Raw genomic sequence first — 57151 nt, 5'->3', positions numbered from 1 at the left:
CATCGGCGCGGTGTCGATCGTCGTGGGCGCCGCGGTACTGCTCCTGTGGATCCCGCTGCGCCAGCGTCCCGGCCTCGGCACCGTCTCCAACGTCTTCGTGGTCGGCCTCGCCATGGACGGCACCCTCGCGCTGCTGCCGGACGCGCACGCGCTGGCCGTACGGATCCCGCTGCTGGTGGCGGGCGTCGTGCTGAACGGCGCGGCGACGGGCCTCTACATCTCCGCGAGCTTCGGTCCGGGGCCGCGCGACGGCCTGATGACGGGACTGCACCGGCGCACCGGCCGCTCGGTCCGCCTGGTGCGCACGGTCCTCGAACTGACCGTCGTCACGACCGGATTCGCGCTCGGCGGCACGGTCGGCGTGGGCACCGTGCTGTACGCCGTCGCCATCGGACCCCTCGCCCAGCTCTTCCTGCGCGTGTTCGCCGCCCGTCCGGAACCGGTCGGCAGCGCCGTCGTCGCCCCCGGTCAACCGGAGGGCGCCATACTGCCCGGGTGAGCACGCGCACCCTTCACCCGTATCTCGACCATCCCGGCCCGATCCCGTTCGCGCACCGCGGCGGGTCGGCGGACGGCCTGGAGAACACTCTGGCCCAGTTCCGGCGGGCGGTGGACGCCGGTTACCGCTACATCGAGACCGATGTGCACGCCACCGCGGACGGCACGCTCGTCGCCTTCCACGACACCACCCTCGACCGGGTCACCGACGGCGCCGGCCGGATCGCGGACCTCCCCTGGGACGACGTGCGCCAAGCGCGCGTCGCGGGCCGGGAGCCGGTCCCCCTCTTCGAAGAACTGCTCGAGGTCTTCCCCGACGTGCGCTGGAACGTCGACGTCAAGGCCGAACCCGCCCTCCTGCCCCTGCTCGACCTGATCGGCCGCACCGACGCCTGGGACCGCGTCTGCCTCGGTTCGTTCTCCGAGGCCCGCGTGGTCCGCGCCCAGCACCTGGCCGGGCCGCGCCTCGCGACGTCGTTCGGCACCCGCGGGGTGCTCAACCTGCGGCTGCGCTCGTGGGGGGTACCGGCCGCGGTGCGCCGTTCCGCGGTCGCGGCCCAGGTGCCCGAGACGCAGTCGGGGGTGCCGGTGGTCGACCGTCGCTTCGTGCAGGCCGCCCACGCGCGCGGGCTCCACGTGCACGTGTGGACCGTGAACGAACCGGAACGCATGCACCGGCTCCTGGACCTGGGGGTCGATGGCATCATGACCGATCACATCGACACGCTGCGCAAGGTTCTGGAGGACCGGGGCACCTGGTTCTGAGCCTCCTCTGCGCAGGTCGTCCACGGAGAAGCGAGGGGCACGGGTGAGCACGCAGACCGTGCGGGCGGGGGCGGCCGAGGAGGCCGCCGAGCGCCGGCGAGAACAACGCGGCTGGTACTTCTACGACTGGGCCTGCTCGGTCTATTCGACGAGCGTGCTGACCGTGTTCCTCGGCCCCTATCTGACGGCGGTGGCCAAGCACGCGGCGGACGCGGACGGGTTCGTCCATCCCCTGGGAGTCCCGGTCCGCGCGGGCTCCTTCTTCGCGTACGCGGTCTCCGCCTCCGTCATCCTGTCGATCTTCGTGATGCCCATGGCGGGGGCGGCCGCGGACCGTACGGGCCGCAAGAAGCCGCTGCTCGCCGCGGCGGCCTACCTGGGCGCCGGAGCCACCGCGGGCATGTTCTTCCTGGACGGCGACCGCTACCTGCTGGGCGGACTGCTGCTGATCGTCGCGAACGCCTCGCTGGCCGTCTCGATGGTCCTGTACAACTCCTACCTTCCGCAGATCGCCCCGCCCGAGGAGCGCGACGCCGTCTCCTCCCGGGGCTGGGCCTTCGGGTACGCGGCGGGCTCGGTGGTTTTGATCGCCAACCTGATCCTGTTCACGGCGCACGACAGCTTCGGCGTCTCCGAGTCGACGGCCGTCCGGATCTGTCTGGCCTCGGCGGGCATCTGGTGGGGGGCCTTCACCCTCGTCCCGCTGAAGCGGCTGCGGGACCGTCACACGCCCTCAGCCGGACGGGCGCCCGCGCACGGCTGGCGGCAGCTGGCCGCCACGGTGCGCGACATGCGCGGCAAACCCCTCACCCTCTCCTTCCTGCTCGCCTACCTCATCTACAACGACGGCATCCAGACGGTCATCTCGCAGGCCTCGGTCTTCGGCTCCGAGGAACTGGGCCTCAGCCAGTCGACCCTGATCGTGGCCGTGCTCCTGGTCCAGGTGCTCGCGGTCGGCGGCGCCCTGGGCATGGGCCGGCTGGCCCGCACGTACGGCGCGAAGCGCACGATCCTCGGCTCGCTCGTCGCCTGGACCCTCACGCTCGGCGCCGGGTACTTCCTGCCCGCCGGCGCGCCCGTGGGGTTCTTCGTCCTCGCCTCGGGCATCGGACTCGTCCTGGGCGGCAGCCAGGCCCTGTCGCGCTCGCTGTTCTCGCACCTGGTACCGCCCGGCAAGGAGGCGGAGTACTTCTCGGCCTACGAGATGAGCGACCGCGGCATGAGCTGGCTCGGCCCGCTGCTCTTCGGGCTGACCTACCAGCTGACGGGAAGTTACCGGGACGCGATCATCTCGCTCGTGGTCTTCTTCGTCATCGGGTTCGTCCTGCTCGCGCGGGTCCCGGTACGGCAGGCGGTGCGCGACGCGGGCAATCCCGTACCCGACAGGATTTAGCGTCCGGCGCCAAAGAGCGGTAGTGTACGCGTTTGGCCTGCCTGGCGTACCGTTACTGCGCGTCAATGATACTGAAGCGTTGGGTGACATCTGATGCCAGATGTGACAAACCGGGCGACGGTGGGTACAACAAGGGGCGGCTACGACGGCGACGCATGGCCCGGAACGGGAATCTTTACCGCCGACCGGACGTTGACCGGATGACGACGACAGCGACACCTGTCCTGTGGGCGACAAGCCCGGGAGGCACGATTCATGAGTGAGCGAGCTCTTCGCGGCACACGCCTCGTAGTGACCAGCTATGAGACGGACCGCGGCATCGACCTGGCCCCGCGCCAGGCCGTGGAGTACGCATGCGAGAAGGGACATCGCTTTGAGATGCCCTTCTCGGTGGAGGCCGAAATTCCGGCGGAGTGGGAGTGCAAGGTCTGCGGGGCCCAGGCACTCCTCGTGAACGGTGACGGCCCTGAGGAGAAGAAGGCTAAGCCCGCGCGTACGCACTGGGACATGCTGATGGAACGGCGCACTCGCGAGGAGCTCGAAGAGGTCCTCGAGGAGCGCCTGGCCGTTCTGCGCTCCGGCGCGATGAACATCGCGGTGCATCCGCGGGACAGCCGCAAGTCCGCGTAACAGTCCGCTCAGCCCCTCCATGGGGTGAGCGGCAGACACCGCACGCCGAGACCGCGAACACCGTACGCCGAGTACGGGGTCCGCGGTCTCGTGCGTTCCGGTGAGTTCCGATGCGCCGCGTCTCGTGCGACACCGGAACGGGCCCGCGACCGGGGATCCGGCGCGGGCCCGCACGCGGCGCGAGCACCTCCGAGCCGAACGACGCGGGAGGACAGCGGGGCAGGACGGGCAGAGGCGGGCGGCGCTCAGCCGTTCAGCCGTCCAGCCGTTCAGCCGTTCAGCCGTTCAGCGGCGGATAGTGACCGTCGGGCCGGCGCGGGCCGTCGTTCCTGATGACCTCGCCCTGGACGACCTTGCCGTCGGGGCGGTGCATACGGGCCTGCTGGAAGGCGTCGCCGACGGTGCCGGGAGCGGCCGCGCGCATCTTGCGCTCGAAGGTCCGCTGCCCGTAACGGCTGAGGCCCTTCTGGACGGGCGGAATCAGCAGGAGCAGGCCGAGCGCGTCGGAGATCAGGCCCGGGATCATCAGGAGAGCGCCGCCGAGCATCATCAGACCGTTGCCCCGGCCGCCCTCGCCGGTGGGCGTGGCACCGCCCTGCGCCTGTTGCAGCGTCTGGGTGAGGTTCCCGAAGGCGCGGCGGCCGGCCCGCTTGACGACCACGGCGCCCAGCACGAACCCGGCGACCAGCAGCAGGAACACCGTGAAGCCGCTCGTGGCGTGCGCGACCATCGTCAGCAGCCAGATCTCCAGCACCAGCCAGACCGCGACACCGAGCGGCAGGAAGGTACGCAGCCGCGATCGCCGCGGGCGGTCGGAGCGGGTGGGGGTCGGAGCGCCTGTCGTCATGCTCCCAGTGTGCCTGGGCGTGCCTCAGTTCGGGATAAGCGGATGCTCAATCCCCGTCGTGCGACCGGCCCGCCCCGGCGTCGGAACGCCTGTGGGGCCGGTCTTCCGGCGTCAGGAGCGTCTACGGCCCGTGATCCGTCCGACCCGCTCCCCCACACCCCAGGTGGTGACGCGCCACAGCGCCTCCACGAGGATGTCGCGGCTCATCTTGGAGTCGCCCAGTTCGCGTTCGACGAAGGTGATCGGGACCTCGACGACGTGGTAGCCGGCGCGCACCGCGCGGCGGGCCAGGTCGACCTGGAAGCAGTAGCCCTGGGAGGCGACCTCGCTGAGGCCGAGGCCTTCGAGGGTCTCCCTGCGGAAGGCGCGGTAGCCGCCGGTGACGTCCCGGATCGGCACGTCGAGCAGGACACGGGAGTAGAGACTGCCGCCGCGCGAGATGAACTCCCGGGACTTGGGCCAGTTCACCACCCGGCCGCCGGGCACCCAGCGCGAACCGAGCACGAGGTCGGCGCCCTTGAGCGCCGTCAGCAGGCGGGGGAGTTCCTCCGGCTGGTGCGAGCCGTCGGCGTCCATCTCGATGAGCACGCCGTAGCCGTGCTCCAGGCCCCAGCGGAACCCCGCGAGGTAGGCGGCCCCGAGGCCTTCCTTGCCCTTGCGGTGCAGCACCTGCACCTGCTCGTCGTCGGCAGCCAGCTCGTCGGCGAGCTTGCCCGTTCCGTCGGGGCTGTTGTCGTCCGCCACCAGCACGTGCGCCTCGGGCACGGCGGACCGCACCCGGCCGACGATCTTCTTGATGTTCTCCGCCTCGTTGTAGGTCGGAATGATCACCAAGGCCGTGCCGAGCGGGCCGAACCGCCTCCCCTGGGCTTCCGCCGCGAGGGTCCCGTCGCCGTCGTTCACTGCTGCCCCTTCGTATCCGTACGCAGGGGTCCACCATAGTGCGCCCAACCTGCGCTGCCGCGTCGCGGCGTCCCCCATGGGGTGTCGATCGCGCGAGAGTCGGGCGCAAGCCGCCCGCGGGGCGGGAAACGCGTCCTGCGGATCGGGGCCCGGCGCCCTTCGGGCCGACCAGGGACCCGCTGGCTGCGGGTCGACCGAAAGCCGTTGTCTACTGAACGTCCGGGCCCCACCCGGGTCACACCTGCCGACTCGTCAAAACGTTCCCTCGCCTCGTGGCGCGGGCGCTGGGCCTGGCTGCCAGTGGCGATGCGCCGGTACGGCACACCACCCCTGACCCAGCGGCGCTGCGAGGCCGCGCGGAAGTTCCCCGGTCGGCCGTCCGGTGGTGGACCCGGCCGAACCTACCGGCCCCCTGCCGTCGGCTGTCAACACTGGCTTGATCTGCGTCTTTTCCCTCAACGCCCTGGTCAGCGCCGAGGATACGCAGGTCGCGCGACGCGGTGACGGGCCATGATCGCGACCGGAGAACCCCGGGACATCACTCGTTAGGCCGTACGAATACCGTCCGTCCGCCGACCACGGTGCGCAGGCAGACGGGCAGGTCGTTCCCCGGGGTCAGGTCGGGCAGTCCGGGCGTGCCGGAACGGGGGTCGGTGGACCAGCGGGCGACCCGGTCGTCCGGGGCCTGCACGACGAGGTCGCCGGTGCGCCACACGGCGTAGTCCGCGGGCGCGCCCGGCACCAGGACTCCCGCGTCGTCCCGTCCGACGGCCCGCCAGCCGCCCCGCGTGTGGGCCGTGAAGGCGGCGCGCACGGACACCCGGTGCTCGGGCGTCCGGTGGAAGGCGGCGGCCCGCACGGTGCCCCAGGGGTCGAGCGGGGTGACCGGGCTGTCGGAGCCGAAGGCCAACGGCACCCCGGCGCGCAGCAGGGCCGCGAAGGGGTTGAGCGTGCGGGCCCGTTCGACGCCCAGGCGCTGGGCGTACATGCCGTCCTCGCCGCCCCACAGCGCGTCGAAGGCCGGCTGCACGGAGGCGGTGAGGGCGAGTTCGGCGAAGCCCGCCACGGTTTCCGGGGTGAGCATCTCGGCGTGCTCGACGCGGTGCCGGGCGGCCCGCACGCGGTCCAGGCCCACCTTCTCGGCGGCGGCGCGGACGCCGTCGACCACGGAGGTCACGGCGGCGTCCCCGATGGCGTGGAAGCCCGCCTGGAGGCCCGCCTCGGTGCAGGCGACCACGTGCGCGGCCACGGCGTCGACGTCGAGGTGGGCGACACCTGTGTGGCCGGCGTCCAGGTAGGGCTGGTGCAGGCAGGCCGTGTGCGAGCCGAAGGAGCCGTCGACGAAGAGGTCGCCGGCCGCGCCCTGGGCGCCGAGCGCCCGCGCCCTGTCCACATCACGCTCGGCCCAGTAGCCGACCACCCGGGGCCCGGGCTCCTCGGCGGCGAGCCTCAGCAGCCCGGTGAAATCCTCCTCGGAGGAGATCTCGGGTCCGGCGCACTCGTGCACGGAGCCGATGCCGAGCGAGACGGCGTGGGCGAGCGCGGCACGCTGGGCCTCGGCGCGCTGCCCCGCGCCGACCGCGCCGAGGGCGGCGGCGCGCACCACGTGGTGGGCGTCGCGGGTCAGCGGGCCGTCGGGCGCGTACCCGGCACGCGCCGTGACGCCGGGCACGAGGTCCAGAAGCGCGGTGGTGGCCACCGCGGAGTGCACGTCGATGCGGGAGAGGTAGAGCGGGCGTCCGCCGGTCGCCTCGTCGAGTTCGGCGCGGGTCGGGGGCCGTCCGCCGGGCCAGCGGGCCGCGTCCCAGCCATGGCCGAGCAGGACCCGGTCGGACGTACGGGCGGCCGCGAAGTCGCGTACGAGGGCGAGCGCCGCGTCCAGTGTCGGCGCGCCGGACAGGTCCAGGCCGGTGAGCGCGAACCCGGTGGCGGTGGTGTGCACGTGGGCGTCGGTGAATGCCGGGGTGACCAGGGCTCCTTCCAGGTCCACGACCTCGTCGGCCCCTTCGGCGAAGGCGTCGGCGGCTCCTTCCGAGCCGACCCAGGCGACTTGGCCCCGTTCCACCACCATGGCGGTGGCGAAGGGGTCGGCGGGGCTGTGGACTTCTCCACCGCGCAGCAGCACGGTGTCCGACGGGGCGGTGCTCTCACTCATGACAGACAGTCTCGCGCGTTTCGGCGGAGGGTCGTCGCCGGGGTGGGGTCGGCGCGGTCGCGCGGCCCTTCCCCGGGCGGGTCCCCACCCCGGCGGGCACGCGGGATCGTGCGGACGGTCCCCGTGGTCGATGGCCGACACGAGCCGGTCGGCTGACACGCCACGCGGGATCCGGCCGAAGGCCGGGCGCCGGTCCGCAGGGGGTCCGGTCCAGGGCCGAACGCCGGTCCGCGAAGGCCGGGCGCCGGTCCGCGTCGGGATCCGGTCGATGGACCGGCGCCGGTCCGCGTGGGCATCCGGGAAGACTCGGCGATCCCCCACCGAGCGGGGGTGTCCGCCGGTCCGCTTCGGAAGTCTCGAGTGACCGGCCCGGGAGCGGAACACGCGTAACCGCCACGGGGACCCGTGCGACAGCACCGGTGCGAGCGCCCGACATGACGGCCCGGTGCCGGTCCCGCGGGCGTCCACGGCCGGTCCGCGGACCCGTCGCTTCTCGGCGGGTCGGACCGGGCGCGTGGATGCCGGTCCGCCCCTGGCCGGAGGGGTCAGATACGGGGCGGGCGCGCCTCGTACGGGGTCGACAGGACGACCGTCGTCCGGGTCGACACACCCGCGAGCGCCCGCAACCGCCCGAGGAGTCCCTCGAGTTCGTGCGGAGTGGAGACGCGCACCTTGAGGATGTAGTTCTCGTCGCCCGCGACGCTGTGGCAGGCCTCGATCTCCGGCACGCCGACGAGGCGTTCGGCGATGTCGTCGGGGGCGCTGGGGTCGAACGGTTTCACCGAGATGAAGGCGGTCAGGGGCAACCCGATGGCCTCCGGGTCGACGACCGCGGCATAGCCCCGGATGACGCCGCGCTGCTCCAGCCGACGCACCCGCTGGTGCACGGCGGACGTGGACAGGCCCGTGGCCTTGCCCAGGTCGGTGTAACTCATCCGCCCGTCTGCGACGAGCAGCTGCACGATCTGTCGGTCCAGCTCCTCCATGACGCAAGAACCTACAGGCCCGTTGATCCCCCGGGATACCTCAGCGGAGCAGGTCATACCCGCTTTGTGATGTGGCCTAGAGTCAGTCGCACGCCACCCGGTGGAGAAATTCCGCCGGGCCAGGCACCTGCGGTCGTCATGTGACGAACGACACATGGATGCAACCGGGTCCGTGATGTTCACGTGGTTACCGCAGAGACGGGACGGGAAGTGCTTGCTGTGGTCGAGGTCGCAGCGCCTTGTCGGCCCACCCGAGGGGGAGAATCCCATGCAGAGTCTTAAGCGCCCTGGTCGTACCGCGCCCGCGCGGCAGCAGTTCGCTGTCGAGCCCGAGCCGGAGGGTGTCGAACCCAACGCCCTGGACGGCGACGAGTTCGACGCGTACGACACCTTCGAGATGTACCGGGTGATCTGCCCGGACTGCGCGCAGCCCATCGCCCTGCTCGCGGACGAGGAGACCCTCCCCGAGCACGCGCTGTGCGCGTCCCCGTGGAACCCGTTCGGGCTCACGGTCTGCTCGGGCACGGGCCGCTCGGCGGCGCAGGCCCGGCCCGCCGACGAGTCTGCGGAACCCCAGGAGCAGCACACGGCGCTCCTGTTGACGCTCCCTCAGGGACTCGACTGGCGGAAGCAGCCGTTCTCCCACGTGGGTGGCCCGGGCTCGCGCCCGATGCGGGTCCCCGAGATGCGGCGCCAGGCCGCCTGACCGGTCGGCGCGCCCAGCGGTCGGCGCTCGTCCCGTCCCAGTAGCTGCCCTGCACCACGGCCCGCAGGCCGCCGTGGTGCAGGATCAGCGTGTCCGGGTCCGGGGGGACTCCCAACTCGCCGAAGTGCGCCTGCCGGCAGGCGATGCGCAGCATGACGATCGCGTGCCGCAGCGCGGCGTACAGCGTGGAGAAGTCCATGCCGCGCGGTGTGTGGCCGGCGAGGCGGGCATAGCGGGCCTCGACGCGGTCGCGGCGCAGGAAGCCCGGCAGCCCGGGCTGTCCGAAGCCCACGGCCAGGTCCTGGAAGAAGCGGTGCAGGTAGCCGGTCCAGCCGAGGCCGACCTCGCGCGGGGCCGGCGCAGCCATCTCCCGGGTCGAGCACCGCGACGGGGTCGAAGCCCTCGCAGATGACGTCACCTGTGCGCGCGTCGCCCCAGTTGAGCACCGCCTCGCCCTCGCCGCGCGGCCACAGCGCCTCCAGTCGGCCGAAGGCGCTCTCGACGAGCGGCGAGGGCCGCCGTCCGTCGACCACCCACGCGCAGCAGGCGCGTTGGGCGGCCACGTGGCGGCGCAGCGGGCTGCCGTCTCCGGGCAGCGCCAGGAAGTCGGCTTCATCCAGGGGGACTTGGTCGTGCGGTCGGGCCATGAATCCGATCGAGGCCGCTTCCGGGTGCTCGCGTTCGAGATCGCTCGCCGCGTGCGGCCAATTCCCTTCGTACGTACAGGGCATGACGTCCGGAGGAACGCGGCCACCCACGCGCTCCATGACGAGGAACGACGCCCCGAGCGGTCCAGGGTCCTCCTCCAGCCGCGGCACCCGCGGCACCGGCAGATCACCGCGCTCGCCGGCCAGCCGCATGGTCCGGTACTGCCGCGCCATGTCGTACACGGGGAACACGCTGTACGCGGCGGGGTCCGCGGCGAGCCTCAACACGCATTCCCTCAGGAGCGGTTCGGGGTGTTCGATGTCGAAGAGCACGGTCTCGCTGGACATGCCGTTGGGCTGCGGGACGGTCAGGTCCACCGCCTCGGCGCCCGGCAGACGGGTGCCCAGCCAGGCGGTGGGCCGGCGCGTGAGCTCCCCGGGATCACGGGTGGTCGTGCGGGGACGGGGTGCCGGTGCCGTCTCGCCGCTCCTCCCAGGGCGCGACCGAGTCGAATCCGGTGAAGCCGCTCGGATCGTGCCGTCCGCGGTCCAGGTGAGGTCGCACGACAGGGAGTCGTCGTCCGAGCGCAGCCGGCGCAGCGGCTCCTCGACGGTGATCCGCAGGGGCCCGACGGCCAGGTTCATCCGGTCGCCGCCGAGACGCAGCGCGGCGTACGCGGCGATCACGCCGACGTTCGGATAGACACCGAGGCCGAGGATCAGCAGCGCCCGGTCCGGTGGTCCAGGACGTGGAAGATGCAACGGTCGTACGCGTTCCGGTCACCGGTCGCGACATGCCTCATGGACAGCGGGACCCGGGGCACTGGGTACTCGTCGAGGGGTACGGGGCGGTCGTCGGTCATGTCAGGCCTCCCAGCGGGCACGGCAGTCGACGTCGCCCAAAGGAGCGGGCCCCCGGCGGCCGGGTTGACGGTACGTCAGGTGAGCAATGGGGGCCAGAGAGTACGCTCCGGGGGCGGAACCCCCAGGAGGGCCCCTGTGAACGCACGCCCGATTCCGTGAGCCGGTGACCTGTCCGCCGGTCCGCGCGTTGCCCCGGCATGAGCCCCACACCTTCCGCGACCGGGCGTCGGCGCCGGATCTACGTCCCGGCCCCGGCAGAATCGGTTCGCCGGGCGTCTCCCCCGCCACCACCGACCCAGGATCCGCCCATCTACCGCGCCCTGATGCGCACCTGGGCCGATCGGGGCCGCACCCTGCCGGGCCGCCACGACCCCGAGTGGGCGCGACTGGCGGCACCGTCGGTGATGTACGGATACGGGCAGTTCGGCCCGAGCCCGGACCCCCGGGGGGAGCCGCGCTTCGTACCGAGCCCGGACCCCCGGGGGGAGCCGCGCTTCGTGCCGAGCCGGGACCCGCGCGGCGAGGTGCGGTACACCGCGTCCCGCGACCCGCGGAACGAGTTCGGCGTGACCCCGGACCCGCGGGGAGAGCTCGACGCGAAGCCGGATCCCCGAGGCGGCGCACGCTGACCACGCGGCGTCTCCGGCGGGCAGCCCGGACGATCCTCGGGGGCGCCGCCCCGTGGGGACTACGCCCCTCGGAGATGCCGGGCGTCCGATCTCCCCGAGCACGGCCGGTGGCTCCCGTCCGGATCCAGGAGCCCGTGGATCGGCGGTTGCCGCGCCGCGGACCGTCCACGGAAGGCGAGGGGGCTCCCTCGCCTTCCGTGGACGGTCCGTTCGGCGGCCGTGCCCGCGCACCCGAACGCGTCGCGGCCGGACCGGGGCCGAGCCGAGCAGGTCGACCACCGACGGCCGACACGTACGGAACCGGCGCCCTCCGCGCACCTCGGCCCTCCGCCCGACGCCCGACGCCTTCGCGATCGTCGGCCACCCGACCCCACGTCAGCCGTCGTGCGGCCGTCGACCACCCGGCCCCACCTCACCGGCCCCGCGGCCGTCGACCACCCGGGCCCGGCGTCAGCCGTCGTGTGGATGCCGGTCGTCGTCCCGTCGGGCGTCGGGCGGGGCCACGTAGGACGGGTCCAGTTCCTCCACGGCACGCATCGTGCCGCCCAGCATCCTCACCAGCAGCTCGCGCATCGTGTCGCGCGGCAGCGTCTGGTGGCCTATCCAGTCGAGGGTGGCTCCCTCCACACCGTGCAGCCAGCCGAGCAGCGCGATCCGCGGCAGCGGGCCGATCCTGCCCCGGCCGTACGCCCCTTCGGCGATCGTCTCGACGATGACCTCGCGCACACCCTCCCGTATCGCCTGCACCTCGGCGTCGAAGCCCACACCACCGGTGATGATCGTGCGATAGGCGGCCTGGTTGTGCTCGGCGTAGCGAAGATAGCCGTCGATGGTGCGGTGGACCCGCTCCACCGGGGGCAGCTCCACTCCGTCGGCGGCCCGCGAGACCAGGTCCGCGACCGAGTCCTCGACGATGGCGAGGTAGTAGCCGCGCTTGGACTTGAAGTAGTAGTAGATCAGCCCCTTGGCGACATGCGCCTGACGTGCGATGTCGTCCATCGACAACGCGTCGTAGGACGTGTCGGCGAACAACTTCCGTCCGATGGCGATGAGTTCGGCGCGTCGCACCTGCGAGCGGTCGGTGCCCCGCACCCGGGGGCGGTCCACTCCACGCTGTTGACTATTATTCAATTCCGGCCCTGGTCTCCAACTGCCGACGAAACATGCGCAGTATGGCAGAACCATGCCGACCGCCCGTTCGGGCGCCGCAGACGACCGGAGGGCCCGAAGCGTGGCGGGACGCGGCAGCGGCCGTCTCCGTCGTCGGCCCGAGGCGGACGGGAACAGGGCGGATTTCCGGCCCGGACCTCGGGAATTCCCGTCGGCCTCGCACGGCCCGTCGCGGCGGCCCCTGGAGGCGGGAGGCCTCAGAGCAGGCCGAGGCGCGTCACGAGCATCGCCACGACGATCACGAGAATCCAGCCCATGACGTGTTCGAGGACCTTCGGGCCGTCGTCTTCGGGACCGCCGGTACGGGAGCGGAGGCGAGCGGCGGTGGCGGAACTCGTGGTCATGGCATCTCGCTGACGTCGTGGTGCGATGGGTCCCCCGCCCCCGCCGGCTCCCCTCCGACCCGACCACCTTGCCACCCGAGCCGGGTCCACGGGTAGAGACCTGGGTCACGCCCGCACCTCGACCACCCATGAATCCCGCTGGATTCCCTGCGGGACACGAGGCGCGTGCCGCTCGTCACACACTTCCGCCCCGTCGCCCGAGGAGTCCCCGACGAGCCTGCCGCGGGTTCCGACGCCCTCCCGCGGGGCCCGTCCCGTCCTGTCGGCCCCCGGCCCCGGCGCTCCCCCCGCTCCAGGGCCGCCGGGTGATCCCCGGCGACCCGTGATCCCCGGATCACGGCATCCGGGGATCACGGGTCACCGGACGCCCACCGCCGCGAGCGCCGTGCGCTGCCGCGCCGAGAGATGCGCCGGGAAGTACAGGTAGCAGACGCCGCCGGTTCCGGAGACGACCTTCCCGGAGGCGTTGTAGCGCTTGGTCCGCAGCCAGACGGTCTCGAACTCGGAGCGCTTGTAGACCCTGCGCACCGCCTCGTCGCCGGGCGACGCGGGGTCGTTGGCGATCACGTCGCCGTCCGCGGTGAACCCTATGACCGTCATGAGGTGGCCCGAGGTTCCGTACCCCGCGCCCGTCAGCTCGGACTTGAGGAACGACTGGGACGTCATGGCCGGGATGCCGGCGGCGATCAGCGTCTCCAGATCGCTCAGCGAGCCGAGCCGCGTGACCACGCCCTGGAGGTCCTTGTACGTGGCCGCGTAGGCGGCGTTGAAGGGCCAGTTGCCGCAGCCCGCGTACTGGTAGTCGTAGGTGGAGCGGGCCGCGTGGCACACCTGCGGGTCGGTGTACGCCGGGTCGACCCAGGCGAGTTGCGCGGCCGTGGGCCTCCGGCCCCAGTACTCGATGATCATCTGCGAGGAGGTGGGGCTGCACCAGGCCTCGCCACCGCTGTCGTACTCGGGGTACTGCCCGGCGTGGATCTCCTGCGAGTAGCGCGGGACCTTCAGCTCCCGTGCGAGACCCGGGGTCGAGGCCGGAACGGTGAAGCGGTCCGGGACGGCGGAACCCATCGCGCCGAGCCGCCACACGGTGGGCGTGACCCGGGAGCCCGGCGTCCGGTAGAGGGTCAGGCGCAGCCGGTACGCGACCAGGCGCAGGCCGGTGGACGCGTCGTCGACGGAGAAGGTGTCCGTCCACACGCTGCTGCGGCCGTCGCTCTGGCCGTCCACCGAGGTGCGCCGGATGTCCTGGTCGCCCGCCGCCCAGCGGCCCATCACGTACCAGGGGGTGTCCGTGCCGTCGGAGTACGTGCCGGTCAGCTCCACCTGGAGCCAGCTGCCGGCCGGGGTGTGCGCGTTCCAGGAGGCGATGGCCTCGGTGGCGGGGACGGCGAGGCGGTGGACGGGCGTCGTCCAGGTCGCGTACTCCCAGGTGGCGGTTCTGCCGGTGTGCGGGTCGGTGTACTCCGTGGTGCCGGCCGGGGTCGCGATCACCAGGCCGGGGCGCGCGCCCGCCACGGCCCGCGTACCGTGCGCGGTCCCACCGCGCCAGTCGCCGTACGAGATCCAGGCGCGGTTGTCGACGAGACCGCCGGAGGCCTTGCCCCGGGCGGCCGGGGCGGCGGCGGCCGACGGGCCCGCGGCCCCCACCGCCGCCGCGGCGGCGACCGCGGCGGTCAGGACGGTTCTGCGGGACGGCTGTTCGGCTCTGCTCATGGGTGGAGAACCCCCAGGTGTCCGGAACGGGCGGGCCCAATGCTCGGTGGTGCGCCAACTATGGACGCCCGGGACGGACTTCTGCCAGCACTTCGGCCCGTGCCGCGCCCACCAATATTGGTCGGGACCACTGGCATGACCTGCGGGGCCTCGGCCCCGGCGGGTGCCGGGGCCGAGGCCGGCGGTCGGTCAGACGAGGTCCATGGCGGCGACCTCGTCGGGGCGGCCGTAGCTGACAGGGCCCTGGAAACGGCGGCGCGCCGTGGCGAACCACCACACGGTGGCCACGATCAGCACGACGGCCAGCGCGATCGAGGCGTAGTTAAAGGTGTCCCCGGTGATCGGCGACACCTGCGGCAGCATGAAGAGCACGCTGCTCGCGAGGATCCAGGTCACGGCCACCCAGCCGATGACCTTGCTCCAGCGGCCCAGGTGCCAGGGGCCGGGCTGGAACTCGTCACCGAGCCGCAGCCGCAGGAAGATCGGGACGGCGTAGGCCAGGAAGAGCCCGACGACGTTGACGCTGACGATGGCGGTGAAGGCGGTGTGCGACCACCAGCCGGGCAGCACGAGCGCCAGCGAGCAGCCGACGGCCAGCCAGACGGCCTTGACGGGCGTACGGGTGCGCGGCGAGACGGAGTGCCACCAGCGGGAGCCGGGCATCGCGCCGTCCCGCGAGAAGGCGAAGATCTGGCGGGTGTTGCTGGTCAGGTTGGCCAGACCGCAGAAGAGCATGGACCCGATCACGATGAGCAGGATCAACTTCGCCATGCCCATGCCAAGTCCGTCGATGAGGATCTGCACGGGCGGCGCCGAGGAGCCGGCCACCCGGTCGTAATCCTGGACGCTGTACACAAGGGCGAGCATGAGGACGAGCCCGGCGATCGCGGAATAGCCGATCGCACGGGTGATCCCCTTCGGCGCGTTCACCGTGGCCCGCACCGTTTCCTCCGACATGTGGAAGCTGCCGTCGAAGCCGGTGAAGGTCCAGCTGGTGACCAGCAGACCGAGCATCCCTCCGTAAAGCCCGTTCGTGAAACCGGTGTTGTTCGCGAAATGGGTGACGAACGAGGCCGACTGGTGGTCGTCGGGCATCACGACGAGCGCGCCCACGATCACCACGAGCCCGATCAGCAGCCACCACACGGAGATCCGGTTGAGCAGGGCGACGAGCTGCACGGTGTAGGTATTGGCCAAACCCTGGAGCACGATGATCAGAGCCGTGATCATGACCGTCTGCTGGGCCGTCGGCTCGTACGAGTGCCACTGCAGGGCGACGAACGCCTGGATGAAGGTCGCGGCCGCGTAGCCGGTGGCGGCCGTGCCACCCACCTGACCCACGAAATTCAGCCACCCCGTGTACCAGGACCACGCACCCTTGTGCCGCTTCGCGAGCTTCCCCGCGGAGAAATAGAGGGCCCCACTGGTCGGATAGGCGGAGGCGACCTCCGCCATCGCCGCGCCGATGAAGAGCACCATCACGGAGACGCCGATCCAGCCGAACACGAGAACGCGTGGACCGCCGGCGTTCATTCCGAAGCCGAAGGACGAGAAAATACCCGAGATAATGTTGATGATGGTGAAAGAGATCGCGAAATTGTCGAAAGCCTGGAATCGGCGGGTGAGCTTTCGCGGATATCCCATCGCGTGGAGCGTCGCGTCGTCGTCGAGCGCGACGGAATCCCCTCCGGCACGGACCTGGGGGCGTGGGGCCGATATTCGTTCTGACACGACTGACCTTTCTCTCGGGTGGGGTGCGGGACGTCGGGACGGGCCGCGGCCGGTCAGGCGGGCCCCGGCGCGGGCAGTCCGCAGCCCCGGCGGGCGCGGGAGAGCTGCTCCTCCGGGTCGCCGAACACGCTCCACGGCATGCGGCAGGCGTACGGCCCCATGGCCATCAGGACCGCGCGCGCCTCGAACTCGCGCTGCGCCATGAACAGCGCGTGCGCCAGGTAGGCGAGGTCGACCACCGGCGTGAAGCGGTAGCCGGACACCTCGGGCAGCCAGTTCTGGTAGATCGCGAGCGCCGTGGAACGCCACTGCGGCTGTTCCCAGGTCCGGTCGACCAGCAGCTGGGACGGGTTGTAGCTCTCCACCAAGGCCACCAGCGGCAGCAGCCGCAGCGGCGACGAGGCGGGCGCGCGCTGGCTCAGGAAGGCGGCGACGTCCCAGGCGGCGTTCACGGAACCGCCGTACCGCGTGAAGAAGAAGGCCAGGAACCGGTGGTGGCCCTCGCGGTTCCACGGGTCGAGGCGCAGGATGTGCGAGAACAGGCGCCAGGGGCCGGGCGGCTGGGTCAGCAGCCCCTGCGGGGCGGGCTCGCGCAGATCGTGCAGCCTGGCCATGGAGAGGCGGGCGACCCAGGGCGTGGGATCCGCCCGGTCCATCGTCACGGCCCGGTCGCAGGCGGTCAGCGCTATCCGTTCCAGGGCCTCGGCCCGGTCGTCCCTGGCGTCCGCCGCGCGTAACGCCCGCAGCACGGCCACGCGGGCCCACACCAGCGCGGCCTCGGGGCTCTGTTCCTCCGCCAGCCAGCGTTCGGCGAGGTCGGAGTCGGCGGCCTCGGAGGCGATGACCAGTGAGCGGTGAGCCCGCAATCCGAAGTCGGTGCCGGCCTCCACCAGGGCTTCGTGCGCACTCAGACGGCGGCCCGCCCGGACATCCACACACACGCCCGCGAGTCTCCGGTCGTCGGCCGCCGGATGCCACACATACTGCCCCTCGAATAAGCCCGCGGCCATCTTCCCCTGTCCATCCCCGCACGGCGCTCCGCCGCTGCGCAACAGGAACCCTACTCAGCATCGCGGAGTACCGGAACGGCATATCTGAAATACATCGTTCCGCGAGGCCGGAAATCCCTGGAAGCCGTCGACGGTGATCCTGAGCATTGTTCAATGAATGGTTCAACGCGGCACTATCCCGAACCCTTGGATCCGCTGTGAACAGTTCCTCGATAGAATGCCCGCAGGACTATGCCCACCTCGCACCCCACCCCGGGAAACCCCATTCACGACCTCGCCTCACGGCTGCGCCGACTGCCGCCCTCCTGCGGCCCCGTCCGACTGATCGGCGTGGACGGTCACGCGGGCTCCGGAAAGACCACGTTCGCCGGGGAGTTGGCGACGGCGCTGGGCGGCGCGCCCGTGCTGCACCTCGACGACATCGCCACGCACGAGGAACTCTTCGCCTGGACCGGGCGCCTGCTGGAGCGGGTGATCGAGCCCTTCCGGCGCGGGGAGCCGGCGCGCTACGCCCCGTACGACTGGACCGCCGGGGAGTTCGGACCGGTCCGTGAACTGCCGGCCGCGCCCGTGGTGCTCCTGGAGGGCGTCGGCGCGGGCCGCCGGGCGCTGCGCCCGTGGCTCGCGCGACTCCTGTGGATGGAGTTGCCGTCCGAGGAGGCCTGGGCGCGGGGTCGACGACGGGACGGGGAGGCGCAGAGCGCCTTCTGGGCCGGATGGGTCGGGGCGGAACTCCGGCACTTCGCCGAGGACCCCACGCGACCGTTCGCGGACCATGTGGTGCGGCAGCGTCCGAAGGGATATGAGGTGCTGCCGGGGCCTGCTGAGACGCCTGGACCGGACCAAGTCATCACTCACCGTGATGGACCATCCGCAGTGTGCTGAACTTGTGAAGAGCGACGTCGGGGAAGTTTCCGCAGTGCCTCAACTCTGCTTGACCAGGGGGCCGTACAGGACTTACGTTCTGAAGCAGCGGCCCTCGGAGGTCGCCCCGCAGTCGCGAAGCCCCCGGTTGTTCCCCCGTGATCGGGGGCTTCGTTCTGCCCGCAAACCTCACTTTCCGGACGCCCCGTGACACGGTTCGCTCACCGTGGGTCACCGTCCGATGTGCGCCCCGTCTGCTCCCACCTCGTGGAACGGGGTGTGCGGCACCCTTCGGCCAGCCATCGACCGCAGGTACGATGCCTCTCGGTGCGACCTTCGGACGGCTGCTCAGCGCACCAGGGCAACTCCCGTCCGCGGCACAGTCGTTCGACCAGAGCTGCCGACGGGCACCGGCCCGGCGGCGAGGGGGGTGTCCCGTCCACGAGACATTCCCCGACCATCGGGGGCACGGTTTGTGGGGGACGTGATGGACTTCGGCACGCAGGGCTCCGAGGCCCCGGCCGACCTCGCCTGGCTGCGGGGTGTGGACGCCTACACGATGGGCGCATACCCGCAGGCGGAGGAGGAGTTCCGCACCGCGGTCCGGATGGACCCCGGTATGGCGGACGGCTGGCTCGGGCTGCACGCGCTACGCGTGGACACGACGACCGCGCTGTTGCGCATGTTCCGGCACCGGGACCGCTTCGGCGAACAGCGCACCCGCCACCGGCGCACCCTCAACTCCTGGTACTGGCTGGGCTGGTGGGTGCAGCCGGTGCTGGAGAGCCCGCGCGACCTGCTGCTCGCGCACGCCTCCCACTGGCTCGACGGACGTCATGTCCCCGAACTGGACCGGGCGTTGGCCGGTCTTCCGCCGGTGGACGCGGATCACCAGGTGAGGTTCCTGCACGCCTGCCGCGCGTATCTGGTCAAGGACTGGGAGCAGTTGGTCCGGCACACCGATCCGCTGATCAGTGATCCCATGCTCGGCATAGAGGCCGGTCTGTTCGGCGGCATGGCCCGGGTCCGGCTGGAGATGTACGGGCAGGCGGAGCCACTGCTGTCGTCCGCGCTGATGCGCTGCCGCAGCGAGCAGCCGCAGCGCAAGGAGCTGCGGTACTGGCTGGCCCGCGCCCACGAGGGCACCGGACGGTCGGCGGCGGCGCAGCCCCTGTACCGGGCGGTGCACCGGGTCGACCCCTCCTTCATGGACACCTCGGCGCGGCTCGCGGGCATCTCCGAGGGGGACGGGTACGACGACGCGGCGGCCGACCTGGCGGCGATCACGCTCGCCGGGTTCGGGCAGGACGTGCTGGAGGGCCCGGACGGCGTGGATCCGCTGTTCGGCTCCGACGGGCGGGACCTCAGGCTCTCCGACCCCGACCCCTCGCCGCCCGGTGGGCTGCCGCCCCAGAGCGACGGGTTCCGGGAGAAGGCCGTGGTTCCGGCGCAGCCGCTGCCCGCGGGGCCGACCGATCCGGCGTTACTCGAGGAAGCGCTCACCGAACTGGAGCGCATGGTGGGCCTCGATCCCGTGAAACGCCAGGTCAAGGCGCTGTCCGCGCAGTTGAACATGGCGAGGCTGCGCACCGGTCAGGGCCTTCCGGTGCAGCCGCCCAAACGGCACTTCGTCTTCTCCGGCCCGTCCGGTACCGGAAAGACCACGGTGGCCCGCATCCTCGGCCGGGTCTTCTACGCGCTCGGGCTGCTGGGCGGCGACCATCTGGTGGAGGCCCAACGGGCCGACCTGGTCGGCGAGTACCTGGGCCAGACCGCCGTCAAGGCCAACGAGCTGATCGACTCGGCGATCGGCGGGGTCCTGTTCGTGGACGAGGCGTACGCGCTGTCCAACTCCGGCTACGGCAAGGGCGACGCGTACGGCGACGAGGCCCTCCAGGTCCTGCTGAAGCGGGCCGAGGACAACCGGGACCACCTGGTCGTCATCCTCGCCGGCTATCCCGAGGGCATGGACCGTCTCCTCGCCGCCAACCCCGGCCTGTCCTCCCGTTTCACCACCCGCGTGGACTTCCCCTCCTACCGCCCCCTCGAGCTGACCTCCATCGGTGAGGTGCTGGCCGCCGAGAACGGCGACATCTGGGACGAGGAGGCCCTGGACGAGCTGCGCTCGATCGCCGGTCACGTCGTCGACCAGGGCTGGATCGACGAACTCGGCAACGGCCGCTTCCTGCGCACGCTGTACGAGAAGAGCTGCGCCTATCGCGACCTGCGGCTGTCCGGCTACCCCGGCACCCCCTCGCGCGACGACCTGTCGACGTTGCGGCTGCCCGACCTCATGCAGGCCTACGGGGAGGTCCTGTCGGGGCGGGGCCCGCAGAATCCGTCGCCGATGTGAGAAGGCCCCGGGTTCCCCGGCGGGCGCGGGACCGGAAGCCCGGTCCCGCGGCCGCCCGGAAGCCCGGGGCCCCCACGCGCGTTCAGCTCGCCAGCGCCTCCTCGGACACCGCGTTCGGGCGCTGCTCCGTGACACGCGCCGGCGTGATGTCCCGGTGCGCCGGGTCGCGCACCTCACCGACCAGCAGTTCGAGTACGTCCTCCAGCGTCACCAGGCCGAGCACCCTGCCAGAGGCGTCGGCGACCTGGGCCAGGTGGGTGGCGGCGCGGCGCATCACGGTGAGGGCGTCGTCCAGGGGGAGTTCGGACCTCAGGGTGGTCATGGGCCGCCACAGCTGCTGCGGGACCGCGCGTTCGGACTCCTCCAGGTCGAGGACGTCCTTCACGTGCAGATAGCGGCCCATGAAGGCGCCGTTCTCCGCGACCACCGGGAACCGGGAGTACCCGGTGCGCGCGGTGAGCGCGACGACCTGCCCCGGGGTGACCGAGGGTCCCACGGTGACCAGCGAGCCCCCGTCGAGCAGGACGTCGGTGACCGGGCGGGACCCGAGCTCCAGGGCGTCCTCCAGTCGCTCCTGCTCCTCCGGGTCGAGCAGACCCGCCTGGCCCGAGTCCTCGACCAGCCGGTTGAGCTGCTCGCTGGTGAAGACCGCCTCGACCTCGTCCCTGGGTTCGACCCGGAACAGCTTGAGGATCAGCCGGGCGCAGGCGCCGAGGGCGACGGTGACCGGCCGGCACAGCCGTGCGAAGGCGACGAGCCCGGGGCTGAGCCACAGGGCCGTCTTCTCCGGCGCGGCCATCGCCAGGTTCTTCGGGACCATCTCGCCGATGACGAGGTGGAAGAAGACGACGAGGACGAGCGCGATCACGTAGCCGAGGGGATGGATCACCCCGTCCGGCAGGTGGACCGCCTCGAAGACCGGCTCCAGCAGATGGGCGACCGTGGGTTCGGCGACCGCGCCGAGCGTCAGCGAACACATGGTGATGCCGAACTGGGCCGCCGCCATCATCTGCGGAAGCCGCTCCAGGCCGTACAGGACCTGCCGGGAGCGCGCGGTGCCGAGCGGTTCGATCTGGCTGCGCCGCACGGACACGAGCGCGAACTCGGCGCCGACGAAGAAGCCGTTGGCGAGGACCAGCAGGCCCGCGAACAGGAGTTGGAGCACGCTCATCGGACGGCCTCCGGGGCGAGCGCGGTGCGTACCAGCCGGACGCGTTCGGCGCGGTAGTGCCCGACCTGGCGCACCGACAGGCGCCAGCCGGGCAGCTCGGCCTTGTCGCCGGGGGCCGGAATCCTGCCGAGCAGGTCGGCGACGAGGCCCGCGACGGTCTCGTACGGTCCCTCGGGCACGTCGAGGCCTATGCGCTGCAGGATGTCCACCCGGCAGCTGCCGTCGGCGTCCCAGGCGGGCCTGCCGTCCTCGGGCGGGGCGGCCGCGAGCTCGGGCGGTTCGCCCTGGACGTCGTCGTGCTCGTCACGGACCTCTCCGACGAGCTCCTCGACGATGTCCTCCAGGGTGACCACGCCGGCCGTGCCGCCGTACTCGTCGACGACGACGGCGATCGGCTGCTCGCTGCGCAGGCGTTCGAGGAGGGGCTGTACCGGCAGCGTCTCCGGGACGAGCAGCGGGGCCTGGGCGATCCGGCCGACAGGGGTGCGCAGCCGGTCCTGCGAGGGGATCGCGAGGGCGTCCTTGAGGTGCACCATGCCGACGATCTCGTCGATCCGCTCCCGGTAGACCGGGAAGCGGGACAAGCCCGTGGCACGGGTGAGGTTGACCACGTCCTCGGCGGTCGCCGACGACTGGAGGGCGCTGACCCTCACCCGCGGCGTCATGACGTGCTGAGCGGTGAGGTCGGCCAGCGACATGGCGCGGACGAACAGGTCCGCGGTGTCCTGCTCCAGCGCGCCCGCCCGGGCCGAATGGCGGGCCAGGGAGACGAGTTCGCCCGGGGTGCGGGCGGAGGCGAGCTCCTCGGCGGGTTCCACGCCCAGGGCGCGGACGAGCCGGTTGGCGACCGTGTTGAGCGCGGAGATCACCGGCCGGAAGAGGCGGGAGAAGACGTGCTGCGGGCCGGCGACGAAACGGGCGACCTGGAGCGGCTTGGACACCGCCCAGTTCTTGGGCACGAGTTCACCGACGACCATCTGCACGGCGGAGGCCAGCAGCATGCCGACCACCACGGCGATGCCCGGCACCGCTCCCTCGGGCAGCCCGATCGCGGTGAACGGGCCGTGCAGCAATTGGGCGAGCGCCGGTTCGGCGAGCATGCCGACGACGAGCGAGGTGATGGTGATGCCGAGCTGGGTGCCGGAGAGCTGGAAGGACAGTTCCTTCAGCGACTCGACGACCGTGCCGGCGCGTACGTCACCGTCGGCCGCGGCCTTCTCGGCGTCCGGGCGTTCGACCGTGACGAGGCCGAACTCCGCGGCGACGAAGAATCCGTTGGCGAGAATCAGCAGGAACGCCGCGCCAAGGAGCAACAGGGGGATGGTCATGCCGCCGCCTCGATATGTCGGGAGGGGGCGGCGCAGGTACTACAGGACGATCCGTCCATCGCTGGAGGGAACACTCCTCGGGTAGCAGGGAGCCTCTGAGGGCCGGGGCACATCGGAGGCGGAGGCGCGATGAGAACGCCTCCGCCACCAGATTAATCAAGACATGGGCCCTCAGGGCAGGGTGGAAGGCCGAGAGTCAGCCCTGATGTTCGTCGCGGGGCCCGCCGGGCTCGCGAATGGCGCGCGTCTCGGCGAGCGCGCGCAGGGTTCGGGCGTCCTCGACGGCACGCCGCTTGGCGATGCCCGGCTGGATGCCGAGGGCCGGAAGGCTGGTGCCGTCGCTGAGGTCGAGGAACACCCACGGGTCGCCGGGGCGCAGGTTGACCTTCAGGATCTCCGCCCAGTCCAGGCGCCGCCGGCTGGCGATGTTGACGACCGTGACCCCGGTCTCGTCGGCGACCACCTTGGGCCGCGAGAGCAGCAGGAGCACTCCGAGGAACAGCGCCGCCGTGGCGACGAAGGTGACCCGCTCCCCCGGGCCGAGTTGCTCCAGGAGCATCGCGACCGTGGTGATGACCACGAAGATCGCGACGCCCGCGGTGAGCAGCACGTACCGGGTCCGGGCAGGGCGGAAGGTTATCGGAAGGTCGGGAAGGTCTGACATGTTCGAAGGTCCCGTCAGAGCCGGCAGGCGTGGATGGCCGTGGTCAGGATGGCCCGCGCGCCGAGCGCGTACAGGTCGTCCATGATCCGCTGGGCCTCCTTGGAGGGGACCATGGCGCGGACGGCGACCCAGCCTTCGTTGTGCAGCGGCGAGATGGTCGGCGACTCCAGGCCGGGGGTGAGGGCGACGGCCCTCTCCAGGTGCTCGGCCCGGCAGTCGTAGTCCATCATCACGTACGTGCGGGCGACCAGGACGCCCTGGAGCCGGCGCAGGAACTGCTGCACCTTGGGCTCGGTGTCCTCGGTGCGGTCGGCTCCGACACGGCGGACGACGACGGCCTCGGACTTCATGATGGGCTCGCCGAACACCTCCAGGCCGGCGTTGCGCAACGAGGTGCCGGTCTCGACGACGTCCGCGATGACCTCGGCGACACCGAGTTCGATGGCCGTCTCGACGGCGCCGTCGAGGTGCACGACGGAGGCGTCGATGCCCCGGTCGGCGAGGTGCTTGGCGACGATGCCCTCGTAGGAGGTGGCGACCGTCATGCCGTTCAGGTCCGCGATGCCGTTCGCGGTGCCCGGCTTGGTGGCGAAGCGGAACGTGGAGCGCGCGAAGCCGAGCGGGAGGATCTCCTCGGCGCTGGCGCCGGAGTCGACCAGCAGGTCGCGGCCGGTGATGCCGATGTCGAGGCGGCCCGAGGAGACGTAGATCGCGATGTCGCGGGGGCGGAGGTAGAAGAACTCGACCTCGTTGACCGGGTCGACGATCCGGAGCTCCTTGGACTCCCGGCGCTGCTGGTAGCCGGCCTCATGCAGCATGGCCGACGCAGGTCCTGAGAGGGAACCCTTGTTCGGGACAGCGATGCGCAGCATGAGGTCGGCTTCCTTTGCTCGAGGTTGTTCAGGAGTGGGTGGGGCAGGTGGACGGGCTCGGTGGGGGCGACGCGGAGATCGGCCCCTAGAGATGCGCGTACACGTCGTCGAGGGAGATTCCGCGCGCGACCATCATCACCTGGACGTGGTAGAGCAGCTGCGAGATCTCCTCGGCGGCGGCGTCCTTGCCTTCGTACTCGGCGGCCATCCAGACCTCGGCGGCCTCTTCGACGACCTTCTTGCCGATGGCGTGAACGCCCTTGCCGACCAGCTCGGCGGTGCGCGAGGTGGCGGGATCGCCTGTGGCGGCCTTCTGCTGGAGCTCGGTGAAGAGCTCCTCGAACGTCTTATTGGACATGGTGGTCCTCACCCTACGCGCTCGATGCCGTACCTCAGTGCCAGGGTTCGGATACTGAACGCAGGGTGGCCGCCGTCGCCACCGCGGCCGTCACCGCCTCGTGCCCCTTGTCCTCCTTGGAGCCCTCGAGGCCCGCGCGCTCCAGGGCCTGCTCCTCGGTGTCACAGGTGAGCACACCGAAGCCGATGGGAACGCCGGTGTCGATGGAGACCTGCGTGAGGCCCTGGGTGACGCCTTGGCACACGTACTCGAAGTGGGGCGTTCCGCCCCGGATGACGACGCCGAGCGCGACGATCGCGTCGTAGCCGCGGCCCGCCAGGACCTTGGCGACGACCGGCAGTTCGAAGCTGCCGGGCACCCGGAGCAGGGTCGGCTCGTCGATTCCCAGCTCGCGCAGGGCGCGCAGCGCGCCTTCGACGAGACCGTCCATCACCTTGTCGTGCCACTGCGCCGCGATGACCGCGACCCGCAGGTCGCCGCAGTTGCGTACGGACAGTTCAGGTGCACCCTTGCCGCTCACGTCTCTCCTCTGTCCCACTGTGCTGTGTTGACTGTGTGCTGTTTCGCGTGTGCTGTGTTGCCGGTGGTGCCGTGTTGCCGATGGCGCTGTACGTCGCCGTCGACGCGGTTCCGGTCGTGCGGTGTCACTGGCTCCCGCAGGCCGACACGGTGGCCGTGTCCAGCCAGGGCAGGTCGTGCCCCATCCGGTCCCGCTTGGTGCGCAGGTAGTTCAGGTTGTGCTCGCCCGCCTGCACGGGCATCGGCTCCCGGCCGGTGACCCGCAGGCCGTGCCGGACGAGCGCCTCGGTCTTGTCGGGGTTGTTGGTCATCAGGCGCAGGCTCCGGACGCCGAGGTCCTGGAGGATCCGCGCGCCGGCCCCGTAGTCCCGGGCGTCGGCGGGCAGGCCGAGTTCCAGGTTGGCGTCGAGGGTGTCGCGGCCGCGCTCCTGGAGCTCGTACGCGCGGAGCTTGGAGAGCAGGCCGATGCCGCGCCCCTCGTGGCCGCGCAGGTAGACCACGACGCCGCGGCCCTCGCTCCGGATGCGCTCCATGGACGTCTGGAGCTGGGGGCCGCAGTCGCAGCGCTGCGAGTGGAACACGTCGCCGGTGAGGCACTCGGAGTGCACCCGGACGACGATGTCCTCGCCGTCGCCGATCTCGCCGTGGACGAGGGCGACGTGCTCGACCCCGTCGGCGGTGGAGCGGTAGCCGTACGCGGTGAACTCACCGAAGGCGGTGGGCAGACGGACCTCGGCCTCGCGGCGGACGGTGGGCGCGGCGGGTGCCGCCCCGGCCCCGGCCGACGTGGGCTCGGCGGAGCGGCGGTAGGCGATCAGGTCCTCGATGGAGATGATCGTCAGGCCGTGCTTGCGGGCGAAGGGGATCAGCTCGGGCAGCCGGAGCATCCGGCCGTCCTCGCCCGCGATCTCGACGATCGCTCCGGCCGGACGCAGACCGGCCAGCCGGGCCAGGTCGACCGCGGCCTCGGTGTGGCCGTTGCGGACCAGGACGCCGCCGGGCTGCGCGCGGAGCGGGAAGATGTGGCCGGGGCGTACGAAGTCGTCGGCCCCGGAGACACCGTCCGCGAGGAGCCTCAGGGTGGCGGCTCGGTCGGCGGCCGAGATGCCGGTGGTCACGCCGTGCGCGGCGGAGGCGTCCACCGACACCGTGAACGCCGTCTTCATCGACTCGGTGTTGTCGTCGACCATCTGCGGCAGGCGCAGCCGGTCGAGTTCGTCACCCTCCATGGGGGCGCAGATCAGTCCGCGGCACTCGCTCATCATGAAGGCGACGATCTCGGGGGTCGCCTTCTCCGCGGCGACGACGAGGTCGCCCTCGTTCTCCCGGTCCTCGTCGTCGACGACCACGACGGGGCGGCCCGCCGCGATGTCGGCGATGGCCTGCTCGACGGGGTCGAGCGCGAAGTCCGAGGTGTCTTGGTCGTGCCCGGTGCTGTACCAAACCGGCGCCGTTGTCATGCCGGGGCTCCTTCCAGAACGGGCTGCCCGGCCTCGCGGGAGCGCAGCCACCAGTCGCGCATGCCCAACAGGACGAGTGCGCCGTAGACGACGTAGACGAAACCGGAGAACGCGTAGCCGTTGGCGAAGCTGAGCGGGACGCCCACGACGTCGACCAGCAGCCAGGCGAACCAGAACTCGACCATGCCGCGGGCCTGCGCGTACATGGCGACGATCGTGCCGACGAAGATGTACGCGTCCGGCCACGGGTCCCACGACAGCGTCGGGTACGCGTGGAACAGGGCGCTGACGGCGAGGGTGCCGACGGCCGCGGCGCCCACCATGCAGCCGCGCTCCCGCCAGCTGGCGAAGCGCACGGTGACGGAGCCGTCCCGGCCCTCGCCCTTGCCGCGGTTCCACTGCCACCAGCCCCACAGCGCGACACCGACGACCACGGCCTGCTTGCCGGCGCTGCCGGTGAGGTGTCCGTAGAAGGCCGCGAACAGGATGGCGCCGGACAGGAACTGCGCGGGCCAGCTCCAGATGGAGCGCCGCCAGCCGAGCGCGAGGGCGATCAGACCGAACGTGTTGCCGATCATGTCCGACCACAGGATGTGCTGCCCGAAGAGCGTGAACGCCTCGGAGTTCAGCGAGTTCACCGCGCGCCCCCCAGCGTGTCCGGCAGCGCGACCGGCTGCTCGCCGCGAGCGCCGAGCAGTCGCTCGACGTACTTGGCGATGACGTCCACCTCGAGGTTGACCGGGTCGCCGGGCTGCTTGTGGCCCAGCGTGGTCAGGTCGAGGGTGGTGGGGATGAGGCTGACGGTGAAGAAGTCGGGGCCGGCGTCGACCACGGTCAGGCTGATGCCGTCGACGGTGATGGAGCCCTTCTCGACCACGTAGCGCGAGAGGTCGGCGGGGAGCGAGATCTTGACGATCTCCCAGTTCTCGGACGGCTTGCGCTCGATGACCGCGCCGGTGCCGTCGACGTGCCCCTGCACGATGTGGCCGCCGAGGCGGTCGCCCACGGCCATCGGGCGTTCCAGGTTGACCCGGGAGCCGACGGTGAGGGCGCCGAGGCTGGAGCGGTTCAGGGTCTCCGCCATCACGTCGGCGGTGAACTCGTCGCCCTCGTGCTCGACCACGGTGAGACAGACTCCGTTGACGGCGATGGAGTCGCCGTGCTGCGCGCCCTGCGTGACGACGGGGCCACGCAGGCGGAAACGCGAGGCGTCGTCGAGCGACTCGACGGCGGTGACCTCACCCAGCTCTTCGACGATTCCGGTGAACACTTCCCGGGTCCTCCTGCCTCATAGGGCACGGACTCCGGGGCCTGTCGATGACGACAGAATGAGCGGACCGCGGCACACCGGGAACGATGCCGAAAAGGAGGCCCGCCCCACAGGACGAACGCCAACCGACGGCAGCGCGCACGTATGCCCGCCCGCCGCGCACTGCCTCCCATCCGGACTTTAACCGTCGGTCCAGGAATTTCACCTGGTCAACCGGCCGCTGGAGGCGACCGGGTCGCGGACTGTAACCGCCGGTTCGGAATTGCACCGACCCCGGAGTGCGCTGCTTCTGGTACAGGGCCAGTCTGCCACGCCCGAACGACACCCATGCGGCCGCACCGCTGTGGGGTGGCTCACAGAGAACCGGCATGGACTTCCCCGAATCGGTCCGGACACCCAACTCCCGCCGTGCGGAAAGACCTTGAGCCGGCGCCAGGGGTTCCGAATATTGGTCCATACCTATTGACGCTATGGTCTAGTCCTCGTAGTCTCCTCGATCAAGACTGCGTGATCAGCCATCACCCCGGTCCCCCCACGATCGACCCGGCGGCGGTGACGAAGGCCCTTGCCCCGCCGCCGGGTCTCCAGCCGGCACCGGCCCGGCCACCGGGACCCGAGCGGTCGGCCGGCTCCCGGTCTCCGCGAGGCCGGAGACGTGACGGCGACCCCCACCGACACGTTCCAGGTGTTCCGCCCCCACCGGTCCGGGCTCACCGCGCCGACCCGTCGCGTGCCGTCTCGAGGCACCTCGGACCCGGGATCCGCACGCGCCCCGGACCCCGGCCCTAACGCGACGGCGGCGGCGCGAACAGCTCGTCCTGCGCGCCGTCGCGCGCGGTCAGCAGGGCGCCGCGCAGCACCGCGCCCCCGCCCAGCGCGCTCGCGCGGACCTCGGTCGGGAGCGGCGACATGCGGGCGAGCCGCGACGCGACCCGCGCGGCCAGCGCGGGGCCGCCCGCCCGGCCGACCTCTCCGCCGAGGACCACACAGCCGGGATCCAGGACGGCGGTGACGGAGGCCGCCCCGATGGCGAGGCGGTCGGCGAGGGCGTCGAGGAATCCGGCGGCCTCCGGGGAGTCCGGGGCCCCCACCGCCCGCCTCACCAGCGCCGCGGCATGCGGTTCGTGGCCGTCGGGCTCCGCCGAGACGCCGCAGCGCGCCGCCAGCGTCGCGACCGCGGCCGACCCGACCAGCGAGTGGAAGCCCCCGTCGCAGTCGGTCGCCGAGGGAAGCGTCGTGGTGCCGGGCACGGGCAGGAAGCCGATCTCCCCGGTGCCTCCGGAGGCACCGCGGCGCAGGGCCCCGTCGAGGACGACGGCGGCCCCGATGCCGTGGCCGAGCCACAGCAGGACGAACGTGTCGCGGTCGCGGGCGATGCCGTCGCGCTGTTCCGCGAGGGCCGCGAGGTTGGTCTCGTTCTCGACGAGGACACGGGCCTCGGGCAGACGTTCCTGGAGGGCGGCCACCAGACTCCGGTGCCATTCGGGCAGGCCCGAGGAGTCCCGGAGTTCGCCGGTGGCCGGATCGATCAGGCCGGGCGCGCCGATGCCGACGGTGTGCAGCCTGCCCCACCCCCGGACGAGGTCGGGCGGCGGCACCGCGCCCAGGGCCCCGGCCTCCTTGGCCACCCGCTCGACCAGCGCGACCGCGCGCTCCACCGCGGCCCCGGTCCCGGTGTCACCGCCGATCGGCACGGACGCCTCCGCGAGGACGTCGCCGACCAGGTCGGAGACGACCACGGAGACCCCCTCCGTACGGACGTCCAGCGCGGCCAGATGGGCCCGGTCCGCGACGATCCCGTAGACCCGGGCGTTCGGACCGCGCCGCTGCTCCCCCGACTCCCCGACGACCCGGACGAGGCCGGAGAGCGTGAGGCGTTCGACCAGGTCGGCGACCGTCGGCCGGGACAGTCCGGTGAGTTGCTTCAGCCGCCCCGCCGTCAAGGGGCCTTCCTGCTGGAGGAGTCGCAGGGCGAGCCGGTCGTTGATGGCCCGGGCGGTGCTCGGGGATGCGGGCATGCCGGGAATCCTCCCAGATCCGCGGGTCCGGCCGGCGAGCGGGCGGCCCGGTATTTCTCTATCTATCAGGCAGGGTTCCTGATAGTTTACGCCCGCAGAATGGGCAGCTGTCACCCGGGGAGGGGCCGGAGCATGAGTGGAGTGGTCTGCGACCAGCGCGAAGTGAGGCGGGCCCGGTACGCCGTGGCCGCCGTGTTCGCCGTGCACGGAGCCGTCACGGGCTCGTTCGCGACCCGTGTGCCATGGATCCAGGACCACGCGTCGGTGAGCGCGGGACAGCTGGGTTTCGCCCTGGCCTTCACCGCGCTGGGCGCCTCCTGCTCGATGCCGCTGGCCGGCCGGATCACCCACCGTCTCGGCAGCCGTACGGCGCTGCGCGGGCTCATCGCCCTGTGGACGCTGGCCCTGCTCCTGCCCTCCCTCGCGCCGAACCTGCCCACCCTGTGTCTGGCGATGTTCGTCTACGGCGCCACGGCGGGGATGGCGGACGTCGCCATGAACGCGCTGGGTGTCGAGGTCGAGAACCGGCTCGACAAGTCGATCATGTCCGGGCTGCACGGCATGTGGAGCGCGGGCGCCCTGGTCGGATCGGCGGCCGGCACGCTGGCCGCGCACCTCGGCACGGACGCGCGGCTGCACCACGCTCTGGCCGCGGCGGCGCTCACGCTCCTCGGAGTGGCCGCCTGCCGCTGGGTGCTCGACCTGCAGCCCACCGAGGACGAGGAGCCCCCGCCGCGATTCGCGCTGCCGCCCCGGTCCGCGCTCCTGATCGGCGCGGCCGGCTTCTGCGCGGTCTTCGCGGAGGGCGCGAGCCTGGACTGGTCGGCGGTCTACCTGCGCGATCAGCTGGGCAGTTCGGCCGGTCTGGCCGCGGCCTCGACCACCGGCTTCATGCTGACCATGGCGCTGGCCCGGCTGATCGGCGACACGGTGGTGAACCGCTTCGGCGCCGTACGCACCGTGCGGGCGGGCGGCGTGCTGGCCGCGCTCGGCGGACTGCTGATCGTCCTCGCGGGGCATCCGGCGGTCGCCATGGGCGGTTTCGCGCTGCTCGGACTCGGCATAGCGGTCGTCGTGCCGCTCTGCTTCGCGGCGGCCGGGCGCAGCGGACCGAACCCCAGCCAAGCCATCGCGGGCGTCGCCACCATCACGTACACCTCGGGGCTGATCGCGCCGAGCCTGATCGGCTCGGTGGCGCAGGCGACGAGCCTGATGGTCTCGTTCGGCCTGGTCACCGCGCTGGCGTTCGGACTCACCGTGCTCGCGGGGGTGCTGCGCGCCGGGGACCGCGACCGCCCGAAGGTCAGTCCCGCGACCGCAGCAGTTCCTGACCCGAGGCCCTGAACCCCTCGCTCCACGGTGTCGGGCGCAGCGTCCCGGCGTCGAGCCGGACGAGGACACGGGTCCCCTGCGCGTAGGTCACCGCGCCGTCGGAGGAGCAGAAGCGGAAGCCGTACGTCAGGCCGGTGTTCCCCAGCCGTTCCAGCCAGATGTGGACGGCGTACTCACCGGGACGGCTGACCGGGGCCTCATAGGTGATCCGCAGTTCCTTGACCGCGTTGCAGAAGTCGCCCGCGGCCTCCCAGTCGCCGTCGAAGGTCAGGCCGCGTTCGCTCCACAGCGCGGCCCAGGCGCGCTCGACCATGACCGGGTAGCGGGCGTTGTGGAGCAGTCCGAGCGCGTCGAGGTCGTCGAAGTGGACCGTGACGGGCAGGAGCCGTCCATGAGGGAGGGCGGGGGCGACGGGGGCTTCGGCGGTCACGGGCGGGACTCCTGGGACGTACGGCGCGCGGATGGGGCAAGCGTGGCTGAAAACGACACCCCCATCCTAAGCAAACGCTCAGGAGCACCGTCCGGGCGGGATCGGCTCCGGTCCGGCCGGGCGCCCCGACCCGGCACCGCCGGTCCGGCGACCCGTCCGACCGGGATCCGCGCCGACATGTCGACCGACGGTCACGAGTCACCCAAAGGGGCGCGAATATGAAGAACATTCACGAAAAGGGGCAGACGATCATAAACCTGCCGGTCGGCCCTGACAATGGTCCGGACCGATCCACGGACAGGGAAGGCGAATCCTCACATGGACCTCGGCGTGGGCTGGAAACTGCACGGCGACGGACGGACCCCCGCCCCGGGAGCGGTCGTCCGCCCCGATGAACGCCTCTCCTGGCCCCGGACCCTCGGGCTCGGCGCCCAGCACGTGGTCGCCATGTTCGGGGCGTCTTTCGTCGCACCCGTCCTGATGGGACTCGACCCGAATCTCGCGATCATGATGTCCGGTGTCGCGACGGTCGTCTTCCTGCTCGCCACCCGCGGCCGGGTGCCCAGCTACCTCGGCTGTTCGCTCTCCTTCGTGGGCGTCGCCGCCGTGATCCGCGCGCAGGGCGGGACCAGCGCGACGGTGACCGGCGCGTGCTTCGTGGTCGGGGTCGCGCTGTTCCTGGTGGGACTGGCCGTGCAGTGGTTCGGCGCGCGGATCATCCATGCCGCGATGCCGCCGATCGTGACCGGCGCGGTCGTCATGCTGATCGGCTTCAACCTGGCGCCGGTAACCGCGTCCACCTACTGGCCGCAGGACCAGTGGACGGCCCTGCTGACGATGCTGGTCACCGGAGCCGCCGTGGTGTGCCTGCGCGGCTTCTGGTCACGCATCGCGATCTTCCTCGGGCTCGTCTTCGGCTACGCGCTCTCCTGGGTCCTCGACCGGATCTTCGGCCGGATCCACTCGACGGACGGGAGCGGCAAGGTGACCGACCACTGGCGCCTGGACCTCTCGGGCGTCGGACAGGCCGACTGGATCGGGCTGCCCTCCTTCCACGGACCGTCGTTCCAGTGGTCGGCGGTCCTCGTCGCGCTGCCCGTCGTGATCGCGCTGGTCGCCGAGAACGCCGGGCACGTCAAGGCCGTCGGCGAGATGACCGGCGACCCGCTGGACGACAAGCTGGGCACCGCCATCTCCGCCGACGGCGCCGCCTCCATGCTGTCCACGGCGGTCGGCGGCCCGCCCAACACCACGTACTCCGAGAACATCGGCGTGATGGCCGCGACCCGGGTCTACTCGACGGCCGCCTACTGGGCCGCGGCCGGCTTCGCCCTGCTCTTCGGCCTGTGCCCGAAGTTCGGCGAGGTGGTCGCGGCGATCCCGGGCGGGGTCCTCGGCGGCATCACCGTCATCCTCTACGGGATGATCGGGCTGCTCGGCGCCCAGATCTGGCTCAACGCCCGGGTGGACCTGCGCAACCCGCTGAACCTGGTGCCGGCCGCCGCGGGCATCATCATCGGCATCGGCGGAGTGACCCTGGAGTTCACCGACACCTTCTCGCTGAACGGCATCGCGCTCGGCACCGTCGTCGTGATCACCGGCTACCACGCGCTGCGGGCGATGGCGCCGGCGCACCTCAAGCCGCAGGGGTCCCTTCTCGACTCGGGGACGTCCGCGTACGACGGACCCGGGGATCAGCGCGCCAGCTCATAGGCGTACTCCGCCGAGAAGGTCCCGGGTTCGCCCTTGCAGCCGTCGGACTCGCCCGGCAGCTTCACCCACAGATAGGCGTCGATCCCGGCCTGCCCGGTGCTCAGGGTCGGCGCCCGCCCGATCCGGCGACCCGCCGGATCGCACCACTCGCCGTCGGCGGCGGCGCCGTTGCCGTTGCGGCTGGTGTCGATGACGGCACCGAGACCCGCGGGACCGCCGAGCGCGGACAACACCCGCCGGGCGTACGCGATCTCGTCGTCCGTCCGGTTGAAGTTGGAGACGTTGGTGAAGATCCCGTCGGAGGAGGCGGGCGCGGCCGCCCCCGCCCGGCGCAGCAGGGCGGCCTGTTCGGCGGCCGGGTTCCAGTCGGAGTTGCCCGCGTCGTAGTAGACCCGGGCCCTGGGGTCGGCCGCCTTCATCGCCCGGCCCGCCCGGGCCAGCGAGGCGAAGAGGTCGGCCCGCCCGCCCTCGCCGAGACAGTCGGACTGGGCGATCGCGTCGGGCTCCAGGACGACGACGACCTCGCCGGAGCCGAGCCCCGCCGCGAAGCGGTCGATCCAGCCGTCGTACGCGGCGAAGTCGGGCGCCCCGCCGTCCGAGGCACCGCCGCAGTCGCGCTGCGGGATCGCGTACGGCACGACGACGGGCACCCGGCCCGCCGCGGAGGCCGCCGAGGTCACGGCCCTGACCCGCGCGGTGATGGTGGACGGCGTGAAGTCCGCGAACCACACCGCGGCCGGACGGTCGGCGATCCGGGACTCGATGACCGCCCGCCGGGCGTCGCCGGCGTGGGTGTCGACCCAGTCGCGGACCTGGGAGTCCGGGTGACGGTAGAGACGGCCGGGCGCGGCCGCCGTCCGCCGGCTCCGCGAGGGCTCGCGAGCCGGACTCGGGGAGGCCCGCCCGGACGGGGACGGTCCGGCCGAGGCGCGCGACGAGGTCGACGCACCCGGCAGCGGGCCGGGAGCGGCCCGGCGGGTCGTCCGCGGATCCGCGTCGGCCGAGGGGTGCCCGCCGTCGGACGCGGACACCAGCCCCGCCACGGTCCCGACCGCCACGACGACCGAGGCCGCGACGACCATGGCACCGCGCGCCGCGAACCTCCCGCGCGCGGTCCCGCGCTCGACCCGCCGCTGGGCACGTTGGCCTGACACCTGCTGCTCCCCCGCTCTCACCCCGCCCGTGTTCCCCCGTTCTGGGGAAGCCTCCGGCCCGGCGGCACTTCGGCCAGCCTAGGACTGGGACGCTGCCCCCATGGCGCAGTCCGTACATTTCAGCACACCCGTGGACACGGTCGTCTCCCGCATGCGCGCCCTGGACACGGCGCTCCCCGAACGGGACGGCCTCGCGGTCTTCAACCGCGTCTACCTCACCGTCACCGAGGAGTTCGACCGGCAGCTGGACGCCGGTCTCTTCCCGGACCGCCGGGCCGCGATCTCCCTGGACGTACGGTTCGCCGAGCGTTACCTGACGGTGGCCGAGGACGGTCGCGCGCCCGCCTGTTGGCGTCCGCTGCTTCAGTTCCGCCGCCATCCGGGAGTACGTCCGCTGCAGTTCGCCCTCTCGGGCATCAACGCGCACATCGGGCACGATCTGGCGCTCGCCCTGGTGGACACCTGCCGTACGCTCGGCTGCGAACCGGCGGACCTGGAGGACGAGTTCGACCGCGTGGGTGATCTCCTCGTCTCGCTGGAGGAGCGCGTCCGCGAGGAGCTGATGCCGGGCCCCGACCTGTTCCAGATCGCCGATCCGCTCACCCACCTGCTCGGCTCCTGGAGTCTCGAGCGGGCCCGCGAGGCCACCTGGGCGGCGGCGCGCGCCCTGTGGGCGCTGCGCGGACTGCCGGACCTGGCCGAGGAGTTCGCCGACCGCCTCGACTCCGCGGTGGGCCTGGCCGGCCGGATGCTCCTCACTCCCCTGCCGATCTGATCCGGCCACGTGACGCGGTCCCCGCCGGAACTCCGGGCGGACCGCTGTACGTTGGCCGACCGGCGGACCCTGATGTGAAGGAGCACGCAGGCATGGCGACACGACTCGGCCTCACCCTCCCCCAGATGAAGCAGTACGACCTCGGACGGGACGTACCCGACGTGGCACGCGCCGCCGAGGCGATCGGGTACGACAGCCTGTGGGTCTTCGAGCGGGCCCTGTTCCCGGACCCTCCGACGCAGGGGCTCTACGGCATCGAGGGACTGCCCTGGCCCGAGGTGTACCGCGGCGTCGCCGACCCCTTGGTCACCCTGACCCTCGCGGCCGCCGTCACCGAGCGCGTCCTGCTCGGCACCAGTGTCCTGGTCGCCCCGTTGCATGTGCCGTTCCAGCTCGCCAAGGCCCTCGCCTCGCTCGACGCGGCCAGCGGCGGGCGGGTCGTCGCGGGTCTGGGCACCGGCTGGTCGCTCGACGAGTACGCGGCGGCCTCCCCGCGCCCCTTCGCGGAGCGCGGCCAGGCCCTGGACGAGGTGATCGGGGTGTGCCGCGCGGTGTGGGGCCCCGACCCGGTCGTCTACGACGGGACGCTCACCCGGATCGCGTCGTCCGTGGTCGGCCCCAAGCCCGCCCGGCCGATCCCGATCCTGCTCGCCGCCAGTACGGGCAAGGCACGGCGGCGGCTCGTCGATCACGCCGACGGGTGGATGCCCGTCGGCATGGGTGTCGGGCAACTGACCGCGCAGTGGGCCCAGTTGCAGGAGCTCGCCGCCGAGCGGGGCCGCACCGAGCCGCTGCGCACCGTGCTGCGGACCAACCCGCAGTACACGGCGAAGGCGTACGACGGCGAGGACCGCCGGCCCTTCCAGGGAAGCGTCGAGCAGATCGTGGAGGACCTGGTCGCCCACGCCGAGGTAGGCCTCGACGAGATCTTCCTCGACCTCCAGGGCTCGGTGCGCGACGCCCGGGAACTGAAGGACGTCGCCGCCGAGGTGTACGAGGCGGCGCGGGCGGCCGGGGTCTGATCCGCCCGGCTCGCGCCCGGGCTCAGTCCTCGGGCAGTTCGACCGGCGCGATCTCGTCGAAGACGTCGCCGGGCCCGGGGTTGGTCGGGTCGGTCGTCCCGCCCAGCTGGTGCATGACGCCCCAGACCGCGTTCAGCGCGGTCTGGACGGCGCCCTCGGCCCAGCCGGCCGTCCAGGAGATGTCGTCGCCGGCGAGGAAGATGCCCCGCTTGTCCTCGGGCAGAGACTCCTGCATGAAGTGCGTGAACAGGCGCCGCTGGTAGCGGTAGTGACCCGGCAGGTTGGCCTTGAACGCGCCCATGAAGTAGGGCTCGTTCTCCCAGGAGACGGTCACCGGGTTGCCGATGATGTGCTTCCGGATGTCGACCTTCGGGTAGATCTCGCCGAGGGACTTCAGCATGACCTCCATCCGCTCGCTCGCGGACAGCGGCAGCCACTTCAGGCTGTCGTCGCACCACGTGTACGAGAGGCAGATGACGGCCGGCTTGTCCGGGCCGTCGTCCAGGAGGTAGGTCCCGCGCGTCATGCGGTCGGTGAGCGTCATCGACATGACGTCACGGCCCGTCTCCTCGTCCTTGTCCAGCCAGAACGGCCGGTCGACGGGCACGAAGAGCTTGCTCGACTCCATGTAGTGGGTGCGCTCCATCGCCGTCCAGTGGTCGATGGGGAAGAGCGCGTCGTCGCAGGCGACCTTCGACAGCAGCAGCCAGGACTGCGCCGTGAAGATCGCCGCCTTGAAGGTGCGGATGTCGCCGTTCGCGTCCGTCACCGTGATGCCGTTGCCCGCGGTGCGGTTCAGCCGGGTCACGGCCGGACGCGGGGCGCCGTCGTGGAGGGACGACAGCGAGGTTCCGTACGCCCAGTGCACGATCTTCTGCGGCTCGCGCTCCCACAGCCGCAGCGGGAGCTGCTGGGAGCCGCCGACGATGCCGCGGTGGTGGTCGTCGGCCTCGGTGTAGACGACGCGCAGGATCTCCAGGATGGAGTTCGGGAAGTCGGTGTCCCAGCCGCCGGTGCCGAAGCCGACCTGGCCGAAGATCTCGCGGTGCCGGAAGGACTTGAAGGACTCCGACTCGCAGAGGAAGCCGTAGAAGGTCTGGTTGTCGAGCTTCTCGACGAGCCTGGACCAGATCTCCCGGATGCGCGGCACGTCGCGCTCCCGCATGGCCTGGTTCATGTCGGAGAAGTCGGCGCCGTCCTCGAGGCAGGCGTTCCAGGCGTTCATCACGTCGCGGTAGACCTGCGGGAGGTCGTCGACGGAGGTCGCGTAGTGCGACTCGCCCTTGAGGTCGACGACCGTCGAGGGCGTCGACGCGGCGAGGGGGTTGGGGAACGGCCGGGTCTCGAGGTCCACCAGGTCGATGTAGTGCTGGAGGGCGGTGGAGGACGGCGGGAAGCGCATCGCGCCCATCTCGGCCGTGAGCGAGGGGTCGCAGCCCTCGAAGCCCACCGTGCGCAGCCGGCCGCCGATCTCGTCGGCCTCGTACACGACGGGCTTGAGGCCCATCTTCATCAGCTCGTACGCGGCCACGATGCCGGACAGTCCGCCGCCGATGACCGCGACCTCGGTGCCGTGCTCGGTCGCGGGTATCTGCCCGAGGCCGGCGGGGTGGGCGAGGAAGTCGTCGTAGGCGTAGGGGAAGTCCGGGCCGAACATGGTGATCGGCGGCTGCTGCACGTCGGCGTGCTGGACGGCGTTGGGCACGGTGGACGTCATGGGGTACGGACTCCTTGCGCGAAAGCTGATGAGGGGGAGGCTTGTCGGACCGGCCGGGGTCGGGCCGGGCGGGATGTCAGACGAGGGACCCGTAGAGACCGGGACGGCGGTCCTTCAGATACGGGTTCGCCTCGCGCGAGGCCGCCAGGAACACGGGGTCGGCGTCCGCCAGGACCAGTTCCTCGCCGCGGCCCGCCCGGGCACGGGCGACGCCGTCGGGCCCGGCCAGCGTGGACAGTCCCACGAACTCGAACTCCCCTTCCGGGCCGGTGCGGTTGACGTAGGCGACGTACATCTGGTTCTCGAAGGCGCGCACCGGGACGACGGACTCGGCGACGAACTGGAACGGGTGCATCTGCGCGGTCGGCACGAGCAGCAGGTCGGTGCCGGCGAGGGCGTGCCCGCGGACGTTCTCCGGGAACTCGACGTCGTAGCAGATCATGAGGCCGACGCGGAGGCCGTTCAGTTCGGCCTGGACGACGGGCCGGTCGCCGGGCGTGAAGTGGTCGTGCTCGAAGCAGCCGAAGAGGTGGGTCTTGCGGTAGTTCGCGAGCCGGGTTCCCTCGGCGGAGATCAGTTGCACGGAGTTGAAGACGCGCGCGCCGCCGTCGGCCGGGGCGTCCGCGTCCTGCTCCCGTGCGGCCTCGCGCTCGGGGTAGCCGTAGGCGACGGCCACGCCGTGCCGGGTGGCGATCTCGGCGATCGCGTCGGCGGAGTCGCCGTCGGCGGGCTCGGCGAGACGCGCGATGTCGTCACCGATCGCGTATCCGGTCAGGAACATCTCGGAGGTCACGATCAGCCCGGCGCCCGCTGCGGCGGCGCGGCCCGCGGCCTCGTCGAGGACCTTGAGGTTCTCGACGATCGAGCCGGGGCGGCCGGAGCTCTGGAGCAGGGCTGTGCGCATGCGTGTTCTCCACCGGTGCGGAAGCGGGTTTGGGGGGCCAGATAGACGGTACGGGCGGCCGGCTCGGGGGGACAAGACGGACCCGTTGCGCGCCACCGGACGAATCGTTGCGTGCGCCTCGCCTTCGACGGCGATTCGTTGCGCGCCCGCCGGACCACCCCGATCACGGCCCCGAACCCCGGGAGACGCAGGTCACAGCCGGGTTCCGCCGCTCCGGACGACGAGGCCGGGCGACACGTGACGCCCCGGCGCGAGACCACTCCCGGATCGCGGGCGCTCCGTGACGGACCCGGGACGGACGGTGCGAGAGCACGCGCGGGCCCCGGGCGCACCGGGGCGGGCGAGGCGGGGGTGAGGCACCGGGTCCTGCCGGACGGGCCGGACGGGCCGTGGAGGCCGGACGGGCCCGGGCGCGGTCCCCGGAGCCGTCTCCGCCCCCGGGACGGACTCCGGAGGTGCGGACGGGCGGGGCGGGGAGGTGCGGAGAGGTGCGGGACGCTCCGGGGGCGTCCTCCACCTCCCCGCGCTCACAGCTCGCGCAGCCGATCCACGATCTCGCGGAGCAGTTCCGGGTCGGCGGCCGGGCCGCCGGGCGGCCAGCGGTGCGGCTCGTCGATGCGCACCAGACCGGCCTCGGCCAGGTCGCCGAGCAGGACGCGTACGACGGTCAGCGGCAGGTCGATGTCCGCGGCGAGTTCGACGACGGGCCGGGACCCGTGGCCCGCCAGGTCGAGCAGAGCGGCCGCCACGTGATCGACACCGGGCAGCCCTGTGCCCGTCTCCAGGGCCGTGACCTGCGACATCAGATCGATGACATGCCGGTCGGAGGGACGGGTCCGGCCTCCCGTGACGGTGTAGGGCCGCACCATCGGCCCGGTCTCGTCCTCGTACCAGTGCTCGTCGGTCACGGGCGGATCAGGGACCCGCGGAGTCGGCCGTCGAACGTACGGCGGCGGCCATGTGGCGGCCGACGCGGCGGACGAGCAGCTCCATCTCGTGGGCGAGCTGTCCGACGTCCGTCTGCACCTCGCTGAGCACGGCCAGCCTGCTTCCGTCACCCGCCGGGGTGACGAAGAGGTAGGCGTCGTCGAGCATCACCATGGTCTGGCGCACACCGCCCGCCTCGAAGCGTTCCCCCACCGAACGGGCCAGGCTGTGGAAACCGGCGCAGACGGCGGCCAGGTGCTCGATGTCGCGTGTGCCCATGCCCTCCGAACAGCTCAGCGGGAGCCCGTCGGCGGTCAGGAGCACGGCCTGCCGGACATGGTCGGTCCGGGCCACGAGGTCGTCGAGGAGCCACCCGAGGTCGGTGCCGGGCCGATCGCCGGCGCCGCCCGGCCCGGACGCGCCACCCCCCGCCTCCGCGGTCCGGGCCTCGAGGGTCTGGCCGGTGTGCTCTGGGAGCTGGTCAGAACGCATCGTCGGCGCCCGTCCCTTCCTCGGTGTCGTTTCGCCGCACGGAGCCGGACCGCCCTGCGTCCGGCTCGGTGGGAAGGCCCTTGCGGCCACGGTCGAGGCCGCGCTGGAAGGCGCCGAAGACCGCGCGCATCTCCTCCGGGGTGACCTCGCGCTCCGGCGGAGTGTCGGCCGGCGGGCCCTCGGTGCGCAGCCCGGGCGCGAGGGCGCGCTGCCGGACCCGGGTGGGCAGCACGGGCTGAGCCGGGGCGGGAGCCGGGGCCGGGGCGGGAGCCGGGGCGTTTCGCGTCGCCAGGTCGGTCTCCGGCGCGCGCCGCCCCGTCCGCCGCTCCGGGAGGACCGCGGTGGCCGTCCGTGGGGGCAGGCCCATCGGGTCGGGATCGGCCTCCATCACGGGACGGGAGGGTTCCACGGGGGCGAGGACCGCTTCCGGCAGCAGCACCACCGCGGTCGTTCCGCCGTACGGCGAGCGGCACAGCGTGACGGTGACGCCGTGCCGTGCGGCGAGCCGGCCCACCACGTACAGCCCGAGCCGGTCGTGCCGGGTCGGGTCGAAGTCGTCCGGTGTGGTGAGGGTGCGCTGGGCGTCCTCGATCTGTTCGGGCTCGAGGCCGAGGCCCCGGTCGTCGATCTCCAGGACGAACCCGCTCCCGGCCCGCCCGGTACGCAGGGTGACCTGGGTGTGGGGCGGCGAGAACACGGTGGCGTTCTCGACGAGTTCGGCGATCAGGTGCACGATGTCGGCGACCGCGTCCGCGGCCACGCCCACCTCCGGCATCGGAGGGACCACGACACGCGCGTACTGCTCGATCTCGCCCACGGCGGAGGAGACGACCTCGGCGACGGGCACGGGCCTTCGCCAACGGCGGCCCGGGGCCGAGCCGGACAGGATGATCAGGCTCTCGGCGTGGCGCCGCATGCGGGTGGTCAGGTGGTCGATCCGGAACAGGTCGTCCAGGACGTCCGGGTCGTCGGTGCGCCGCTCCAGCGTGTCGACGAGCTTGAGTTGGCGATGGACGAGCGCCTGGTTGCGGCGGGCGATGTTCAGGAGCACCGCGAACAGCCCGCGGCGCAGGGTGGCCTGTTTGACCGCGGCCTCGACGGCGGCGAGCCGGGCGGTGTTGAAGGACCGGCCGACCTGGCCGATCTCGTCGTCCACCGCCTCCACGTCCGCCAGCGGAGGCGCCTCGGCGGCGGCATCGATCTCCTCGCCGACGCTCAACCGTTCCATGACGTGCGGCAGCTGACGGTTGGTCAGCAGGTCGGCGGCGTCCCGGAGCGCCTCCAGACGGCGCGAGATGCGCCGCGCGCCGCGCACCGCGAACCACAGGGAGAGCCCCACGGCGGCCAGTCCCAGCACGCCGACGATCGCGGCGTCGGTCAGCTCCTGGTAGGCGAACGTCCGTCCGCGCTCGGCGGAGTTGACCGCCGCCCGGCTGCACAGCCGCATGTACTGCTTGACGGAGCGGTCGGTGGTGGTGCGCCAGGAACGCGCCGCCACGGCCGCGTCCGCGTGCTCCGCGCCGGCCCGCAGCAGGGCGTCCTCACCCTGGGTCAGTTCCCGGTGGAGATCGCCCCGTTGGAACTCCTCGAAGAGGGCGCGCGAGTCGGCGGGCAGGTCGGGCACGTAGGTCCGCTCGAAGACCCTGCGGTCCTCGATCGTCGCGGTGAGGGTGTCGTACTGGCGGTCGGTGAGCGTTCCGGCGGCGCGCGCCCCGGCGACCAGCGCGTCCTCGCGGGACACGAAGTCCCGCACCCGCACCAGTTCGACGACGACCTGCGCCTCACGCGCCAACTGCCCCGCCTGGAGCGCCGTGAGCGCGGACGGGACGTCGAAGCCCGGCTCCAGCAGGGCGCTGTATTCGGCCACGGCCCGGTCCCAGGAGACCTCGCGGGACAGCACCCGGCCCCGCAGCGCCTCCAGCCCGTCCACGGAGTCGAGCGCGGAGTCGAGCACCTGCCGCTGGCGTCCGGAGAGCAGGTCGCGGTCCCCGTTCCGGATCGCCGCGCGCATGGCGGTCACGGCGCGATCGGTGCGGCGCTCCTGCGCCAGCAGGCCGAGGGCCGCCGTCTCTCCGCGGCCCGTGCCCAGGTAGGCGGCCGCGAACCGCCGCTCGATCTGGATCTGGCCGATCGCCGTGTCGACCGGCGTACCGAAGGTGTTGTAGACACCCTCCAACCGGACGAGCGCGCGCAGTTCACCGGTGACGGACACCATGGCGAAGCTCCACAGCGACATGAGAGCGATCACCGGCGCGAGTGCGAGGGCCACGATCCGCGTGCGGACCGTGGTCGGACGGCCGAAGGGCCAGCGCATGGTCTCCCCAGGACGACGGGACGAATCGGGCGGCTGGGTGACGTTCGGTTACCCATCGGTATACTCGCTGGTAGCGGTGCGGCTCAAAATAGTGCATGCCGGGCCCGGACCGCAATGGTCCGGCTGAACCACCGTTCAATGCGACCCTGCAACACCCGGGCCTCCGCCGTCAGTCCGCGCGGGGTACGCCGAAAACGGTGACGACCGCCGCGTGGTCGAAGGGCCGGTCGTCGTCCGCGACGTCGGGCCGGGCGCGCCGGGCGCCGCCGCTGACGAGGGCGCGAGCCGAGGACGGACAGGCCCCGGTGCAGGACGAAGTCGGTCCGGTCCTGCGGATCCGGGCGCCCGCCGCCGTCCTCGTGCTCGGCGTGGAGGGGCGACCAGGTGTGTCCGGGGTCCCGCACCGGATCCGGGTGGCCCTTCCAGCACAGGGCTCTTGCGGCACCGGGCCCTCTTCCGGCGCCGGGTACGGGAGCGCCCCCAGGGCGCGGCGAACGGCGCGACAAGCCAGGGCGAGCCGCAGCCGCTCGGAGGCGAATCCCCCACCCCCGTGGGCGCACCAGCGCTTACGGGGGCGCCGGCTGAGCAGGCGACCCCGAGGAAAACCTCCGCAGCAACGGCGAAAGCACCAGCACCGACTTCGTCCGCTCCACGAACGGCTCTCCGGCGATCCGCTCGAGGACCCGCTCGAAGTGCCGCATGTCCGAGGCGAAGACCTGCACCACCGCGTCCGCCTCCCCGGTGACGGTGGAGGCGGCCACGACCTCCTGGTAGCGCTCAAGCCCGCGCTGGATGGTCTCCGGTGAGGTGTTCCGCCGGCAGTAGATCTCGACGAAGCCCTCGGTCTCCCAGCCGAGCGCCGCCGGGTCCACCCGTACGGTGAACCCGGTGATGGCCCCGGTGGCCCGCAGCCGGTCGACCCGCCTCTTCACCGCGGGCGCGGACAGGCCGACCAGTTGCCCGATGTCGGCGTAGGAGCGACGGGCGTCCTCGGCGAGGGCGTGCACGATGCGTTCGTCGAGATCGTTCAGCACTGCGGGTGGTTCACTTTTCTGCGAGGTGTCTTCGGTTGCTCGGCGACGGGTTCCGCGGTCGTGGTCGGGGACCTGCGATAGCCGTGACTGAAGTAGAACACGAGCCCGACGGCCATCCGGACGTCGAGGACCGCCCGGATGACGGCGAGGGGAGCGACCGTCGTCCCCTCGCGCGGGAGGGGAAGCCGGTCGCGCGGCGGCGGTCGCGCGACCGGAACCCGGAAAGTACGGGCGCGCGGCCGGGCGCGTCCGGCTCGGCACCCGGCGCCCCGGCACCCGGGCCGCCGTCATGCGTACGGCCCCCGCTCCCAAGGGGGAACAGGGGCCGTACGGGCGACCGGGTCCGGCCGGGGACCAGGGGACGGGTCAGCTCCAGCTGGCGTGCAGGGGCTGGCCCTCGGCGTAGCCGGCCGCGCTCTGGATGCCGACGATCGCGTTCCGGGCGAACTCCTCCAGGGAGTTGGCACCCGCGTAGGTGCAGGAGGAACGGACGCCCGCGATGATCGAGTCGACCAGGTCCTCGACGCCCGGACGGGACGGGTCGAGGAACATGCGCGAGGTGGAGATGCCCTCCTCGAACAGCGCCTTGCGGGCCCGGTCGTACGCGGACTCCTCGCTGGTGCGGTTCTTGACGGCGCGCGCGGACGCCATGCCGAACGACTCCTTGTACAGGCGCCCGTTGGCGTCCTGCTGAAGGTCGCCCGGGGACTCGTACGTGCCGGCGAACCAGGAGCCGATCATGACGTTGGACGCACCGGCGGCCAGTGCCATCGCGACGTCACGGGGGTGGCGGACACCGCCGTCGGCCCACACGTGCTTGCCGTACTTCTTCGCCTCGGCCGCGCACTCCAGGACGGCGGAGAACTGCGGCCGGCCGACGCCGGTCATCATCCGGGTGGTGCACATGGCACCGGGGCCGACCCCGACCTTGATGATGTCGGCGCCCGCGTCGATGAGGTCCTTGACCCCCTCGGCGGCGACGATGTTGCCCGCGACGATCGGCACCCGGGGGTCGAGCGCGCGCACGGTCCGTACGGCGGCGATCATCGACTCCTGGTGCCCGTGGGCCGTGTCGATGACGAGCGTGTCGACGCCCGCGTCCAGCAGCTGCTTGGCCTTGCCCGCCACGTCACCGTTGATGCCGACGGCGGCGGCGATGCGCAGCCTGCCGTTCGCGTCGGTGGCCGGTGTGTACAGCGTGGCGCGCAGGGCGCCCTTGCGGGTGAGGATGCCGGCCAGCTTGCCGTCCGCGTCCACGGCGGGGGCGTAGCGGCGGTTGGCGGCGTCGAGGGTGTTGAACGCCTCGCGGGGCTCGATGCCCGCGTCGAGGAGCAGCAGGTCCTTCGACATGACCTCGGACAGCTGGGTGAAGCGGTCCACGCCGGTGAGGTCGGCGTCGGTGACCACCCCGACCGGGCGGTCGTCCTCGTCCACGACGACGCCCGCGTTGTGCGCGCGCTTGGGCAGCAGCGCCAGCGCGTCGGCGACGGTCTGGTGGGGGGCGAGGACGATCGGGGTGTCGAGCACCAGGTGGCGTCCCTTGACCCAGGAGACGACCTCGGTGATGACCTCGATCGGGATGTCCTGCGGGATGACGACGAGTCCACCGCGGCGGGCCACCGTCTCGGCCATCCGGCGGCCCGCGATCGCCGTCATGTTGGCGACGACGAGCGGGATGGTGGTGCCCGTGCCGTCCGGAGAGCTGAGGTCCACACCCTGACGCGAGCCGACCGCGGAGCGGCTGGGCACCATGAAGACGTCGTCGTACGTCAGGTCGTACGGGGGCTGGATGTCGTTGAGGAAACGCACGTGCTGCACATCCCAGTCGTTCAGAGGTGGCCCCCGGACAGGTCAGCCAGGGGGAAGAGCACGTACTTCATTCTCCCACGACCGCCGGAATGCGATGCCCTCACAGATCATCCAGGCTGGTCAGGGGGCAGTTGGTCGGATCCTCCAAGGACGAGGACGACCGACAGCGTGGCGTCGAACTGCGTGTAGTGACCGGAGGCCGACTCCAGCACCTCCTGGGCGGTCTCCCACTCCTCGGGCCGCGCCCGCGCGTAGGGACGCCACCCGGTGACCACCAGGAGTCTGCCCGGACTGGCCGGTCCCCAGTCGGGGTCGCCCAGGACGTCGGCGAGCGCGTCCCAGTTCCCCCCGAACCACTCCGGCAGGTCGAGGCCGCGGACGCAGCGCGCCATGAAACCGGCCTTGTCGAGCACTCCGGTGAGGTCGAGCTCGGTGACCTGCCACCCGGCTGAGCGGCACACCTCCGCGAGAGGACCGCGGGTCATCTCAGCACCGCCTTGAACGAGTCGTAGTGGTCGTCGGTGTAGTAGATCTCGCCGCCCTGCCCGGTGACAATGCGCCGGGCCCCCCGGTCGCCCTCGCCGGGGGTCCGCACGGTGTACTCGTGGTAGTAGCCCCGTCCGTGCCTCGGCAGTTCCCGCTCGAAGTTGCCGAAGACGCCGCCGTCCGCGGCGTACGGGAAGGGGCCGCCCCGGTCGATGAGGGCGAGGGTCTCGCGCGCCTGCGCGGGGAGCGCCGCCGCGTCGACGGCGGGCAGGCCGTCGGCCCAGGACGGGACCGCCGCGGCAGGGCTCGCCGTCGTGGCCGCGGAGCGGCCCGGGACGGCGGTCCCGGTCGACGAGCAGCCTGTCAGCAGGACCACCGGACAGAGCAGCAGCGCGGCGGACAGACGGCCCGCCGCCGCGCGAGGGGAGGACGCGCGAGGGGGCGGGCGGGGGCGCCAGAAAAACGGGCCGCCCCCCGCCCCCCCCCCCCCCCCCCCCCGGGGGGCGCGCCCCGGGGGGGGGGGGCGTGCCCCCATTCACGTCTCGGCGCCCCCCCCCCCCCCCTCGCGGCGCGCGGTGGAGAACCCGTCAGGGGCCGTCCGGGTCCGCCCGGTTCAGGGCCGGACGCGGAGGCGGGCCCGCCGTCATCAGACTGTCCGCGGCCGAGGTGTCCGTCACCAGGCTGGTGACGAGGCCGGACCGCAGCACCGCGTCGATGGCGGCCGCCTTGCGCTGCCCGCCCGCGATCGCGACGACCTCGGGGATACGGCGCAGCCGGTCGGTCTCGACCGTGATGCAGCGCTCGCCCAGGTCACGTCCGACCCGCCGGCCCTCGGCGTCGAAGAGGTGCGCGGACATCTCGGCGGCGACACCGAGGGACGCGTAGTGGGAGCGTTCCTCGTCGCTGAGCATGTCGTGCACCGTGGAGATGCCGGGCTCCCAGGAGCCGATGGAGACGCAGGCGACCGTGACCTTGTCGAAGTACTCGAAGGCGCGGGCGATCCCCGTCTGGTTGCGCAGCGCCGCGGCGGTGGCCGCGTCCGGCAGCAGCATCGGCGCGTAGATGGGATGGGCGTCGCCGCCCGACACCTGCGCCGCTCGCCGTACGGCCTCGACGGAGCCGCGTTCGGCGGTCCCGGCGTCGTACACGCCCGTCAACTGCACCACGGTGCACGGCGGGAGCCGGTCGAGCGCCGCCGCCATGTGGATCGTGGAGCGGCCCCAGGCGAGGCCGAGCACATCTCCCTCGTTGACGAGCTCGCCGAGCAGGTCGGCGGCCACCTCGCCGAGGTTCTCCGGGTCGGGCGACTCCTCGGCGTCGGCCGGGGACTCGACGACCACGGCGTGGCGCAGGCCGTAGCGGGCGCGCAGCGCGTCCGAGCGCTCCGCGTCCAGCTCGGCGGGGACGCGGATCTCGATCCTCACGAGATCCCGTTCGAGAGCGGTCTCCAGGACCCGGGCCACCTTGAAGCGGCTCACGCCGAACTCCTCGGCGATCTGGATCTTGGACTTGCCCTCGAGGTAGAAGCGGCGGGCCATGGCCGCCGCCTGGACCAGCTCAGCGGGTCCCATCCGCATGGCTGACCGGCCAGCCGACATACCCGACACGGCGATCTCCTCACTGCTGTTCACACTCTGGATTCGCCGCTCATCCTCGCAGATCCGGCGCACTCGGTTCGCCCTGATGGGCGGCGTTCACGTTCCCTTGGTTCAGTGGTCGCACGCCCACGATGCCAGGGCCGTCGCCTGCTCGGCCTGGGTGCGCAGTGCACGTACCGCCTGGGCCGGGTCCGCGGCCCCGTACACCGCCGAACCGGCGACGAACACGTCCGCGCCCGCCTCCGCGCACCGCTCGATGGTCGACGCCGAGACCCCGCCGTCGACCTGGAGCCACAGTTCCAGTCCGTGCTTGCTGATCAACTCGCGCGTACGGCGGATCTTGGGGAGCATGATGTCGAGAAAAGCCTGGCCCCCGAATCCGGGTTCGACCGTCATGATCAGCAGCATGTCGAGCTCGGGCAGCAGGTCCTCGTACGGCTCGATGGGGGTCGCCGGCTTCAGCGCCATGGAGGCGCGGGCTCCCATGGCCCGGATCTCCCTGGCCAGCCGGACGGGCGCGGCGGCGGCCTCCGCGTGGAAGGTGACCGAACCGGCACCGGCTTCCACGAACCGGGGAGCCCACCGATCGACGTCCTCGATCATCAGATGGCAGTCCAGCGGAGTCGCCGTCGCACGGGCCAACGACTCCACCACCGGCACCCCGAGGGTGAGGTTCGGTACGAAATGGTTGTCCATGACGTCGACATGGAGCCAGTCAGCCCCCTCCACCGCCTGTGCCTCCTCGGCAAGGCGGGCGAAGTCGGCGGACAGGATGCTGGGGTTGATCTGCGCGGCCATGCCCCAAGCCTGCCATGTCCCGGGCCGGTTGCTCGCCCCGGTCCGGACCTGGGTCGTTCCGCGGATGTCCCGGGGGGTCCCGGCACGCTCTCCCGGCCGCCCCGGCGACTCCCCGCGCGAACCCGGCGGTGGGTGTGAAACGGCTGGACGCCTGGAAGCGGGCGACCATCGGTTTCGTGTGCGGACGGCGCTCCAAGTGGCTGGTTCTGGCGCTGTGGCTGCTGGTGCTCGTCTTCGTGGCACCCCTCGGAATGAAGCTCGCCGACGCCCAGGACAACGACGCCCAGTCCTGGTTGCCGGGCTCGGCCGAGTCCACCCAGGTCCTCGACATCTCGAACGGGTTCCGGCCCGAGCAGATCCCCGCCGTCGTCGTCTACACGCGCGCGGGCGGCCTGACGGAGCAGGACCGCCGGCAGATCGCGGAGGACGCGCAGCAGGCGAAGACCCTGCGGGAACACGGCATCCGCGGCGCGGAGTCCCGTGGACCCGTCTTCGACCGGCCCGACGATCCGCGGGCGGCGCAGCTCTACATCCCCATCACGATGGACGCGTCCGGCTGGCAGCGGATCGCCCCGGCCGTCGACTCCATCCGTGACGAGGTGGGCAAGGGCGACGACGGACTCTCGGTGCACGTCACCGGGCCCGGCGGCACGGCCGCCGACTCCTCCAAGGCGTTCGAGGGCATCGACTCGACACTGCTGTTCGCGGCGATGGCCGTCGTCATCGTGATGCTGCTGATCACCTTCCGCAGCCCGATCCTGCTGTTCGTCCCGCTGCTCGGCGTGGTCGTCGCCCTGTTCACGGCGCAGGCGCTGATCTATCTGCTGGCGAGACACGCCGGTCTGACGGTCAACGGCCAGAGCGCGGGCATCCTCACGGTGCTCGTGTTCGGGGCGGGCACCGACTACGCGCTGCTGCTCGTCGCCCGCTACCGGGAGGAGCTGCGCCGCCACGAGGACCGTCACGAGGCGATGACCCGCGCCATGAACCGGGCGGGTCCGGCGATCCTCGCCTCGGGCGCGACGGTCGTGCTCAGCATGCTGGTGCTCCTGGTCGCCGAGATGAACTCGACACGGGGCCTCGGCCCGGTCGCGGCGATCGGCGTGGCCGTCGGCCTGATCGCCATGCTCACCCTCTTCCCGGCCCTGCTGCTGGTCTTCGGGCGCTGGATCTTCTGGCCCGCCGTCCCGCACCTCGGCTCGTCCGATCCGACCCGCGGCGGTGTCTGGGCGCGGATGGGACACCGGATCGCCCGCCGCCCCCGGACGACCTGGGTGGCCACCGCGCTGGCCCTGGCGGTGCTGTCGCTGGGACTGATCCAACTGCGGGCCGCGGGCATCGCCAACGCCGACTCGTTCACCGGGAGACCGGACTCGGTCGTCGGCCAGGAGGTGTCGGCGCGCTACTTCCCCGCGGGCGCCGGCGATCCGCTGGTGATCGTGTCCGACGCCGCGCAGGCCGACGCGGTCGGCCGTGCCGTCGCGGCGGATCCGGGCGTGGTCGCGACGAGCATCGGTGTGCCGCCGGGCAGCGCGCCCGAGCACGGCGGCCGGGCCCTGCTGGAGGCGACGCTGCGCGCCCCGTCCGACAGCGAGGCGGCCAAGGCCACGGTCGACCGGGTGCGCGACGCGGTGCACGCCGTCCCCGGCGCCGACGCGAAGGTGGGCGGGGGCTCGGCGGCCCTGCTGGACATGGAGGAGGCCCAGACGCATGACAACTATCTGGTCATCCCGCTCGTCCTGCTGGTGGTACTGCTGGTCCTGAGCGTCCTGCTGCGCGCCCTGATCGCCCCGCTCCTGCTGATCGGGACCGTGGTGCTGTCGCTGGCCACCGCCCTCGGCGTGAGCGCGCTGGCCTTCCGTCACGTGTTCGACTACGCGGGCGAGGACGTCGCCTTCCCGCTGTTCGTCTTCGTGTTCCTGGTGGCACTCGGCATCGACTACAACATCTTCCTGACCACCCGCATCCGTGAGGAGGCGAGCCACCAGGGCACCCGTGCCGGTGTGGTGTCGGGCCTCGCCACCACCGGGGCGGTGATCACCTCGGCGGGTCTCGTCCTCGCGGGCACCTTCGCGGCGCTGGGCACCCTCCCGATCGTGGGTTTCGCGGAGATCGGCTTCGCGGTCGCCCTCGGCGTCCTCCTGGACACCTTCGTGGTGCGCTCGGTGCTGGTCACCGCGCTCTTCCTCGACGTGGGCCCGAAGGTGTGGTGGCCGCACCGGCTCGCCCGCGACGACGGCGGCGTCCGGCCCGCCGACGCGGGGCACCCGCGCGAACCAGGCACCCCCGAGGGCTCCGGGACACCGGGCACGCCCGAGCCGTCCGCCGCGACCGGGACGTCCGTCCCGTCCGCGAATCCCGGCACTGCGGGAACCTCGGGCGCCTCGGCGAATCCCGGGAGCTCCGGCGGCACCGGGACATCCGGCGACACCGGTCGTCCCCCGGACGCGCGGCCCGGAGAACCGACGGATCCGCCCTCACCGCCCGCGTGAACGGCACGCCGCCGGACCGGCGGCGGACCCACCTCCCGTGACGCACGGGCGGTGGGACGGCCGGTCGCCGGACGTCAGCCGGTCCTGCGGACGAGGGCCAGGTACATCGCGTCCGTCCCGTGCAGATGCGGCCACAGCTGTACGTCGGGGCCGTCCCCGAGAGCCGGTACGCCGGGCAGCAGCGGACGGGCGTCGAACAGCTCGGCCGTACCGCCCTCGTAGTGCTTGAGGACGTCGTCGACGACCGCGCGGGTCTCGGCGAGGTGCGGCGAACAGGTCGCGTACCCGACGACGCCGCCGACCCGTACCGAGTCGAGGGCCGTGCGCAGCAGCCCGCGCTGGAGCGACGCGAAGCCGTCGAGGTCCTCGGGGCGGCGCCGCCAGCGGGCCTCGGGACGGCGGCGCAGCGCGCCCAGGCCCGTGCAGGGCACGTCCATGAGCACGCGGTCGAAGGTACCGGGCCGCCACGGCGGGCGGGTGCCGTCGGCGGCGATGACCTGGTAGGGGCCGGGGTTCCCGGCGAGTGCCTTGGCCACCAGCCCCGCGCGGTGCGGCTGCTTCTCGGAGGCGAGCAGCGTCGCCCCCCGCTGTGCGGCGAGACCCGCCAGCATCGCCGCCTTGCCGCCGGGTCCGGCGCAGCCGTCCAGCCAGGCCCGGTCCGGCCCGTCGAGCGGCGCGTTCGCGAGGGCGAGCGCGACCAGCTGGCTGCCCTCGTCCTGGACACCCGCGCGGCCCTCGCGCACGGCGTCGATGGCGCCCGGCTCGCCGCCCTCGGTGAGCCGGACGGCGTAGGGCGACCAGCGCCCGGGAAGCGCCGAGTCCTCGTCCAGCGCGCCGAGGAGCTCCTCGGCGGTGGAACGTCCCGGCCGGGCGACGAGGGTGACCTCGGGCCGCTCGTTGTCGGCCTCCAGGAGGTCCTCGATACCGGCCCGGCCGCCGCCCAGCGAGTCCCACAGCGCGGAGACGATCCAGCGCGGATGCGAGTGCACGACGGCGAGATGGTCCTCGGGGTCGTCCTCGTAGGGGGGCGCGACCTGTTCCACCCAGGCGTCGAGGTCCTGCCGCGCGACCTTGCGCAGCACGGCGTTCACGAACTTGGCGCGCCCGTCGCCGAGCACCACCCTGGCCAGCTCGACGGAGGCGGAGACGGCGGCGTGCGTCGGGATCCGCGTGCCGAGCAGCTGGTGGACCCCGAGACTGAGCACGTCGAGGACCGGCGGGTCGACCTCCCGCAGCGGCCGGTCCACACAGGCCGAGATGACGGCGTCGTACGTCCCCTGCCTGCGCAGCGTGCCGTACACCAGCTCGGTGGCGAGGGCGGCGTCCCGGCTGTCGAAGTCGCCCTTCTCGCGCGCCTTGCGCAGCAGCGGCGGCATGACGAGGTTGGCGTAGGCGTCGCGCTCGTCCACGGCCCGCAGCGCCTCGAAGGCGAGCATGCGGACCGGGTCCTTCTGGGGGCGGCGGTAGGGCTTGCCGGGCTTCTTCGGCCCACGGGACTGCTCAGTCACGAAAAAGGTGCTCCGGATCCAGGAAAAATGGTGCGCTCATCAGCGTACGCCGCAGGGCCGGCGTCAGCTCCCGAGCCGCTCCCCGGACGCGATCCGCACCCCACGGGCCCAGTCCGCCGCGCGCATCGGCTTCTTGCCCTGGGCCTGCACCCAGAGCAGCTCCAACGCGTAGGAACCCGTACCCACGTACACGTTGTTCTTGGCGACCGACAGCTCGCCCGGGGCGAGGTCCGTACGGTCGGGCACCATCGCGACCTGGATGAGCTTGAGCCGCTCGTCGCGAAAGACGGTCCAGGAGCCCGGGGCGGGCGTGCAGCCGCGCACCACGCGGTCGACGCGCAGCGCCGGGGCGGCCCAGTCGACGTGGGCGCTCTCGACGGTGATCTTCGGGGCCGTGCTGATGCCGTCGGCGGGCTGGGGCACGGCCTTGAGCGTGCCGTCCTCGATGCCGTCCATCGTCGCGGCGAGCAGTCCTGACCCGGCGAAGGCGAGCCTGGTCAGCAGGTCCCCGCTGGTGTCGGTGGGCCGGATCTCCTCGGTGACCGTGCCGTACACCGGCCCCGAGTCGAGGCCCTCCTCGATCAGGAAGGTGGAGGCGCCGGTGATCTCGTCACCGGCCATGATCGAGTGCTGCACGGGGGCTGCGCCGCGCCAGGCGGGCAGCAGGGAGAAGTGCAGGTTGACCCAGCCCCGCTCCGGGACGTCGAGGGCGACCCGGGGCAGCAGCGCCCCGTACGCGACGACGGGACAGCAGTCCGGGCCGATCTCCCGCAGCCGGGCCAGGAACTCCTCGTCCCGGGGCTTCACGGGCTTGAGCACCTCGATCCCGGCCTGTTCCGCCCGCTCGGCGACCGGACTCGCGACGAGCCGTCGCCCCCGCCCGGCCGGCGCGTCCGGCCGGGTCACGACGGCGGCCACCTCGTGCCGCCCGGAGGCGATCAGGGCGTCCAGGGCGGGAACGGCGACCTCGGGGGTGCCTGCGAAGACGAGCTTCATGGGTGGCGGTTGGCCTCTCGGGCGGGAGCACTTCCATCCCCGCGCGCGCCGGTGAGGGCGAAGCGCGGGGCAGCGCACCAGTCTATGCCGCGCCGGGCCCGAGGGCCCGGGGGTTCTCCAGGGGTGACGGGCGTTCTCCGGCGGGACTCCGGGAGGCCCGCGCCTCGGCTCGCACGGGCGGTGCGGCCCCTTCCGGGAGGGGTGCGGCCGGCACCACCGGCTCGCGGGGCGCGTCCGTCACACATCGGGGGGCGTACATCTTGGGACGCGCCCCGTGCATATGCCCTCGCGCCCCCGCAGCGTGACCACTCACCCGTCCACGCGTTGGTCAAGAAAGAGTTGACCACAGCGGGCTGCAATTTCGCGGCCCGATCCTTTTCAACGCCGGTTCGAGAGGCTTGTTCATGGCCGACCACGCAACCCACGACGCCCAGGCCCGGGCCAGCCTGCACTTGCTGGTGCGCGACATCGAGCGGGTCCGCCGGCAGGTGGACGCACTGCGCACGCTCACCGCCCAGCTCGGCAATGTCTACCGCCCACGCCGCTCCGGCCCCTCCACGGGCTTCGTCGTCTACGGACGTGCCCCCGCCCCGACCGTCCGTCTCGCCCAGGAGCTGCGGGACAGCGTCGAGACCCTGGTCACGGCCGCCGTGGACTTCGACCGCTCACTCGGTTTCTCGTGGGACGCGGTGGGCTCGGCCCTCGGGGTCACCAAGCAGGCGGTGCACCGTCGTTACGGAGCGCGCCGCGCCACCGCCCAGGCCGCCGCCGAGGCGGAGCGCGCCACGGAGACGGCGAGCGCCCGCACGGTCGCCGTCGACACCCCGCTCCCCACCGTGCCGACCGTTCCCGCCGCCCGATCCATGCCGACCCAGCCCACGGCCGGCAGCCCCACCCTCCGCGAAGAGGTCAGGCCCACGGCCTGCCCGGGCCCACGCAACGGCTGACCGATCCGAGGTCACCGCGCGACGACCACTGCCTCCCGGCGCCGAAGCCCCCGGGAGGCAGTCCTATGTCCGCCCCCGGACCCCACCGGACCAGCCGGACTCACCGACCCCACCCACCTCACCCGATGTCGGGCGGATCGACGCGGATCCGTACGGGCTCGCCCCCGCCCCGCGCCATGCGTGCCGCCTGGGCGCTCTTCAGCGCGGCCGCCAGCGCGGCACCGCTGCCCGGCGGCACTCGGACGAGCACCCGTTCCGCCGGCTCCGCCGCGGGGGGTGCCCCGGGCCGCCTGGACCGCCCGGCCTCCGCGACCGGCAGCGGCACGGGCCCCAGCACCTCGGCATCGCCCGGCAGTTCGGCGGCCGCGAGGAACCCGGCGAGCGCCTCCGCCGACCCGGACACGGACACCATCCGGGAGACCGGGGGAAATCCGAGTTCGGCCCGCTCGGCGAGTTCGCGCACCGCGTGTCCCACGGGGTCCCACCGCACGAGTGCCTGCACCGGCCGCAGGGTCGGTTCGGCCACCACCACGACCGTGCCGCCCTGCGCCTGCGGCCGGACCAGCGCGGCGGCCCCGGTCCACCGGCGCAACGCGTCCTCGCCGGCCCGCAGATCCGGCCGCCCGACCATCGCCCAGCCGTCGAGCAGCAGGGCGGCCGCGTACCCGCCCTCGGCGACGGGTTCGGCACCCGGGGTGCTCACCACCAGCGCGGGTGCCGCGGGAACCGTGTCCAGCACCTGCTCCCGTCCGGAGGTGCGCACCGGCACGGCCGGGAACGCCCGTCCCAGTTCCTCGGCGGTCCGCCGGGCGCCGACGACCTGGGCCCGCAGCCGGAACCCGCCGCACTCCTGGCAGTGCCAGGCCGGCTCGTCCCGCCCGCACCACGCGCAGCGCAGCGCCCGCGCGTCCTGGGCCTCCAACGGCCCCGCGCAGTGGCGGCACCGCGCGGGCTCCCGGCACCGCGCGCACGCCATCCGGGGCACGTATCCCCGGCGGGGCACCTGCACCAGCACCGGCCCCTGCCGCAGCCCCTCCCTGACGACCTGCCAGGCGAGTGTGGGCAGCCGGGCGGCCCGGGCTGCCTCGTCGCGCGCGAGATCACCGTCCCCGACGGTGCGCACCAGCGGCGCCGCGGCGCGCACCTGCTCCCGGTCGGCGGCCAGCGGCAGCGCCCAGCCGCTCTCGACCAGTTGGGCCGCCTCCACCGTGCAGGTCCAACTCCCCAGCAGGAAACCGCACCTGTCTCGGGACGCGCGCAGCTCCAGCACTTCCCGGACATGCGGGAAGGGCGCGTTGTCATCGCTGTGTCCCGCGTCGCCGTCGTCCCAGACGACCACGAGTCCGAGATTCCGTACGGGCGCGAACATGGCGGCCCGCGTTCCGACGACGGCCCGTACGGCGCCCCGGCGGACGGCGAGCCACTCCCGGTAGCGCCGCTCCTGTCCGGCGTCGGCGGTCAGCACGACGTGCTGCCCCTCCCCCAGCAGCGCCGTCAGGGCGCTGTCCACGCGGGCGGCGGGCCGCCCGGCCGGTACGACGACGAGCGCGCCGCGCCCCGACGCGAGCGTCGCCCGCACGGCCCGGGCGATCTCCTCGGCCCACTGGGGGCCGGGCAGCGCGGTCCACACCGCGCGCGGGGCCCCGCCGGAGGCGAGCGAGGCGAGGAAGTCCGCTCCCCTTCCGTACCGTCGCCAGGTCCCGGGCTCGGGCGCCGTGGGCGGCGGCGGGGGCACCGGCGACTCCCGTGCCTCGGCGCGGGCGTGCCGGGGCGGAACGGCCAGTTGCAGTACGTCGGCGAGCGATCCCGCGTACCGGTCGGCGACGGCGCGGGCGAGACCGAGCAGCTCGGGCCCGAGGACGGGCTCGGGGGAGACGACCTGGGCGAGGGCGGCCAGCGGCCCGGAGTAGTCGGACTCGGCGACCCGCTCGATCAGGTAGCCGTCGATCAGACCCCCGCCCTCGCGCCGCCCACCGCGGACGTTGCGTCCCCCGGCGCCGAACCGTACCCGGACCCGCACGCCCGGTTGCGCCGCCTCGTCCAGGTCCTCGGGCACGGCGTAGTCGAAGTAGCGGTCGAGGTGCAGCACCCCTTTGTCGACGAGCACCCGGGCGACGGGCAGGTCCTTCGCCAGCGCGGCTCCTCGCCAGGTCCGCGGCTTCGCCTTCGGTTCCTTGGCCTGGCGCACGGCTTCCCGGATCAACGCGAGCTGCTCGGGCGGCGCGCCGTCCCCGCCGCCCGTACGGTCCCCACCGTCCGTACCGTCGGTACCGCCCTCGGTTCGCCCGTTCGCGCTGCTCACAGCAGTATTCCTACCAGACCGCACCGACAGCGCCGGGCGCCCGAGATCGGGCCGGCCGCGGATCGCGAACGCCCTGGGGGCGCTTCTGCCATGGGCCGCTCGGCCATACCGGTCCAGGACCGGCAGCAGGATTCGAACCTGCGAGGGGATCACCCGGAAGTATCCGTGGCCGTCGCACCGGGCGCCGCGGCGCCGATTCTCCCGAGATCAAGGCGGCAGCGGTACGTGATTCCAGATTCACCGCACGCCATGGGCGTACTCCACCGAAGCAACCGCGGCCATCGCACCGGGAGATCACCAGGCTACGGAACCCGGCCCGGCCGCTCCACCGCTTTCCCGCGGCCGCTCTCCGTACGGCCCCGCCGCGCAGCCGATCACGACGCGGCCGATCACGACAGAGCCGTGGGGGCCCGCCCCCCCGGGGGGGGGGGGGCGCCCCGCGCGCCGGCGCCCGGGGGGCCAACACGCCCGCGGCCGCGCGCCGCCCCGCGCCCCCCGCCGGGCGCGCCCCCCCGGAGACGGGGCGCGCGCGG

Annotated in this window: 49 protein-coding genes, 2 pseudogenes and 1 riboswitch (1 of these 52 cut by a window edge); of the genes and pseudogenes, 14 read left to right on the top strand and 37 right to left on the bottom strand. The window is 72.5% G+C overall.

Annotated features, from left to right (window positions below):
- The 4 genes from ACFYW7_RS21365 to ACFYW7_RS21350 form a co-directional block, all read left to right on the top strand.
- A protein-coding gene (locus ACFYW7_RS21365) for a YitT family protein (protein ID WP_389504535.1) crosses the window boundary here: on the top strand, window positions 1-499 show its 3' portion. Its footprint begins 188 nt before the window's first position; 499 of the gene's 687 nt are visible here — the last part of the coding sequence; the start codon falls outside the window, past its left edge; the stop codon is at window positions 497-499.
- Window positions 496-1263: a glycerophosphodiester phosphodiesterase gene (locus ACFYW7_RS21360; protein ID WP_389504533.1), complete on the top strand. Its 768-nt coding sequence runs from the start codon at window positions 496-498 to the stop codon at window positions 1261-1263. Before ACFYW7_RS21365 ends, ACFYW7_RS21360 begins: the two co-directional genes overlap by 4 nt.
- 43 nt (window positions 1264-1306) lie before the next feature.
- The gene (locus tag ACFYW7_RS21355; protein WP_389504531.1) at window positions 1307-2656 is read left to right on the top strand and encodes an MFS transporter; all 1350 of its coding nucleotides are present in this window, start codon (window positions 1307-1309) and stop codon (window positions 2654-2656) included.
- 255 nt (window positions 2657-2911) lie between these two features.
- On the top strand, window positions 2912-3286 hold the full coding sequence (locus tag ACFYW7_RS21350; RefSeq protein WP_389504529.1) for an RNA polymerase-binding protein RbpA: 375 nt from the start codon (window positions 2912-2914) through the stop codon (window positions 3284-3286).
- A gap of 277 nt (window positions 3287-3563) precedes the next feature.
- On the opposite strand, the gene fxsA is transcribed toward ACFYW7_RS21350, so the two are convergent.
- From fxsA to ACFYW7_RS21330, 4 genes are all read right to left on the bottom strand, one after another.
- A complete protein-coding gene (gene fxsA, locus ACFYW7_RS21345) occupies window positions 3564-4133 on the bottom strand; it encodes an FxsA family membrane protein (protein ID WP_389504527.1) in 570 nt (189 codons plus the stop codon).
- 111 nt (window positions 4134-4244) lie between these two features.
- Window positions 4245-5036 (bottom strand): polyprenol monophosphomannose synthase, encoded by a 792-nt coding sequence (locus tag ACFYW7_RS21340; RefSeq protein ID WP_389504525.1) that lies wholly within the window; start codon window positions 5034-5036, stop codon window positions 4245-4247.
- Window positions 5037-5574: 538 nt separating this feature from the next.
- The gene (locus ACFYW7_RS21335; protein WP_389504523.1) at window positions 5575-7191 is read right to left on the bottom strand and encodes an amidohydrolase; all 1617 of its coding nucleotides are present in this window, start codon (window positions 7189-7191) and stop codon (window positions 5575-5577) included.
- 545 nt (window positions 7192-7736) lie between these two features.
- Window positions 7737-8177, bottom strand: coding sequence for an Lrp/AsnC family transcriptional regulator (locus ACFYW7_RS21330; protein WP_389504521.1), 441 nt, complete (start codon window positions 8175-8177; stop codon window positions 7737-7739).
- A gap of 268 nt (window positions 8178-8445) precedes the next feature.
- Between ACFYW7_RS21330 and ACFYW7_RS21325 the strand changes: the two genes are divergently transcribed.
- Window positions 8446-8883 (top strand): hypothetical protein, encoded by a 438-nt coding sequence (locus ACFYW7_RS21325; RefSeq protein ID WP_389504519.1) that lies wholly within the window; start codon window positions 8446-8448, stop codon window positions 8881-8883.
- Window positions 8884-8920: 37 nt separating this feature from the next.
- Here the strand turns inward: ACFYW7_RS21325 and ACFYW7_RS21320 are convergent.
- A pseudogene (locus ACFYW7_RS21320) lies at window positions 8921-10064 on the bottom strand (phosphotransferase family protein); the annotation flags it as partial.
- A 6-nt stretch (window positions 10065-10070) separates the two neighbouring features.
- Window positions 10071-10393, bottom strand: a pseudogene (locus ACFYW7_RS21315) (hypothetical protein); the annotation flags it as partial.
- 324 nt (window positions 10394-10717) lie between these two features.
- Between ACFYW7_RS21315 and ACFYW7_RS21310 the strand changes: the two are divergent.
- Window positions 10718-11023 carry a hypothetical protein gene (locus ACFYW7_RS21310; protein ID WP_389504517.1) on the top strand — a complete coding sequence of 102 codons (306 nt, stop codon included), beginning with the start codon at window positions 10718-10720 and terminating at the stop codon, window positions 11021-11023.
- 450 nt (window positions 11024-11473) lie between these two features.
- On the opposite strand, the gene ACFYW7_RS21305 is transcribed toward ACFYW7_RS21310, so the two are convergent.
- From ACFYW7_RS21305 to ACFYW7_RS21285, 5 genes are all read right to left on the bottom strand, one after another.
- Entirely contained in the window at window positions 11474-12154 is a 681-nt protein-coding gene (locus ACFYW7_RS21305; protein ID WP_389504515.1) for a TetR/AcrR family transcriptional regulator, read from the bottom strand.
- Between the two features lie 236 nt (window positions 12155-12390).
- Complete coding sequence (locus ACFYW7_RS21300) at window positions 12391-12537, bottom strand: SCO1431 family membrane protein (protein WP_389504511.1); 147 nt, start codon at window positions 12535-12537, stop codon at window positions 12391-12393.
- 357 nt (window positions 12538-12894) lie between these two features.
- Entirely contained in the window at window positions 12895-14250 is a 1356-nt protein-coding gene (locus ACFYW7_RS21295) for a peptidase C39 family protein (RefSeq protein WP_389504509.1), read from the bottom strand.
- Window positions 14251-14439: 189 nt separating this feature from the next.
- Entirely contained in the window at window positions 14440-15981 is a 1542-nt protein-coding gene (locus tag ACFYW7_RS21290) for an amino acid permease (protein WP_389504507.1), read from the bottom strand.
- 53 nt (window positions 15982-16034) lie between these two features.
- On the bottom strand, window positions 16035-16991 hold the full coding sequence (locus ACFYW7_RS21285; protein ID WP_389504505.1) for a hypothetical protein: 957 nt from the start codon (window positions 16989-16991) through the stop codon (window positions 16035-16037).
- A gap of 231 nt (window positions 16992-17222) precedes the next feature.
- Here ACFYW7_RS21285 and ACFYW7_RS21280 point away from each other — a divergent pair, with 231 nt between their 5' ends.
- On the top strand, window positions 17223-17876 hold the full coding sequence (locus ACFYW7_RS21280) for a uridine kinase (RefSeq protein WP_389504503.1): 654 nt from the start codon (window positions 17223-17225) through the stop codon (window positions 17874-17876).
- Window positions 17877-18342: 466 nt separating this feature from the next.
- Window positions 18343-20208 (top strand): AAA family ATPase, encoded by a 1866-nt coding sequence (locus ACFYW7_RS21275; RefSeq protein ID WP_389504501.1) that lies wholly within the window; start codon window positions 18343-18345, stop codon window positions 20206-20208.
- A gap of 82 nt (window positions 20209-20290) precedes the next feature.
- Here the strand turns inward: ACFYW7_RS21275 and ACFYW7_RS21270 are convergent, their stop codons facing one another.
- The 10 genes from ACFYW7_RS21270 to ACFYW7_RS21225 all read right to left on the bottom strand — a co-directional run bounded on the left by ACFYW7_RS21270 (window position 20291) and on the right by ACFYW7_RS21225 (window position 29868).
- Window positions 20291-21379 (bottom strand): hemolysin family protein, encoded by a 1089-nt coding sequence (locus ACFYW7_RS21270; RefSeq protein ID WP_389504499.1) that lies wholly within the window; start codon window positions 21377-21379, stop codon window positions 20291-20293.
- Window positions 21376-22707: a hemolysin family protein gene (locus ACFYW7_RS21265; RefSeq protein WP_389504496.1), complete on the bottom strand. Its 1332-nt coding sequence runs from the start codon at window positions 22705-22707 to the stop codon at window positions 21376-21378. The genes ACFYW7_RS21270 and ACFYW7_RS21265 overlap by 4 nt, the downstream gene beginning before the upstream one ends.
- A 196-nt stretch (window positions 22708-22903) precedes the next feature.
- Complete coding sequence (locus ACFYW7_RS21260) at window positions 22904-23371, bottom strand: PH domain-containing protein (protein WP_389504493.1); 468 nt, start codon at window positions 23369-23371, stop codon at window positions 22904-22906.
- 14 nt (window positions 23372-23385) lie between these two features.
- A complete protein-coding gene (gene hisG / locus ACFYW7_RS21255; RefSeq protein WP_389504491.1) occupies window positions 23386-24243 on the bottom strand; it encodes an ATP phosphoribosyltransferase in 858 nt (285 codons plus the stop codon).
- 85 nt (window positions 24244-24328) lie between these two features.
- Window positions 24329-24601 (bottom strand): phosphoribosyl-ATP diphosphatase, encoded by a 273-nt coding sequence (locus ACFYW7_RS21250; RefSeq protein WP_111665608.1) that lies wholly within the window; start codon window positions 24599-24601, stop codon window positions 24329-24331.
- 34 nt (window positions 24602-24635) lie between these two features.
- Window positions 24636-25121: a 6,7-dimethyl-8-ribityllumazine synthase gene (gene ribH, locus ACFYW7_RS21245; RefSeq protein ID WP_389504488.1), complete on the bottom strand. Its 486-nt coding sequence runs from the start codon at window positions 25119-25121 to the stop codon at window positions 24636-24638.
- Window positions 25122-25245: 124 nt separating this feature from the next.
- Entirely contained in the window at window positions 25246-26580 is a 1335-nt protein-coding gene (locus ACFYW7_RS21240) for a bifunctional 3,4-dihydroxy-2-butanone-4-phosphate synthase/GTP cyclohydrolase II (protein WP_389504486.1), read from the bottom strand.
- Window positions 26577-27218, bottom strand: a complete 642-nt coding sequence (locus tag ACFYW7_RS21235; RefSeq protein WP_389504484.1) for a nicotinamide riboside transporter PnuC — start codon at window positions 27216-27218, stop codon at window positions 26577-26579. The genes ACFYW7_RS21240 and ACFYW7_RS21235 overlap by 4 nt, the downstream gene beginning before the upstream one ends.
- A complete protein-coding gene (locus ACFYW7_RS21230; protein ID WP_389504482.1) occupies window positions 27215-27850 on the bottom strand; it encodes a riboflavin synthase in 636 nt (211 codons plus the stop codon). The genes ACFYW7_RS21235 and ACFYW7_RS21230 overlap by 4 nt, the downstream gene beginning before the upstream one ends.
- 155 nt (window positions 27851-28005) lie before the next feature.
- A riboswitch (FMN riboswitch) is annotated at window positions 28006-28136 on the bottom strand.
- Between the two features lie 499 nt (window positions 28137-28635).
- On the bottom strand, window positions 28636-29868 hold the full coding sequence (locus ACFYW7_RS21225) for an ROK family transcriptional regulator (protein WP_389504480.1): 1233 nt from the start codon (window positions 29866-29868) through the stop codon (window positions 28636-28638).
- Window positions 29869-30000: 132 nt separating this feature from the next.
- On the opposite strand from ACFYW7_RS21225, the gene ACFYW7_RS21220 reads away from it, so the two are divergent.
- The gene (locus ACFYW7_RS21220; RefSeq protein WP_389504478.1) at window positions 30001-31212 is read left to right on the top strand and encodes an MFS transporter; all 1212 of its coding nucleotides are present in this window, start codon (window positions 30001-30003) and stop codon (window positions 31210-31212) included.
- On the opposite strand, the gene ACFYW7_RS21215 is transcribed toward ACFYW7_RS21220, so the two are convergent.
- Window positions 31172-31630: an acyl-CoA thioesterase gene (locus ACFYW7_RS21215; protein WP_389504476.1), complete on the bottom strand. Its 459-nt coding sequence runs from the start codon at window positions 31628-31630 to the stop codon at window positions 31172-31174. The two genes, ACFYW7_RS21220 and ACFYW7_RS21215, sit on opposite strands and share 41 nt — an antisense overlap.
- A 318-nt stretch (window positions 31631-31948) precedes the next feature.
- Here ACFYW7_RS21215 and ACFYW7_RS21210 point away from each other — a divergent pair, with 318 nt between their 5' ends.
- On the top strand, window positions 31949-33343 hold the full coding sequence (locus tag ACFYW7_RS21210) for a uracil-xanthine permease family protein (RefSeq protein WP_389504474.1): 1395 nt from the start codon (window positions 31949-31951) through the stop codon (window positions 33341-33343).
- On the opposite strand, the gene ACFYW7_RS21205 is transcribed toward ACFYW7_RS21210, so the two are convergent.
- Window positions 33325-34425 (bottom strand): glycoside hydrolase family 6 protein, encoded by a 1101-nt coding sequence (locus ACFYW7_RS21205; protein ID WP_389504670.1) that lies wholly within the window; start codon window positions 34423-34425, stop codon window positions 33325-33327. The two genes, ACFYW7_RS21210 and ACFYW7_RS21205, sit on opposite strands and share 19 nt — an antisense overlap.
- A gap of 172 nt (window positions 34426-34597) precedes the next feature.
- Here ACFYW7_RS21205 and ACFYW7_RS21200 point away from each other — a divergent pair, with 172 nt between their 5' ends.
- Together ACFYW7_RS21200 and ACFYW7_RS21195 are read left to right on the top strand one after the other, a co-directional pair.
- A complete protein-coding gene (locus tag ACFYW7_RS21200) occupies window positions 34598-35272 on the top strand; it encodes a DUF5995 family protein (RefSeq protein WP_389504472.1) in 675 nt (224 codons plus the stop codon).
- 92 nt (window positions 35273-35364) lie between these two features.
- A complete protein-coding gene (locus ACFYW7_RS21195; protein WP_389504470.1) occupies window positions 35365-36294 on the top strand; it encodes an LLM class F420-dependent oxidoreductase in 930 nt (309 codons plus the stop codon).
- 22 nt (window positions 36295-36316) lie between these two features.
- On the opposite strand, the gene ACFYW7_RS21190 is transcribed toward ACFYW7_RS21195, so the two are convergent.
- The 11 genes from ACFYW7_RS21190 to rpe form a co-directional block, all read right to left on the bottom strand.
- Window positions 36317-38011: a flavin monoamine oxidase family protein gene (locus ACFYW7_RS21190; RefSeq protein ID WP_389504468.1), complete on the bottom strand. Its 1695-nt coding sequence runs from the start codon at window positions 38009-38011 to the stop codon at window positions 36317-36319.
- Window positions 38012-38087: 76 nt separating this feature from the next.
- Window positions 38088-38915 (bottom strand): carbon-nitrogen hydrolase family protein, encoded by an 828-nt coding sequence (locus ACFYW7_RS21185; RefSeq protein ID WP_389504466.1) that lies wholly within the window; start codon window positions 38913-38915, stop codon window positions 38088-38090.
- Window positions 38916-39442: 527 nt separating this feature from the next.
- Complete coding sequence (locus ACFYW7_RS21180; protein ID WP_389504464.1) at window positions 39443-39823, bottom strand: DUF742 domain-containing protein; 381 nt, start codon at window positions 39821-39823, stop codon at window positions 39443-39445.
- A gap of 7 nt (window positions 39824-39830) precedes the next feature.
- Entirely contained in the window at window positions 39831-40334 is a 504-nt protein-coding gene (locus ACFYW7_RS21175; RefSeq protein ID WP_389504462.1) for a roadblock/LC7 domain-containing protein, read from the bottom strand.
- On the bottom strand, window positions 40324-42648 hold the full coding sequence (locus ACFYW7_RS21170) for a nitrate- and nitrite sensing domain-containing protein (RefSeq protein WP_389504460.1): 2325 nt from the start codon (window positions 42646-42648) through the stop codon (window positions 40324-40326). Before ACFYW7_RS21170 ends, ACFYW7_RS21175 begins: the two co-directional genes overlap by 11 nt.
- A gap of 566 nt (window positions 42649-43214) precedes the next feature.
- Window positions 43215-43682, bottom strand: a complete 468-nt coding sequence (locus ACFYW7_RS21165; RefSeq protein ID WP_389504458.1) for an Lrp/AsnC family transcriptional regulator — start codon at window positions 43680-43682, stop codon at window positions 43215-43217.
- Window positions 43683-44048: 366 nt separating this feature from the next.
- The gene (locus tag ACFYW7_RS21160; RefSeq protein ID WP_389504668.1) at window positions 44049-45491 is read right to left on the bottom strand and encodes a GuaB1 family IMP dehydrogenase-related protein; all 1443 of its coding nucleotides are present in this window, start codon (window positions 45489-45491) and stop codon (window positions 44049-44051) included.
- Between the two features lie 107 nt (window positions 45492-45598).
- Entirely contained in the window at window positions 45599-45976 is a 378-nt protein-coding gene (locus tag ACFYW7_RS21155) for a barstar family protein (protein WP_389504456.1), read from the bottom strand.
- Complete coding sequence (locus ACFYW7_RS21150) at window positions 45973-46353, bottom strand: ribonuclease domain-containing protein (RefSeq protein WP_389504454.1); 381 nt, start codon at window positions 46351-46353, stop codon at window positions 45973-45975. Before ACFYW7_RS21150 ends, ACFYW7_RS21155 begins: the two co-directional genes overlap by 4 nt.
- A 211-nt stretch (window positions 46354-46564) precedes the next feature.
- Window positions 46565-47608, bottom strand: a complete 1044-nt coding sequence (locus ACFYW7_RS21145) for a sugar-binding transcriptional regulator (RefSeq protein ID WP_389504452.1) — start codon at window positions 47606-47608, stop codon at window positions 46565-46567.
- Window positions 47609-47686: 78 nt separating this feature from the next.
- On the bottom strand, window positions 47687-48373 hold the full coding sequence (gene rpe / locus ACFYW7_RS21140; RefSeq protein ID WP_389504450.1) for a ribulose-phosphate 3-epimerase: 687 nt from the start codon (window positions 48371-48373) through the stop codon (window positions 47687-47689).
- Window positions 48374-48624: 251 nt separating this feature from the next.
- Here rpe and ACFYW7_RS21135 point away from each other — a divergent pair, with 251 nt between their 5' ends.
- On the top strand, window positions 48625-50865 hold the full coding sequence (locus ACFYW7_RS21135; protein ID WP_389504666.1) for an MMPL family transporter: 2241 nt from the start codon (window positions 48625-48627) through the stop codon (window positions 50863-50865).
- A 74-nt stretch (window positions 50866-50939) separates the two neighbouring features.
- Here the strand turns inward: ACFYW7_RS21135 and ACFYW7_RS21130 are convergent, their stop codons facing one another.
- Both ACFYW7_RS21130 and fmt read right to left on the bottom strand, forming a co-directional pair.
- Complete coding sequence (locus tag ACFYW7_RS21130; RefSeq protein WP_389504448.1) at window positions 50940-52373, bottom strand: RsmB/NOP family class I SAM-dependent RNA methyltransferase; 1434 nt, start codon at window positions 52371-52373, stop codon at window positions 50940-50942.
- Between the two features lie 63 nt (window positions 52374-52436).
- Window positions 52437-53369 carry a methionyl-tRNA formyltransferase gene (gene fmt, locus ACFYW7_RS21125; RefSeq protein ID WP_389504446.1) on the bottom strand — a complete coding sequence of 311 codons (933 nt, stop codon included), beginning with the start codon at window positions 53367-53369 and terminating at the stop codon, window positions 52437-52439.
- 404 nt (window positions 53370-53773) lie between these two features.
- On the opposite strand from fmt, the gene ACFYW7_RS21120 reads away from it, so the two are divergent.
- Entirely contained in the window at window positions 53774-54316 is a 543-nt protein-coding gene (locus ACFYW7_RS21120; protein ID WP_389504444.1) for a hypothetical protein, read from the top strand.
- Between the two features lie 118 nt (window positions 54317-54434).
- On the opposite strand, the gene ACFYW7_RS21115 is transcribed toward ACFYW7_RS21120, so the two are convergent.
- Window positions 54435-56618, bottom strand: a complete 2184-nt coding sequence (locus ACFYW7_RS21115; protein ID WP_389504442.1) for a primosomal protein N' — start codon at window positions 56616-56618, stop codon at window positions 54435-54437.
- Between the last annotated feature and the right edge of the window lie 533 nt (window positions 56619-57151).

Source organism: Streptomyces sp. NPDC002580 (assembly GCF_042889485.1).
GTDB lineage: Bacteria > Actinomycetota > Actinomycetes > Streptomycetales > Streptomycetaceae > Streptomyces.
Note: the sequence above shows the minus strand (reverse complement) of the source record. Positions and strands in the feature narration are given on the sequence as shown.

Bases quoted from the DNA above. Each gene is read 5' to 3' on its own strand.
- ACFYW7_RS21220 (WP_389504478.1), top strand. From the start codon at position 30,001: ATGAGTGGAGTGGTCTGCGACCAGCGCGAAGTGAGGCGGGCCCGGTAC.
- ACFYW7_RS21210 (WP_389504474.1), top strand. From the start codon at position 31,949: ATGGACCTCGGCGTGGGCTGGAAACTGCACGGCGACGGACGGACCCCC.
- fxsA (WP_389504527.1), bottom strand. From the start codon at position 4,133: ATGACGACAGGCGCTCCGACCCCCACCCGCTCCGACCGCCCGCGGCGA.
- ACFYW7_RS21265 (WP_389504496.1), bottom strand. From the start codon at position 22,707: ATGACCATCCCCCTGTTGCTCCTTGGCGCGGCGTTCCTGCTGATTCTC.
- ACFYW7_RS21335 (WP_389504523.1), bottom strand. From the start codon at position 7,191: ATGAGTGAGAGCACCGCCCCGTCGGACACCGTGCTGCTGCGCGGTGGA.
- ACFYW7_RS21330 (WP_389504521.1), bottom strand. From the start codon at position 8,177: ATGGAGGAGCTGGACCGACAGATCGTGCAGCTGCTCGTCGCAGACGGG.
- ACFYW7_RS21260 (WP_389504493.1), bottom strand. From the start codon at position 23,371: ATGTCAGACCTTCCCGACCTTCCGATAACCTTCCGCCCTGCCCGGACC.
- ACFYW7_RS21190 (WP_389504468.1), bottom strand. From the start codon at position 38,011: ATGACGTCCACCGTGCCCAACGCCGTCCAGCACGCCGACGTGCAGCAG.
- ACFYW7_RS21295 (WP_389504509.1), bottom strand. From the start codon at position 14,250: ATGAGCAGAGCCGAACAGCCGTCCCGCAGAACCGTCCTGACCGCCGCG.
- fmt (WP_389504446.1), bottom strand. From the start codon at position 53,369: ATGAAGCTCGTCTTCGCAGGCACCCCCGAGGTCGCCGTTCCCGCCCTG.
- rpe (WP_389504450.1), bottom strand. From the start codon at position 48,373: ATGGCCGCGCAGATCAACCCCAGCATCCTGTCCGCCGACTTCGCCCGC.
- ACFYW7_RS21175 (WP_389504462.1), bottom strand. From the start codon at position 40,334: ATGCGTTCTGACCAGCTCCCAGAGCACACCGGCCAGACCCTCGAGGCC.
- ACFYW7_RS21120 (WP_389504444.1), top strand. From the start codon at position 53,774: ATGGCCGACCACGCAACCCACGACGCCCAGGCCCGGGCCAGCCTGCAC.
- ACFYW7_RS21155 (WP_389504456.1), bottom strand. From the start codon at position 45,976: ATGACCCGCGGTCCTCTCGCGGAGGTGTGCCGCTCAGCCGGGTGGCAG.
- ACFYW7_RS21170 (WP_389504460.1), bottom strand. From the start codon at position 42,648: ATGCGCTGGCCCTTCGGCCGTCCGACCACGGTCCGCACGCGGATCGTG.
- ACFYW7_RS21310 (WP_389504517.1), top strand. From the start codon at position 10,718: ATGCGCACCTGGGCCGATCGGGGCCGCACCCTGCCGGGCCGCCACGAC.
- ACFYW7_RS21195 (WP_389504470.1), top strand. From the start codon at position 35,365: ATGGCGACACGACTCGGCCTCACCCTCCCCCAGATGAAGCAGTACGAC.
- ACFYW7_RS21285 (WP_389504505.1), bottom strand. From the start codon at position 16,991: ATGGCCGCGGGCTTATTCGAGGGGCAGTATGTGTGGCATCCGGCGGCC.
- ACFYW7_RS21325 (WP_389504519.1), top strand. From the start codon at position 8,446: ATGCAGAGTCTTAAGCGCCCTGGTCGTACCGCGCCCGCGCGGCAGCAG.
- ACFYW7_RS21280 (WP_389504503.1), top strand. From the start codon at position 17,223: ATGCCCACCTCGCACCCCACCCCGGGAAACCCCATTCACGACCTCGCC.
- hisG (WP_389504491.1), bottom strand. From the start codon at position 24,243: ATGCTGCGCATCGCTGTCCCGAACAAGGGTTCCCTCTCAGGACCTGCG.
- ACFYW7_RS21350 (WP_389504529.1), top strand. From the start codon at position 2,912: ATGAGTGAGCGAGCTCTTCGCGGCACACGCCTCGTAGTGACCAGCTAT.
- ACFYW7_RS21225 (WP_389504480.1), bottom strand. From the start codon at position 29,868: ATGCCCGCATCCCCGAGCACCGCCCGGGCCATCAACGACCGGCTCGCC.
- ACFYW7_RS21300 (WP_389504511.1), bottom strand. From the start codon at position 12,537: ATGACCACGAGTTCCGCCACCGCCGCTCGCCTCCGCTCCCGTACCGGC.
- ACFYW7_RS21200 (WP_389504472.1), top strand. From the start codon at position 34,598: ATGGCGCAGTCCGTACATTTCAGCACACCCGTGGACACGGTCGTCTCC.
- ACFYW7_RS21275 (WP_389504501.1), top strand. From the start codon at position 18,343: ATGGACTTCGGCACGCAGGGCTCCGAGGCCCCGGCCGACCTCGCCTGG.
- ACFYW7_RS21240 (WP_389504486.1), bottom strand. From the start codon at position 26,580: ATGACAACGGCGCCGGTTTGGTACAGCACCGGGCACGACCAAGACACC.
- ACFYW7_RS21135 (WP_389504666.1), top strand. From the start codon at position 48,625: ATGAAGCTCGCCGACGCCCAGGACAACGACGCCCAGTCCTGGTTGCCG.
- ACFYW7_RS21250 (WP_111665608.1), bottom strand. From the start codon at position 24,601: ATGTCCAATAAGACGTTCGAGGAGCTCTTCACCGAGCTCCAGCAGAAG.
- ACFYW7_RS21185 (WP_389504466.1), bottom strand. From the start codon at position 38,915: ATGCGCACAGCCCTGCTCCAGAGCTCCGGCCGCCCCGGCTCGATCGTC.
- ACFYW7_RS21270 (WP_389504499.1), bottom strand. From the start codon at position 21,379: ATGAGCGTGCTCCAACTCCTGTTCGCGGGCCTGCTGGTCCTCGCCAAC.
- ACFYW7_RS21205 (WP_389504670.1), bottom strand. From the start codon at position 34,425: ATGGTCGTCGCGGCCTCGGTCGTCGTGGCGGTCGGGACCGTGGCGGGG.